The organism is Brevundimonas bacteroides DSM 4726 (assembly GCF_000701445.1).
Classification (GTDB): Bacteria; Pseudomonadota; Alphaproteobacteria; order Caulobacterales; family Caulobacteraceae; genus Brevundimonas; species Brevundimonas bacteroides.
Window position 1 is genome coordinate 68,983 of the sequence record NZ_KL370782.1, and the last position, 52,448, is coordinate 121,430.

Consider the following 52,448-nt stretch of genomic DNA (forward strand, 5'->3'; position numbering starts at 1 on the left):
GAGTTTCCCGCGCCATCGGAACTAAGTCGCTGATTTTGTTAGATCGCCCGCTGCTTTCCCGACGTTTCCGGACCCTATCCGGCCCGGATTTTGAGTCCGGCGCGTCTACCAATTCCACCACCGGGGCGCGGGTCCGCTCATAGCGGGCGACGCCGGGCCGCGTCATCAGGAAAATGGGTCGAGGCCTTGCGTTCCATCGTGGTGTAACGCATCTGGCGTCGCATGAGCGCCTCACTGCCTGACCTCGCCGTCGTCTATGAACATCCTGAGTGGTTCGAGCCCCTGTTCCGGGCGCTGGAGCGCCACGGCGTCAGCTATGTGAAGGTGCCCCTGGCGGGCAGCACCTTCGACCCAGCCGCCTCGCCCGCTCCGGCGACGGTGGTGTTCAGCCGGGTGGCGATGAGCTCCTTCCTGCGCGATCCGGAGCATCCGATCTTCTACGCCCAAAGCCTGTTCGAGCACTGGCAGGGGCTGGGGACGCGGGTGGTGAATGCCTCGGCGCTGAACATCGACACCTCCAAGGCGCGGCAGATGAGCCTGATCGCGCGGCTGGGGCTGAAGGGTCCGGCGACGCGGGTGGCGCACCGGCAAGCGGACATTCCGGCAGCGGCGCAAGGGTTGCGGTTCCCCGTGCTGGTCAAGGCGGACATCGGCGGGGCGGGCGCGGGCATCACCCGCTATGAGACGCCGGAGAAACTGGCCGAGGCGGCGGGCGAGAAGTGGTGCCCGGTCGGCGTCAACGGCATCTCCCTGATCCAGGAATATGCGCCCCGCCGCGACGGCAAGGTGACGCGCGTCGAGACGCTGAACGGCAAATACCTGTACGCCATCGACATCGAGAGCCCGGGCGACGCCTTCGACCTGTGCCCCGCTGACGCCTGTCTGGTGCGGCCGGGCGCGCCGACGCTAACGATGACGAAGGCCGAGCCGTCGGCGGAGATCATCGCGGCGGTGGAGCGGATCGCTGTCGAGGGCGGGCTGGAGGTCGGCGGGGTCGAATATCTGGTCGACGAGCGTGACGGTTCGGTTCTCTTCTACGACATCAACGGTCTGTCGAACTTCGTGGCCAATCCGGTCCAGGTGCTGGGCTTCGACCCGCACGACGATCTGGTGGAATGGCTGAAGACGATCATCGCGGACGAGAAGGCCAAGCGCGGCGGAGACCTGGCGGCATGAGATACGGATACTGGGCCCCGGTCTTCGGCGGCTGGCTGAGGAACGTCGACGACGAGCGCGAGGCGAGCTGGGAGAACCTGTCGCGACTGGTCAAGCGGTCGGAGACGCTGGGCTATGACCTGACCCTGATCGCCGAGCTGAACCTGAACGACATCAAGGGCATCGAGGCGCCGGCGCTGGACGCCTGGTCCTCGGCGGCGGCGCTCGCGGCGATCACCGAGACGATCGAGCTGATGGTGGCGGTGCGGCCGAACTTTCACCAGCCGGCCCTGTTCGCCAAGCAGGCGGCCAACATCGACCGGATCTCGGGCGGCCGCCTCGCGCTGAATGTCGTGTCGTCCTGGTGGGCCAAGGAGGCCGAGAGCTATGGCCTGCAGTTCGACCAGCATGACGACCGCTATGCCCGCACCGGCGAATGGCTGGAAGTGCTGAACCGTCTGTGGACGGAGAAACGCGTCGATTTCGAGGGGCGCTACTACACGCTGAAGGACGCCATCGTGGAGCCCAAGCCGACGTCGAGCCCTGAGCGGCCGCGCCCGGTGATCTATGCGGGCGGCGAGTCGGAAGCGGCCAAGACCCTGATCGCCCGATTCTGCGACGCCTATGTCATGCATGGCGACGAGCCGGAGTTCATCGCAGAGAAGGTGGCCGACATGAAGGCGCGGCGCGAGAGCTTCGGCCTGCCGCCGATGCAGTACGGCATGGCGGGCTATGCGATCGTGCGCGACAGCCAGGCCGAGGCCGAGCGCGAACTGGAGCGTATCACGACCATCCCAGGCCTGGCCGAGGGCCAGCCGCCCGCTGGCTTCGCCAACTTTGACCAGTGGCTGTCAGGCACGGAACTGGAACGCGAGCTGAAGATCCTCGAGTACAGTGTCTCCAACCGCGGCCTGCGCCCCGGCTTCGTCGGCACGCCGGAAACTGTCCGGGAGCGGATTGAGGCCTTCGAGGCGGCAGGGCTGGACCTGCTGCTGCTCCAGATGTCGCCTCAGGAAGAAGAGATGGAGCGGTTCTCGGCGCAGGTGATGCGGCCGAACTGACGGTTTAGAGCGGCGTCACAACCTGCTCGATCGCTCCAAAGATCGAGTGGTGCTTCTCATCGAGCATCTCAATGCGGACGGTGTCGCCGTGCTTCAGGAAGGGCGTAGTGGGCGCGCCGGAGGTGATCGTCTCGACCGTCCGCACCTCGGCGATGCAGGAGTAGCCGAGTCCGCCCTGGTCGACCGGCTTGCCGGGGCCGCCGTCGGCGCCGCGGTTCGAGACCGTGCCTGAGCCGATAATCGACCCGGCGACCAAGGAACGCGTCTTCGCCAGATGGGCGATCAGGACGCCGAAGTCGAAGGTCATGTCGACTCCGGCATCGGCGCGACCGAAATCCTGGCCGTTCAGTTGGACCGCCATGGCACCGTGAAGCTTGCCGTCTTTCCAGCGGTCGCCCAGCGCATCCGGCGTGACGAAGACGGGCGACAAGGCCGACGCCGGCTTGGACTGGACGAAGCCGAAGCCCTTGGCCAGTTCACCGGGGATTAAGTTCCTGAGCGACACGTCATTGACCAGACCGACGAGGCGGATGTGCCCCTTCGCCTCCTCCGGTGTCACGCCCTGCGGCACGTCGCCGGTGACGACGACGATTTCAGCCTCCAGGTCGCAGCCCCACGCCTCGTCGGCGAGCCGGATGGGATCGCGCGGGCCCATGAAGTGGTCCGAGCCGCCCTGATACATCAGGGGGTCGGTCCAGAAGCTGGCGGGCATCTCGGCGCCCCGCGCCTTACGCACCAGTTCGACGTGGTTCACATAGGCCGAGCCGTCCGCCCACTGGTACGCGCGGGGCAAGGGGGCGGCGGTGTCACGCTCATGAAAGCGGCCGCGTGGCACGGCTTCGTGATCCAGACTTTCGGCCAGCGCCCGCAGGCGGGGCTCGCACCGGTCCCAGTCGTCCAGCGCTGCCTGCAACGTCGGGGCGATCAGGAAGGCGTCGGTGAACCAGGCGAGGTCCGAGGAGACGACGACGAGGCGGCCGTCGCGGCCGTGCTTGAGCGAGGCGAGTTTCATGGCGGGAGGCTTACGGCCTTTCCGCGTCGATGGGAACGCCGGGGATCAGTGATGGCCGCCCGGGGTGGGCTTGGGCGCGGGCACCTCTGTCGCCAGCTGGCGGGCGGCGGCCTCCAGCTCCCGGATCCGCGCGTCGGCGGCAGGATCGGAAGGAGTCGTCCCCCACCAGCCGGCGAACTCCTCCAGCGCCGCGCGCACGCCCGCGACGTGCTGGGGCGGCGACGGCGACGGCGGTGGCGGCGGCGGCGGCGGGCCAGGAGGCAGGTGCAGGACCGCGCCGACCAGACCACCGCTCTCGCCCACGGCCGCTGCTCCAGCCGCGCCTGAGCCCGCGGCAGCCGAAGCAGCAGCCCCGCCTCCCTGACCGGGAATTGGGACGATCACCGCATGAGGGGTGACCGGCTGGATCGGCGGCGGAGGCGGGGCCGCGGGCTTCACCTTACCGGCGATGGCGTCCTTCAAAGCGCCGCTCGACTTGCCCAGCGGACCAGCCAGGCCCAGCACCGTCCCCAGGCGGATCTCGATCTCGTCGACCAGGGCCTGGGCGGCGTTGATGGTGGCTCCGCCATGGGCGGCGAGCGCGGCGTTCAGCTTGCGCTGGATGGCGGCGTGGATGGAGGCGGCGACGGCTCGAGGGGATGGGCCGTCGTTCTTCTTCATTCGCGCCAACGCATATCCGGCCCAGACCGCGAGCGCGAGGACCGCCAGACCCGCCAGCACCATCGGCAGGCTGATGACCGGAACGGCGCGTTCGACCGGGAAATCCTGAGGATACATCGATGGGTCTCCCGTCACGGCCTGGCCGATCATTGGCGGGCCGGGGCGGCTTCGCAACGGAAAAGGTTAACGCCGGTCGGTGAAACCTGTGCGTCAGCCCGGCGCGTGCAGCAGGGCGCGGGCCTCCACGCCCGTCCTGGTCGCCGGATCGCGGACTTCGACTTCGACGACGATGGCACCGGCGGGGTCGTGCGCCCAAAGGTAGCGACGCTCGACCTCGACCGTGCGCCCGGAAGGGGCGAAGCCCTCGAAGCTGTCGCCCCACGGGGTGATCCGCTTCAGCTCCGGCCAGGTCAGGGCGCAGGCGGCGTTCAGCTCCTCCTGGGCCATCTCGGTCAGTTCATCGGCCGGGTTCACAGCCATCGGCGGACCCGGCGACGATAGGCGTCATAGTCAGCGCCGAAGCGTGCGGAGAGGTAGACCTCCTCGCGCTGGATGACGAAGCGATCGACGACGAGCAGACAGGGGAACAGCAGGACAAGCGCCAGCGGGCTGTTCAGTCCCACGGCAAGCGCCAGATAGGTGATGGCGAAGCCGAGGTAGATGGGGTTCCGGGTCACGCCATAGATGCCAGTGGTCACCAGGCTCGTGGAGGGCTTCCACGGTTGCACCGCTGTCTTCGCGTTCTGGAACATGCCGGCCGCCCAGGCCTCGATGAAGAGACCGAGCGCCAACCCGGCCAGCGCGATCCCGCCGCGCAGATTGCGGTCTAGACCCAGGCCCGGTTCCTCGATCAGACGACCTACGCCCCAGCCGAGCGCGAGGAAGCCGAGATAGATCAGAGGCGGTGGCGCGATCACGCCGGGGATGTCGGATGCCGGGCGGCTCATGGGCTCAGTCTTCGTCGGAGTAGATGGCCACGCGGGCTGGTTCCGAGGAGGTGATCGCGCCCCGATACATGCCGGAAGTGGTCATGGCGAAGCCGGGCACGCCGTTCGCATCCACGACGATGACCCCGCCATAGCCCCCTAGCGACAGGGCGTCGTCGACTTCGGCCTGACCGGCCTCTTCGGACGAAGCCCCGGCGGCGATGCGGGTGCAGATGTCGCGGGCGACCGTTGCGCGGATGTAGAACTCCCCGTCTCCGGTGGCCGAGACGGCGCAGCCGTCGCGGTTGGAGGCATAGGTGCCCGCGCCAAGCACAGGCACGTCGCCGACACGGCCCCAGCGCTTGCCCGTGGTGCCCCCGGTCGAGGTCCCGGCCGCCAGGGTTCCCGACTGGTCCAGCGCTACGGCGCCCACTGTGCCGAACTTGCGCTCGTTCAGCGGCGGAGCCGGTTCCAGCGAGGCCATGCCGGCGGAGGGCGCGCCGAGCGGGCGGGCGGGGATGGGCAGGTTCCGCTCACGGAGGAAATTCTCCAGACCGCGCCAGCGCCGCTCGGTAAAGAAGTAGGAGGGATCGACCTGCTCCAGCCCCTGAGACGCCGCGAAGCTGTCCGCGCCCTGGCCGATCAGCATGACGTGGGGCGAGTGTTCCATGACCGCCCGCGCAGCGGCGATGGGGTGGCGTGTGGTGGTCAGGCCCGCGACGGCCCCGGCGGACAGGTCGCGGCCATTCATGACCGCCGCGTCGAGTTCGTTGCGCCCATCGGCCGTGAAGACGGCGCCCCTGCCCGCGTTGAACAGGGGGTCGTCCTCCATGATCTGGATGGCGGCCTCGATGGCGTCGAGCGAGGATCCGCCGTCGCGCAGGATGGCGGCCCCGGACTCGAGCGCGCGCGACAGGGAAGCGCGGTAGGCGGCATCCTGTTCAGGCGACAGGTTCGCGCGCTCTATGACGCCGGCTCCGCCGTGGATGGCGAAGGCCCAGCGGGGTGCATCCTGTGCGGCGGCGGGGACTGTGAGCGCGGCTGACGCGAGGAGCACCAGCGCCGAAAGCTTTGTTGTGTTCATCGGGCCGTTCGCTCCGCTGCGCGCTGTGGTCTAGGTCAGTCTAGGGTCAGGCATCGTCGGAGCCGGGGATTGTAATGTCCAGAGGACTCGACCGAAGGCGAAGCGCGATGCTAGCTCGGACCATCTCCATTCAGCCCTGCCGCGTCGCCGGTGGCGGCGCAAACGATGGGCGAACCGCTCCAAAGGCGACGCGCCCCCGCCCATAGTCCAGCATGACCCGGTCAAACCGATAGAGCACGTCGGCCCCAAGCAGCAGGGCCGGACGGTCTGCCAGCCCCAGAGCCTCGAAGGCATGAAGGTCGGCGAATAGCAAAGGCGTCTCACCAAGCGACCGCCCGCCGACCGTCAAATCCCGTACCTGGCCGAGACGGGCGGCGAGCCTTTGGCCTGTCACGCCATAGACGTCGATGCCGTCACGCGTCGTTGTTCCGTCCAGCGAAGAAAGCAGCGCCAAGTTTCCAATGGAATATTGGGCACCCGAATCGACGAAGGCGTCCACGGGGCGACCCTCGACCCGGCTGTTCAGCAGTATCAGTTGACCGAACCGCCCGGTCCGGGCCCCGGTTTCGCGCGGCAGCCTGGTCGGAGGCACGCCGGTCACGATGCGGTCGCCAGCGGGCCTAATTCGAACCTCGCGCCGGATCAGATCAACTTCAAGAGTGAATGATGACAAGACATCCAGCCCGACGAGACCGTCGGCGGCGAGGCTCCGGCGAGGAAGGGCCGGTGCGACGAGATGCCGGAACCGTCGGCCCCCGAAGCTGAGTCGGCCGAGGACGACCGAGGCGACGATCTCAGCCGCCGTCACTCCGTGGACGACGAGGCCCGGCCCCGCCGGCAATCCCAGCGACGCCGCGAGATCGGCCGCGATGGCCGTCCGTTCCGCGCCGGTATCGAGCACGAACAGGGCCTCGTGCCCGTCGACGCGAACGGTCGCCGCCATGCGGGTCAGGCTGTTGACCGACAGGGCCTGTGCCGTCTCTGGCGGGGTCTGCTGACTCGATAGCCAGGCTGCGGCGACCAGCCCGGACAGTGCGACGCGCCGGTCCAGACCTCGATCCAGCCGCTCATCACCCTGGTCCATGCCAGCCCTCGCCCCGAAACCCGGGCCGTGACGCTAGGCTCCGGGTCGGGCGGCGCCAAGCGTCGGGCTTCACGCAAGCGTTCGTCTTGGTACCGGACTGTGCTATGCAGGGTTGCGAACATGGGAGGTCGTGATGCTGCCGATCCTGCTGCTTCTGGTCGCCGAGCCCCAGTCGGTGACGATTGCGCCTGGTGCCGAGCCTCTGAATCAGGCGCACCGGACGGCGGCTGACATTCCGGTTCTGGGTCGACCGCACCCGAGTTGCTCGCCTCAGACGGTACTCATCCGAAGCGCTCCGGCGGCCGCCGAGGACCTGCTGTGGCGTGACTCCGATCCGGCGATCGGCCTGCACCTGTTGCTGGAGCGCCGGATCGCAGGATGTCCCGCGCCCCTCGTCGTCGGATACCGGTCGCCGGGTTCGACATCTTCGGCCGCCGTCCCATCGTCGGCCACCGCCCTGACGCGGCGGCTCGCCGACTAGGCTCTTGGATGAGCCGAGGCGTAGGCCCCCAGCAAATGGGCGGCATCGACGGCGGTGTACTTCTGCGTCGTCGACAGGCTGGCGTGGCCCAACAATTCCTGGATGCTGCGTAGATCGGCCCCCGCGCCCAGCAGGTGGGTGGCGAAACTGTGCCGGAGCGCATGCGGCGTCGCCGAGGCGGGTAGGCCGAGCCGTCCCCGGAGCCGCTGGACCGTGGCCTGAACGTGCCGGGCGGACAACGGCCCTCCGCGACGGGCCCGGAATAGGGCATCGGTCGGTTCCGGCGGAAAGGGCTGGGCGGCGACGGCGCGGTCCACGGCCTGGCGCACCGCGGGCAGGACCGGCACGATTCGGGTCTTGCCGCCCTTGCCTGTGATCCTCAGTGTCTCCGGCAGGGGCGCGTCGGCGCGGTTCAGGCTGAGCGCCTCCGAGAGCCGCAGCCCGCAGCCGTAGAGCAGGCTCAGCACCGCCGCGTCCCTCAGCGCCTCCCAAGGCTCGGCGTCAGGATCGAGGCCGGGCTCGGCTAGCATTCCCTTGGCCTGATCGGCGCTGACGGGCCGGGGCAGGGACGGCTTGACCCTGGGTCCTCGCACCAGCGCCAGCTGAGGCGTCGGCACACCGCAGCGCCGGTCCAGAAAGCCGTGGAAGGTGCGGATGGCCGACAGGGTCTGGCTCAGCGACCGGGCCGACAGGGGATGATTGCCACCGCGTCGCTCGGCCAGATGCGCGCGCACCTCGGCTGCGGTCACGGTGCCCAGATCCGCCAGCCGTTGTGGCTCGCCGCGATGCCGCTCCAGAAACGCCAGCCAGCTCCGGCCGACATGCCCATACGCCTCAAGTGTTCGCGGCGACAGGCGGCGCTCGTGCGCCAGGTGCTCAAGCCAGGCTGCGAAGGCCTCGGAAGCTGGCACCTGGGTGGCGGTCATCTCAGCTCAGGACCGGCCAGCGCTCGGCGGTGCGCGCCACCACAGCGGCGACGAAGGCCACCAGCTCGCACCCCATGCCGGGCGTGAACCCTTCGGGCTCGGGCGATCCGAACGCCGCCAGCGCCGGCCGCGCCTCCTCGGCCCGCTCGCCGCCCAAGTGCAGGGCCATGCGGATCAGGGCGACCGACTTCACCTCATCGCCCGCCGGGCCGAAGAGGTCGAGCTCCGGAAACATCGGTCCCAGCCAGGTCAGGCCGTGCCCGCCCAGCCAGGCGTCCACGCCACCCGGTTCCAGCGCCTTCCAGCCGAACGGCACGCCACCCGGCTTCTCGACAGCGATGGCGGCGGCCGACAGGCCGAAGCGCGCCTGGGCGGCGGCGTCCAGACGCCGGGCCAGATCGGAGTGGCTGCGCGCCTCCATCAGGTCCAGCGCGGCGACATGGGTCTGGGTCTGGGCGGCGAAGTTGGCGCGGGCGACGTCCTCGATGCGCTTCCTGGCGTCCGCCTCGCGCTCGGCGGCGGCCTCGAGCTTCGTCAGCGCCGTGCGGCCGAACTCGACGACGTTGCGGCCTCGCACGAGCAGGCCGATCTCTTCCAGCAGCGACCGGTCATCCAGCAGGGTGTCGGGGTTGGCCTGCAGCCAGGCGCGAATCTCCGGCCAGTGCGGCTCGCGCGGGGCGAACAGGTCGGCGGTCTCTTCCTTCGACATCACGCGGTCGGCGCTCCTCCCGGAGGACGCGCCGGGCCGCAGAATCAGAGAATCGACTGGCCGGTCTTGCCCCAGTCGGCCAGGAAGGCATCAAGCCCCTTGTCGGTTAACGGGTGCTTGACCAGGGCCTTGAAGGTGTCGGCCGGAAGCGTCGCGGCGTCCGCCCCCGCCAGCGCCGCGGCCTCGACATGGGCCGGATGGCGCAGCGATGCCGCCAGAATCTCCGTCTCGAATCCGTGGGTGTCGTAAAGGACGCGGATGGCCTCGATCAGTTCGGACCCGTTCGCCCCGTGGTCGTCCAGCCGCCCAACGAAGGGCGAGACGAAGGTCGCCCCGGCCTTGGCCGCCAGCATGGCCTGGGCCACCGAGAAGCACAGGGTGACGTTGGTCTTGATGCCCTTGTCCGCGAAGTTTCGCGCCGCCCGCAGCCCGTCCCAGGTCAGGGGCAGTTTGACGACCACGTTGGGGGCGATGGCGGCCAGCTTGTCGCCTTCGCGGACCATGGTCTCGAAATCGGTCGCCACGGCCTCGGCCGAAATCGGCCCCTCGACCAGGGCGCAAATCTCGGCGATGACCTCGGCGATGTTGCGACCGCTCTTGGCGATCAGAGACGGGTTGGTGGTCACGCCATCGACCATGCCGGTGGGGATCATCTCCCGGATGACGGCGACGTCTGCGGTGTCGAGGAAGAGTTTCATGGCGCGATGTCTAGCCGAGCGGGCCGCCCGGTGAAAGTCGCATCCGTCCTCCTTCCCCTGCCGGTGCCCGAGGCCTTCGACTACGAAGTCCCCGACGCGCTCGACCTCGCGCGCGGCGATCAGGTCGCCGTGCCGCTCGGTCCACGATTGATGCGCGGCATCGTTTCGGAGGTCCGCGAGACCACCGGGTCGAACCGGCGACTGAAGGCGGTGGAGCAACGGTTGACCGAGCCGCCCGTGCCCGGCGGCGCGCTCGACTTCGTCGAATGGGCCGCGCGCTGGACGCTCAGCCCGCCCGGCGAAATGGCGGCCCTGACGCTGAAAGGGCTGCGCAATCCCGCGCCCCGTCCGGAACGGCGCGTGCGCCGCGTCGGCGACCGCCAACCCGTCCGGCCCACGCCCGCCCGCGCGGCGGTGCTGGAGGCGCTGGGCGACCGTGCTCTTCCTGCCGCCGATCTGGCCCGCGCGGCCGCCGTCTCGTCCGGCGTCGTCAAGGGCCTGATCGACGAGGGCGTGCTGGAGATCGTTGAGATCGCGGCCGTCGCCGCCTTCGACCCGCCCGATCCCGACCACCGCCCCGCGACGCTGAACCCGGATCAGGCGGCGGCCGCGCAGGCCATCGGCGACGCGGCGGAGAAGGGCGGCTTCTCCGCCTTCCTGCTGGACGGCGTCACCGGCTCGGGCAAGACCGAGGCCTACCTGGAGGCCGTGGCTCGGGCGCTGCGGGCCGATCCGACGGCGCAAATCCTGATCCTCCTGCCCGAAATCGCCCTGACCCAGGCGGTGATCGAGCGCATCACGACCCGCTTCGGCGCGGTGCCCGCCGAATGGCACTCCGGCGTCTCCGGCCCTCGGCGTCGACAGGTCTGGGAGGCGGTCGTCGCCGGGCGCTGCACCATCGTGGTCGGGGCGCGTTCGGCCCTGTTCCTGCCTTTCCAGAAGCTGCGCCTTCTGATTGTCGACGAGGAGCACGACGGCTCGTTCAAGCAGGAGGATGGCCTCGTCTATCACGGCCGCGACCTGGCCGTGGCCCGCGCCCGGATCGAGGGGGCGACCGCCGTTCTGGCCTCCGCCACCCCGTCGCTGGAGACCCTGTGGAACGCGCGCCAGGGCCGCTACGCCTGGCTTCGGCTCGGGCGGCGTCACGGGGCGGCGACCCTGCCCGACATCCGCCTGCTGGACCTGCGCGAGCACCCGCCCGAGCGGGAGCAATGGCTCTCGCCGCCGCTGCGCGCCGCCATGGCCGAGACGCTGGCGGTCGGGGAGCAGACCCTGCTCTTCCTCAACCGGCGCGGCTATGCGCCGGTCGTGCTGTGCCGAGCCTGCGGCCACCGGCTGACGGCGCCGGACACTGACAGCTGGCTGGTCGAACATCGCTATACCGGTCGGCTGGTTTGTCACCTGACGGGCTTTTCCATGCCGCGACCCAAGGCCTGCCCGGCCTGCGGAGCGAAGGACACGCTCGTTTCGGTCGGCCCCGGCGTCGAGCGCGTCGAGGAGGAGGTGCGGCTGCTGTTTCCCGACGCCCGCACCGCCGTGTTCAGCTCCGACACCGTGCCGGACGGCAAGGCCGCGCGCGCCCTGATCCAGCGCATGACCGAGGGCGAGATCGACGTCCTGGTCGCCACCCAGGCCGCCGCCAAGGGCCACAACTTCCCGCGCCTGACTCTGGTGGGGGTGGTGGACGCGGACCTTGGCCTGAGGGGCGGCGACCTCCGCGCCGCCGAGCGCACCTTCCAGCTCCTGACCCAGGCGACGGGCCGAGCGGGTCGCGCCGACCGACCGGGCCAGGCGCTGCTGCAGACCTGGACGCCCGAGCACCCGGTGCTGATGGCGCTGGCCGCCAGCGACCGCGACGCCTTCGTCGAGGCGGAGATGGCCGAGCGGGAGATGGCGTCGCTGCCCCCGCACGGTCGGCTGGCCGCGATCGTCCTGTCCGGTGAAGACGCCGGCGCGGTGGAACGCACGGCCTCGGCGCTGGCCGCCGCCATTCCCAACGCCGAGCGGCTGGAGGTCTATGGCCCCGCCGACGCGCCACTCGCCCTCGTGCGCGGACGCCGTCGGAAGCGGCTGCTGGTCCGCGCCGACCGGGACGTGGATCTGCAAGGCTTTCTGCGGGCCTGGCTGGCGCGGGTGAAGGTGCCGGGGTCGGTCCGCCTCAGAGTCGATGTGGACCCTTACAGTTTCCTGTAGCGGTCAGGCCCCCGCCTTCTTGGCGAAGCTCCAGGCTCCAGCCGCCAGCGGCTCGACCTGCGCCGCCATTGTCCGCGCATGGGCCGAGGCCGCCGTGCCGTCGCGAACCCGCCCCGCGATGCCCTGACAGATGGCGGCCAGCCGGAACAGGTTGTAGGCGAACAGCCAGTCGAGGTTGGCGGGCGGCGGCGAGCCGGTCTTGTCGACGTAGCGGGCGACGGTCTCCTCGACCGAGGGGATGCCGAGCGCCTTCAGGTCCGCGCCGGCCAGACCATTGCGCAGCGTCGCCGGAATGGCCCAGGCGATCAGCAGGTAGGAGAAATCCGCCATCGGATCGCCCAGCGTCGACAGCTCCCAGTCCAGGACCGCCCGTACCTCAGGCGCGTCGGGCGCCAGGATCATGTTGTCGAGCCGAAAATCGCCGTGGACGATCCGCGTCGGCCCCTCGGGCGGCAGCCCTGGCGGCAGGAAGGCGATCAGCCGGTCCATGTCAGGGATCGGATGGGTCTCGGACGCCTGATACTGCTTGGTCCAGCGCGCGACCTGACGGGCGAAGTAGTTGCCCGGCTTTCCGTAGTCGGAAAGGCCGATCGCGTCTGGCTCGAAGCGGTGCAGCGCGGCCAGGGTATCCACCTGGGTGTCGTAGATGGCGCGGCGCTGGTCTGGCGTCATGCCGGGCAGCTTCAGGTCCCACAGGACCCGGCCCTCGACCTTGTCCATGACGTAGAAGATGGAGCCGATGACGTCTTCATCCGTGCACAGCGCATGGGCACGGGCGACCGGAAAGCCTTCGGCATGTAGCGCCGAGATCACCGTGAACTCGCGATCCACGGCATGGGCGGAAGGCAGCAGGGTCCCCGGGGGTTTGCGTCTCAGCACATAGGCGGCGGTCGGCGTGGTCAACTCATAGGTCGGGTTCGACTGCCCGCCCTTGAACTGGCGCACCGTCAGCGGCCCGACGTAGCCTGCCACGTTCGCCGTCATCCAGGCGTCGAGCGCGGCCTCGTCCAGGCGATAGCGGGGATCGACCTCGCGCGTGCCGGAGAAGGTCGATTGCGGATCGTCGAGAGCGGCGGAGTCAGTCATGGGCGGCGACAATGGCGGCCCGCACGGCGCGACGCCAGCCCCCCAGCAGCCGCTCGCGTTCGCCGGCGTCCATGCGCGGCGTCCAGACGGCGGGCGCCTCGTCGCCGCGCGGCTTCAGGTCGTCGATCAGCCCCGCGCCATAGGCCGCCAGCCGCGCGGCCCCCAGCGCCGTCATCTCCTGAAACGCCGGGCGCTCGACCGTGACATCGCAGATGTCGGCGACGAACTGCATGGCGAAGGCGTTGGCGGTCACCCCGCCGTCGACCTTGAGCACGCCCAGCCTCGGTGCCCCGTCGGCGGCCAGGGCGTCGAGCAGGTCGCGCGTCTGATAGGCCAAGGCCTCCAGCCCCGCGCGGACGAAGTGGGCCGGGGTCGAATCCCGCGTCAGGCCGATGATCGCCCCGCGCGCCTCCGGCTCCCACCAGGGCGCGCCTAGCCCCGTGAAGCCGGGCACCAGATAGACCCCGCCGTTGTCCTTCAAGCCCTGCGCCAGCGCCTCGGAGCCCCGGCTGTCGGCGATCATGCCCACGCCGTCCCTCAGCCACTGGATCGCCGAGCCTGCCGAGAAGATGGAGCCCTCCAGCGCATAGGCGGCCTCGCCGTCCACCGCATAGCCGAGCGTGCCCAGCAGCCGGCTGGTCGAGGCCACCGGCGCCGGCCCCACATTGGCGACCAGAAAGGCGCCGGTGCCATAGGTGATCTTGGCGTCGCCCGCCTTCAGCGCCCCGTGGCCGACCAGCGCCGCCTGCTGATCGCCCGCCGAACCGGTGATCTGCAGCGCCCGGCCGAACAGCCCTGCCTCGGTCTGGCCGAGCTCGCCCGCGCATTCGCGGATGTCCGGCAGGGCCCCGCGCGGCACCCGGAACAGGGCGCACAGGTCGTCGCGCCAGACCCGGTCCTTCAGGTCCATCAAGGAGGTGCGGCTGGCGTTGGTCGCATCGGTGACGTGGGCCGCACCGCCCGTCAGCTTCCAGATCAGCCAGGTCTCGATCGTGCCGAGCAAGACTTCACGACGGTCCGCCCGTTCGCGCGCGCCGGGTACGGCGTCCAGCAGCCAGGCGAACTTGGTCGCCGAGAAATAGGGGTCGAGGATCAGGCCCGTCGCGGACTGGACCGCCGTCTCATGCCCCTCGGCCTTCAGGCGGTCGGTGACGTCGGCGGTGCGCCGGTCCTGCCAGACGATGGCGTGGTGCAGCGGCTCACCCGTCGCGGCGTCCCAGATCACGGCCGTTTCGCGCTGGTTGGTGATGCCGACCGCCGAGAACCGGCCGATCCCGCCGGCCTTGGCGATGACCTCGCGGCAGGTCTGGAGCGTCGCCGTCCAGATCTCATCGGCGTCGTGCTCGACCCAGCCGGAGGCCGGGAAATGCTGCTGAAGCGCGATCTGGCTGATGGCGACGGGGTGCAATCCGCCGTCGTCGCGGAGTTCAAACGCGATGGCGCGGGTCGAGGTGGTGCCCTGGTCGATGGCGAGGATGCAGGTCGTCATGGCGCCACCTTACGCAGGATCGGGCGATGCGCTAATCCGCCGGACATGGCCGACCGCATCGCTTCCTTCGAAGGCGTCATCGACGCCGCCCGTCAGATCGAGGGGGTCGCCGTCCGCACCCCCCTGATCGAGAGCCCCGCCCTGAACGAACGCGCGGGCGGGCGCATCCTGCTCAAGGCCGAGAATCTGCAGGTCGCGGGGGCCTTCAAGTTCCGGGGGGCCTACAACCGCATCAGCCGCCTGACGGACGAGGAGCGGGCGCGAGGCGTCGTCGCCTTCTCGTCGGGCAATCACGCGCAAGGCGTGGCGGCGGCGGCGCAGAAGATGGGAACCAGCGCCACCATCGTCATGCCGTCCGACAGCCCGGCCATCAAGATCGCCGGCGTTCGGCGCTTCGGCGGCGAGGTGCGCCTCTACGACCGCTGGACCGAGAGCCGCGAGGAGATCGGCGCCGCGCTGGCGGCCGAGAAGAACGCCGTCCTGGTGCCGCCCTTCGACGATCCCTTCGTCATCGAGGGTCAGGGCACGAGCGGGCTGGAGATCCTGCAGCAGTCCGACACGGCGATCGATCAGCTGGTCTGCTGCTGCTCGGGCGGCGGGCTGCTGGCCGGGATCAATCTGGTGCTGGAGGCCAAGAGCCCCAAGACGCTGAGCTGGGCGGTCGAGCCCGAGAACTTCGACGACACGGCGCGGTCCCTAGCGGCCAAGCAGAGGGTGGGCCATCCCAAGGCCGCGCCCTCGATTTGTGACGCGCTCCAGACCCCCATCCCCGGCGAGCTGACCTTCCCGATCAACCAGCGGGTCCTGAAGGGGGCGCTGGGCGTCAGCGACCTGGAGGCGGCCGAGGCCGTCCGCTACGCCTTCCATACGCTGAAACTGGTGCTGGAGCCGGGCGGGGCGGCGGCGCTGGCGGCGGTGCTGGCGGGCAAGGTCGAGACCCGCGACCGGACCACCGCCGTCGTCCTGTCGGGCGGCAACATCGACCCCGCCCTGTTCGCCGAGATCATCGAAGACCGCTTCACCGGAGCCGCCGCATGACTAAGCCGAGTGACCTCGCTTCCCTGATCGGCCAGGAGGTCGGCGTCAGCCGCTGGATCGAGATCGACCAGGCCCGCATCGACGCGTTTGCAAAGATCACCGAGGACGAGCAGTTCATCCACGTCGATCCGGAGGCCGCCAAGGCCACCCCGTTCGGCGGAACCATCGCCCACGGCTTCCTGACGCTGAGCCTCGCCTCGGCCATGTCCTATGACGCGGTCAAGCCGCTGGAGGGCGTGGTGATGGGCGTCAACTACGGCTTCGACAAGCTGCGCTTCCTCGCGCCGGTTCCGGCCGGATCGAAGGTGCGCGGGCGGTTCAAGCTGCTGTCGGCCGAAGACAAGGGCGGTGGTCGCTGGCTGCTGAAGCACGAGCTGACCGTCGAGATCGAGGGCTCGGAAAAGCCCGCCCTGATCGCCGAATGGCTGGGGATGCAGATCGTCTCGGCCTGATCAAGAAAAGCACTTTACATTCCAAAGTAACTGCGGCATATCCGGGCCACACAGGAGACATCGCCATGTTCAGAACCCTCGTCTGCGCCGCCGCCGCCCTCTGCCTCGCCGCCCCGGCCCTCGCCCAGAGCCGCGAGGCCGCCGACCATTCGCATCATCGCCACGCCGACTTCCAGTCGACCCGCATGCACGTCCGTGTCGACGGCGAGGCGGGTCCGGGCGTGCGCGACATAATCCTGATTCCGGGTCTCAGCTCCTCTCCCAAGGTCTGGCAGGGGACGATCGATCACCTGGGCGCAGGCTGGCGCGTCCACTCCATCCACATCCAGGGCTTCGCCGGCGCGCCGGTCGAGGGCAACGCCGAGGGCCCCGTCGCCGCTCCGGTGGCCGAGGAGATCGCCCGCTACATCGCCGAGCAGGGGCTGGATAGGCCCGCCGTCGTCGGCCACTCCATGGGCGGCACCATCGGCATGATGCTGGCGGCGCGCCATCCCAACGCGGTCGGCAAGCTGATGGTCGTGGACATGGTGCCCTTCATGGGCGCGATGTTCGGCCAGCCTGGGACCAATCCGACGGTCGAAAGCGTCACGCCGATCGCCGACATGATCCACGCCCAGATGTTGAACAACCCTGAAGAGGCCTACCGCGCCCAGGCCGCCCAGACCGTCGCCGCCATGGTCCGCGACGAGGCGGCTGAGCCTATGATCCTCGCCGACACCGCCGCCAGCGACCGCATGGTCTCGTCCAACGCCTATCGCGAGCTGATCGTCACCGACCTGCGCCCTGAGCTGGCCAATATCACGGTCCCGACCGAGGTCGTCTATGTGGCCTTCGACATGCCCGGAATGAGCCCGGAGATCTCCGACACCATCTACCGCATGTCCTACGCCACCCTGCCGGGCGTGGAGCTGACCCGCATCGATGACGCGGCGCATTTCGTCTTCATCGACCAGCCCCAGGCCTTCTTCGCCGAGCTGGACGCCTTCCTGGCGGAATGATCGACCCGGCCGAGCGCATTATTGGCCTTTATGACGACAAGGCCGAGGGCTGGATCGCGGATCGCGGTCCGGCCCTCGGCGGTCTCGGCAAATCCATCGACGAGGTTGAGGCGTTCGAGCGGTTCGCCGCAGCCCTGCCGCGGGGCGGAGCCGTGCTCGACGTCGGCTGTGGCTCCGGCTGGCCCTGGGGTGCTGCATTGATTGAGCGAGGCTTTCGCGTGACCGGCCTGGACGCATCGCCCCGCCTCCTCGCCCATGCCGCACAAACATTGCCCGAGGGAGAATGGGTTGTCGGCGACATGCGCGCGTTCGACCTCGCCCGCACGTTCGACGGTGTGCTCGTCTGGTACAGCCTGTTCCACCTGACGCCGGGCGATCAGCGCCGGGCGCTACGCCACCTGCTGCCGCATTTGCCGCCCAACGGCGTTCTGATGATGACCATTGCGACCGAGGCCGGCGTGAGCATCGGACACTGGCGCGGCGAGAGCCTTTATCACGCCAGCCTGGGCGCAAGCGCCTATGCCGCCATCCTGGCCGACGGCGATTTCATTCGGGACGACCACGGAGGTCGGCCCGACACCGGCTCAGAAGCATGGATCCTCAGGCGACGGACGGATCATCCACCGTCACAACCGAACGTCGTTCCCGGACTGGATCAGAGCGCTCACCAAGGCTAGAAGGCTGGCGGGATACAGGGGATAGCGTCATGCGTAACGGTCTGACCTGGTTACTCGGTCTTCTGCTCGGTCTGGTCTTGGCTGGTTGCGCCGCCGCTCCAGCCATCGCTCCCCTCGCCCAGACCGATGATGTCGCGGCAGCTGTGCGGATCGTGCCCGAGTATCGCCTAGGCCCCGCTGACAAGGTCCGCATCAACGTCTTCGGTGAAGAGGCGCTGACCGGCGAGTTCACCGTCGGCAACTCCGGCAAGGTCTCCCTGCCCCTGATCGGCGAAGTCCAGGCCGAAGGGCTGACGATCGCCCAGCTCCAGGAAGCCATCGCCGAGGCCCTGCGTCAGGGCTACATCAACGAGCCACGCGTCAACGCCGAGGTGCTGAATTACCGGCCCTTCTATATCCTCGGCGAGGTCAATACGCCGGGCGAATACCCGTACACGGCCAACCTGACGGTCCTGAACGCGGTGGCCACGGCAGGCGGGTTCACCTATCGGGCCGACACGCGCCGGGTCTACATCCGTCGTGCTGACAGCGGGGGCGAGCAGGCCTATCCCCTGACCACCAACACTCAGGTCGCACCCGGCGACACCATCCGCATTGGCGAGCGGTTCTTCTAGGGCTCAGCCCGCGATCAGGACCCACAGCCCCGTCGCGGCGAACGCGGCTGCTGCCGCCATGCGGATGTATCTGAGCGGCAGCCTGCGGGCCGTCGCCTCGCCCAGCCAAACCGCCGGGCCATTGACCAGCATCATGCCGATGGTCGACCCGGCGATCACGAGAGGCAGGCTATCGAAGCGGATGGCCAGTCCAGCCGTAGCGATCTGGGTCTTGTCCCCCATCTCGACCAGGAAGAAGGCCGCCGTGGTCGTCCAGAACACGCCCCAGGCGCTCTTCTCTGCCGGCTCTGCCTGAGCGACCTCCAGGGTGTCAGGGATCAGGGCCCAGACTGCGAAGCCCAGGAAAGCAATCCCGACGACCCATCGCATCCACGGGCCCTCCAGGTACTGCGCCGCCAGCACGCCGGCCACAGCGGCGAAGGCGTGGTTCACCAGGGTGGCGGCCAGAATTCCCAGAACGATCGGTGTCGGGCGTCGCCAGGTCGCCGCGAGCGCGATCGCCAGCAGCATGGTCTTGTCCCCTATCTCCGCCAAGGAGACGAGGCCGATGGAAATTAGCGCGGCGTCCAAAACGCACTCGATCGCGGGGCCTCGGCGGACGGACCTGTGGCGTTCGCAGCCGGACCCCGCGTGGAATCAACCCTGCGAAGCCAACGGTCTTGTCAGGTTTGAGTGTCCCCCAACACTCGACGCGCGGCGTCGCTGCTTGAGGGACGAGGCTTCCGAAAGGAAGGGCCTCTGATCCGAACCGTCCGCGCCATCCCCTCCGGGCGAGAGGAAGTCTGTTGACGCGGGCCCCGCTGAACGCGCGGGTGACTACTCCCCGATGACGCGAAGTCGTGTAGTCGCTGCCACACCGCAGGGCAAGCGCAGCACCGGAGGTAGACAGTCCAAAATGGTTAATATAACCGTGTTGCTGCGGGTCGCAGACCTCCTCAAGGGTTCGCCTGACAGGGGAAAAGTGAAGTCTCGCAAGGACTTGAGAGGGGAGCTGACTGAATGGATCCGATCACTTCGATCGTGGCCTCCATGCTGATTTCGGGCGCTGCGGCGACGGACGGTCATGGTTGTGCCGAGGCGCCGCACTACGACGGCGTGCCCTGCGCCTGTACCCGCGTCGTCGATTTCTACGGCCCGTGGACGGGCGGTGGTGGCTACACGCCTCCCGGTGGCTGGCCGCCGCCGATCAACGTTCCTGCCGGTCCGGCCATTACCGTCGCCTCGCCGGGTTACCGGGTGATCGGCCGCCCGGTTCAGGTCGCCGGCCCGGTCGTCAACATCCAGGGCCCGCCGGTCTATGTGGACGCCCCGCCGATCCGCATCGCCCCGGCCCAGATCTATGTGCAGCGTCCGGAGGTCCATGTGCGGCCGTCGGAAATCCTGGTCGAGCCTCCGCAGGTCCACTTCTCGGACTGCACCGACGGCACGGTCTGCACGCCCGTGGACGGCGGCCACTAAGCCGATCCCCATTAAAACGCTCAAGGGGTCCGGACAGCGTCCGGGCCCCTTTTGCTTTGGGGCCACGCCTATCGCGTCGGGACCGCCGCTGCGCTAGGAAGCGCCATGACCGTTCACTTTCATGAGGGCGACCTGCCCGACGGCCTGGACCTGGGCCCCGAAGTCGCCGTGGATTCCGAGACGCTGGGCCTGCGCTTCCGCCGCGATCCGCTGTGCGTTGTCCAGCTGTCGGCCGGCGACGGCGACGCCCATGTCGTTCGTCTGAACCGCCCGTCCTACGACTGTCCGAACATGAAGCGGCTGATGGCCGATCCGGCCGTGTTGAAGATCTTCCACTTCGGCCGCTTCGACATCGCCATGCTGGAGCTGCATCTCGGCGTCGAGACCCGCCCTGTCTACTGCACCAAGATCGCCTCCAAGCTGGCCCGCACCTACACCGACCGGCACGGCCTGAAGGATGTCGCGCGCGAGCTGGCCGGCATCGACCTGTCCAAGGCCCAGCAGTCGTCGGACTGGGGCGCGGCCGAGTTGTCTCCGGCCCAGCTGGAGTATGCCGCCTCAGACGTCCTGCACCTGCACGTCATCAAGGCGAAGCTCGATGAAATGCTGGCGCGCGAGGGCCGGACGGCGGTGGCGCAGGCCTGTTTCGACTTCCTGCCGGTCCGAGCCCGGCTCGACCTCATGGGCTTCGAGGACGACGTCTTCGCCCACACCTGGACCAAATGAGCCAGACCGATCCGGCCGAGGATCGAAAGGCCGCCGACGAGGCGCGGCTGGCGGCCGAGGCCGAACGCTGGCGCGCGCGGTCTCAGCGGGTGCGGCTTTACCGCCGCCTGCTGCCCATCCTGATCGTGGTGCTGGCGGGCGGGGCCCTGACCTGGACGGTGTTCCGCACCGTGATGTCCGGGGTCGAGCGTGAGGCCAGCCAGGCGCGTGACATCCGGCTCGACAACCCCATGTTCCACGGTCAGGACGCCGAGGGCCGCAGCTTCGTCATCGGAGCGGAGGGCGCTGTGCGCGACCCGGCGACGGGTCGATTCCGTCTGAACGGCCCGGTGCTGCGGCTCAATCTCGGCGGCGCGAAGGTCACCGAAATGACCGCCGATGCGGGCGTCTACAACGAGACGGCGCGCACGGTGACCATCGGCCCCAATGTGCGGATTTCCGACGGCGGGTCGGGCTTTACCCTGACGACGCCAGAGGCTGTGGTGAACACCGCCACCGGTGTCGTCACCGGCGACAAGGGCGTTGAAGGCCGCGGGCCGCTTGGAACCATTTCCGCGACGTCCTATGCCATATATGAACAGGGCCAGCGGGTCGTGTTCAGCGGCTCGGGCGATAACAAGGTGCGGGGCACGATCGCCGCCGCCTCCGGTGAATGACCATGAAGACGACGCATCTCCTCGCGACGGCCGCGACCGTCCTGGCGCTCGCAGCGGGCGGCATGGCGCTGGCCCAGAGCCGGCCGAACACATCGAACCAGCCGATCGGCTACGGCGCCGACACAGGCGAGCTGACCAACACCTCGGTCTCCCTGCGCGGTCGCGCCGAGATCACCCAGGGTCAGGCCCGGCTGCGCGCCAACGCCATCGAGGGCGCGCGTGACGCCTCGGGCGGCCTGACCACCATCGAGGCCTCCGGCGATGTCTATTATGTCACCCCGACCGAGACGATCCGGGGCGACCGGGCGATCTATACCGTCTCGAACGCCACTGTGGTGGTGACCGGCGACGTGATCCTGCGCCAGGGCCAGAACGTCCTGACCGGCTCGCGCCTCAGCTACAACGTCGATACCGGCCAGGCCCGTATCGAGGGCGGGGGCCAGGGCGGTCGCGTGCGCGGCGTCTTCTATCCGGAAGGGTCGAACTGAGGCCCGGTCGGCCCGGTCGGCGACCCGATGGCGCGCAAGGAACTCTCGGCCCTGAACCTCAAGGAGCGCGAGGCCGAAGCGGCCGCCGCGCCCGCGCCGCTGGACAAGGGCCTGCGCGTCCGGAACATCGCCCGGGCCTTCGGCGCGCGTCAGGTCGTCAAGGACGTCTCCCTGACCGTCCAGCGCGGCGAGGTCGCGGGACTCCTGGGTCCCAACGGCGCCGGCAAGACCACCTGCTTCTACATGATCACCGGCCTGATCCCGGCCGACAGCGGCTCCATCTGGCTGGACGGCGTCGATATCACCAGCCAGCCCATGTATCAGCGGGCGCGCATGGGCGTCGGCTATCTGGCGCAGGAGGCTTCGATCTTCCGCGGCATGACGGTCGAGCAGAACATCATGTCGGTGGTCGAGCTGAACGCCACGGGTAAGGCCATCGAGACCGAGACGAGCCGTCTGCTGGACGAGCTCAACATCGGCCATCTGCGCCACGCGCCCGCCACGGCCCTGTCGGGCGGCGAGCGGCGACGGGTGGAGATCGCCCGGTCGCTGGCGGGCCGGCCCAGCTTCATGCTGCTGGACGAACCCTTCGCCGGCATTGATCCGCTGGCCATCGCCGACATCCGCCAGGTCATCCGCTATCTGGCCGGCGAGGGCATCGGCGTGCTGATCACCGACCACAATGTCCGCGAGACGCTGGATATCATCGACCGCGCCTCCATCATTTCGAACGGCGAGGTCCTGTTCGAAGGCACCGCCGACGAGGTCATCCACGACCCCGAGGTTCGCCGCGTCTATCTGGGCGATCTTTACGGCTGAGCCAGCATCGCGGGTGGCCATTTACCGTTCTCGGCAAGTCGGCGGAAACGAACAAGGGTCCAAGCTGATGGCATGGCCAACACCTGGTTCGCGATCGAATACGTCCTGACCGCTCCGGGCCGATGGGTCGCGTGGTTTAACTGGGCTCTGCCGTGGGGCCCTGGCTACCATGATGACGAGCTGAGAGATTCGCGAAGGTTTCATTGGCTGATGGCGGGCGCCACCTACCTGGGCCTGCATCAGTCCGTTCAGGTCGTCATGGAGCGGGGCGGATTCGAGCTGGCCGCGGCCAACTTCGCGATCATGTTCGGCGTCCGTTAACCGCTTCGCTTCATCGTCCCAGCAAGTTCCGGGCCACGGCGGTCCGGCGGCAGGGGCGATGCGGACGTGATCGGTCAGAGGCTCGAGATCCGGCAGGGCCAGGGGTTGGTCATCACCCCCCAGCTCCAGCAGGCGATCAAGCTGCTGCAGCTGTCCAATCAGGAGCTCGACGAATACGTCGAGGCCGAGCTCGAGAAGAACCCGCTCCTCCAGCGCGAGGAGACCGAGGCCCCGGCCGAGCCGACACGGGAGCTGACCGCCGACACCGCTGAGCTCAGCTTCTCCGAAGCCGAGGCGGCGGACCGTTCGTCCAGCGTCGATGCGCGCGAGGACGACGTCTATGGAGACGCCACCCCCGGCGAGCGGACCTCGGACCGGCTGTCGGACGAGGCGGCGTCCCAGCCAGGCCTGTCGGACTGGTCGGCCGCCGGCAAGGGCGGCTCGTTCAACGACGGCGACGGCGGCGAGAGGCCCGAGCGGCATGATCCGACCCTGTGGGAGCATCTACAGGCCCAGGCTTCGGCAGCCGGGCTTTCGGCTGCGGATCACGCCATCGCGCTGGCCCTCATCGACGGGGTCGACGAAGGCGGCTACCTGCGCGGCGAACTCGAGGAGCTGGCCGATCGCCTTGGGTGCGGCCTGGACCGGATCGAGGCGGTGTTGACCGTGTGCCAGGGCTTCGAGCCGACGGGCGTCATGGCGCGCTCGGTGCCGGAGTGCCTGAAGCTGCAGTTGGTCGAGCGCAACCGCTTCGACCCGGCCATGGCGGCCCTGCTGGACAACCTCGACCTGCTGGCCCGGCGCGATCTCGCTGCGCTGCGCAAGGCCTGCGGAGTCGACGCCGAGGACCTCGCCGAAATGATCGCCGAGCTGAAGGCGCTGACGCCCCGGCCCGGCGCGGGGTTCGCGGGCGAGGTGGCTCAGACGGTGATTCCGGACGTCCACGTCCGGCCCGATCCGGCCGGCGGGTGGAAGGTGGAGCTGAACGCCGACACCCTGCCCAAACTCCTGGTCGACAAGCGGTATCACGCTTCCATCAGCGCAGGCGCTCGAACCGAGGCCGAAAAGACTTTCGTGGCCGACTGCGCCGCCCAGGCCAACTGGCTGGTGAAGTCGCTGGACCAGCGGGCCAAGACCATCCTGAAAGTCTCCTCGGAGATCGTGCGCCAGCAGGACGCTTTCCTGGCCTTCGGCGTGGAGTTTCTGCGGCCTCTGAATCTCAAGACCGTGGCCGACGCGATCGGCATGCACGAATCGACCGTCAGCCGGGTGACCTCGAACAAATACGTCTCGACCCCGCGCGGGGTGTTCGAGCTGAAGTTCTTCTTCACCGCCGCCATCCAGGCGGTGGACGGAGGGGCCAGTCACTCCGCCGAGGCCGTCCGTCACCGGATCAAGTCGATGATCGACCATGAGGCGCGCGACGGCGATGTCCTGTCCGACGACCGCATCGTCGAGATCCTGAAGGAGGCGGGCATCGACATCGCGCGTCGAACCGTCGCCAAGTATCGGGAGGCCTTGCGGATTCCCTCTTCTGTCGAGCGTCGTCGGATGATGAAGGCGGGATAGGAACGCCATCGCGGCTGTCGGTCCTTCCGGTGCGGCGCCGCCGAGCCTGGAACCCCGGGGTGGCGGGTCGGGCGTCGCGTGTCGGTGCAGGCGCGCCTGATCGCTCTTCCGCTGTGAACGGGATGGGAAGGGCGGGCGGAGCAGCCGGGCCTTCGCCCGGAGACCGTGAGGGTTTGTGTTTCGGCGAAAGACGACTGCTCCGCGCGGCTGGTCTGACCGGAAGCGGACGGCCCCGCGTCGCTCGAAGCCGACTGCCCGGGGACCAACGGCCCTGTTAGAGCCTTGCCGCTACTGACGCCTCCGGCGGGAAGGTCGGCGTGCTTGCGAAAGCCGATCCCCTGAACGCGGCGAGTCTTCTGCTCGCCGCCTTGTCGGTGGGCTACCGCTCGACGCGCGGCGTCTCGCTGCTTGAGCCAGACGCTTTGCGTTTGGCGGGTTACCGCCTGGAACGCGGTTCCGGGCTGCTTGAGCCCGGGACCCTCATTCCGAACGGCAACGTTGCCCACGCCACCCCCTTGATCCGGACGCCGGACGACCGCTCTTCACGGCCTCCGGTCGTTGGACCTCGGGAGCCCCCGCTCCAACCGCTCCCGCCGCGACAAGCTCGCAAGGCCTTGCGCCCTTCCCAGGCGACGGAACCGGGGGTGATTGTAAGGCAGGTTTCAATGAGGGCGCGTTCAGAGCGTCTCAAACGGAGCGGGCGTTGATTTTACTCGCTGATTCCGGGCGTCGTTGGATGATTGAGAAAAACGGCGTGTGGGTTTCCCTCTCCCAGAGCGAGAGGGAGTGGCAGGCATCGCCCCATGCGCGCTTGAGCAACCGTGTCCTTCTGACTCAGGCTCCAGCTGATCGCAAAAGCGTGACCGTAAAACCGACGTTCCCGATTGACACTTTTCGCAGGCAGTCGCGTTCTGTGTGACATGCAAGTCCAGGTCAGCGGCAAGCACGTGGATGTCGGCGAAGCGTTAGGCTCGCGCATCTCCCAGGAACTCGAAGACGGGGTTGGAAAATACTTCGAACGCGGCGGTCAGGACGCCGAGGTCGTCGTCTCCAAGGACGGCCACGGCTTCAAGGTGGACTGCTGGGTCCGCCTCGCCTCGGGCCAGGCTCTGGTCACCACCGGCCACGGCGGCGACGCCCATGCGGCCTTCTCCGACAGTCTCGAAAAGCTGGAAAAGCGGGTTCGTCGCTACAAGCGCCGACTCAAGGACCACCACATCGGGCCCAAGCCTCTCTCACCCGAGAAGACCGAGAACGCAGCGCGGGAAGTCGCCCGCTCCATCGTCCTGCGCGATCCCGACTCGGTCGAGGATGACGAGTTCGGCGATGCCGGAGCCGAGGGCCCGCCCCCGGTTGGCATGGTGATCGCCGAGACCGAGGCCGAGATCCGCACCCTGACCGTCGGTCGCGCGGTGCTGGAGCTCGACATGACCGGTTACCCGGTCGTGATGTTCCGCAACGCCGCCCACGGCGGGCTTTCGGTCGTCTATCGCCGGCCGGACGGCAATGTCGGGTGGATAGACCCTGAACGCACCGTGTCGTCGAACGGACACGGTTCTGTAAACGGTTCTGGCGCATAAGCCTTCCAAAGAGGCGCGGTTCGGGCTATGCGGCCCGCGCCCGTCGCCTCCCCTCTTGGGCCGCCTGAACCTCGTAAGAGTGTGTGAGTCGAGACTATCATGGATATTGGTGAACTGCTGGTCCGGGACGGCGTCGTCCTGAGGGGCGGCGCGTCGTCCAAGCGACAGGCTCTGCACACCGTGGCCGCCTGCGCTGCCCAGGCTCTGGGCGTCGCCGAAGACCGCGTGTTCGAGGCCCTGCTGGAACGGGAAGCGCTCGGCTCGACGGGGCTCGGTTCCGGCGTCGCCGTGCCCCATGCCCGCCTCGAGGGTCTGGACCGCGTGCGCGCGGTGTTCGTGCGGCTGGATACGCCGGTGGCTTACGACGCCGTGGACGATCGGCCGGTCGATCTGCTGTTCGCCCTGTTCGCCCCGCCGCGCGACGGCGCTGAGCATCTGCGGGCGCTCGCAGCCGTGTCGCGCGCCCTGCGCTCGCCGGAAATGCGCGAGCAGCTGCGTCAGGCGCATACCGTCGACGCCGTCCACGCCCTGTTCGTCACCAACGAGACGGCCACCGCCGCCTGAGGCGGTTTTCGTCGGCTAGTGGACGGAAACCGGCGCCAGTTCGTGCGCCACGGCGGCGGCGAAGGCCGTTTCGCGATCCAGCATGACCGCCAGCCGCTCGCCGTCGGCGCTGTGCACCGCATAGAGAGTCTGGTCGGGATCGATCATCAGGCCCTTGGCCTCTTCGACCCGCACGTCGGCCAAGACGTCGGCCGCGCTGATCTCTCGCACATAGACGAGGTCGGGCGCGCCCAGCCCCTTCAGGTCTTCCTTGGTCATTATCGGCGTCATCAGGACCGCCTCCTTCGAAAAGACAACGCCGCAGCGCCCGGCGGGTTCGCCGGCGCGTCCAAGCGTCGCTATTGGGGTTGAGATCAGCCGAGGCTGATCGGAATGCGCTTCACGGTCGCGGCCTCTTCCGGCCGCTTCAGATCGACATGCAACAGGCCGTGCTCCAGCGTCGCGCCCTCGACCTCCAGACCGTCGGCGAGGACGAAGCTGCGCACGAAACCGCGCGAGGCGATGCCGCGATGCAGGAAGGCCTGGTCGCCGGCGCTCTCGCGCTTGCCGGCGATGGTCAGCTGCCGGCCCTCCAGGGTGATCGCCAGGTCGTCGGGCGAGAAGCCCGCCACGGCCAGGGAAATGCGCACGCCGTGGTCGCCGATCTGCTCGACGTTGTAGGGCGGGTAGCTCTCGGCCGCAGCCTTGGCGGCGCGGTCGATCAGGGCGCGGGTCTGGTCGAAACCCAGAAGAAACGGGCTGTCGAACAGCACGGGGCGGCCGGTCATGGTCAGTCCTCACTCAGAAGCGACTATAGAGCCGGAGACGCCCTTAAGCGGCGCGCCCTCGGCTTCGGTGAGGAATATGGGATCGGGCGCGGCGAGCGGCAAGCGCGGCGGCCCGTCAGACCTCGAACACCCGATAGTGCGTCTCGCCGAGCGTCCTCAGCACCGGCAGGGCGACGTTGAAGACCGGCACGCCCCGGTTCGTCTTGCCTTCAGGCGCGCCCCGGTGGGCGTGGCCGTGCAGGACCAGCTTGACGTTGTCGTAGCGATCGATGGTCTCCGCCAGCCGCGACGAGCCGAGAAACGCGTGGATCTCCGGCGGCTCGCCCACGACGGTGTCGACCACCGGCGAATAGTGCAGCAACACGACCGACCGCTCGGTCCGCAGAGAGCGGATCGAGGTTTCCAGCGCGGTGGCGTCCTCCACCGCCTCCTGCACGAAGGTCTTGATCGAGGCCTCGCCAAAGGCGCTGAGCATGTAGCGGCCGAAGCCGCCGACGAAGCCCTTGCCGCCGGCGAAGCCGACGCCGCCGACCTCGCAGCTGCGCCCGCCCGACAGCATGGTCACCCCGGCGTCGGTCAGCATCTTCTCGACGGTCTCGGGCTGGCCGCATTCGTGCTCGTGGTTGCCCATGACGCCGACCATGGGGATGCGGCAGCTCCTGAGGTCGTCGAGCAGCACCTCGACCTCGGCGGTCTTGCCGAAGTTGACCAGATCGCCGCACAGGCACAGCACGTCGGCGTCGTCCGAGACCCGCTCGAACAGAGCGCGGTGCGGTCGCGTCTGGCCCTCGCCGACGTGCAGGTCGCCGACCGCCGCGACGCGCAGCCGCCGGGTGGGCCCAGGTTCGAGGCCAGGTTGCAGGGTCTGGGCGTCAGTGGACAGGGTCATGGCGCTCTTCGAGCCCCTTGCCGACCACGTCGCCAAAGCCCCATTCGGCGATATCGGAGACGTAGTCGCGCGCGCTGAACAGACGGCCGCGGCAGACCTTGATCCGCGGCGCCGGCAGGTTGACCTGGGCCTGCAGCCGCTCGGTCAGTTCCGTCATCAGCCAGGACGGCACGTTCTCGCGCTCGGTCGGATAGGCGAAGCGGAAGTTCAGCAGGTGCGCCATCAGCACCTCCCAGTACAGGTCCATCTGGTCCAGCAGCGACTTCCAGTCGATGTTGGCCGCCTGCTTGAGGATGATGTGGTTCACGTCCGCGCCGTCGTAGCGGTAGCGGTCCTGGATGAAGACCTTGGACAGGATCAGCGCCGTCGGGGGCGTGATGCCGACCTCGTGGCCATAGACCTCGATGGTGTCGGGGCCGAACCAGCTGTCGTTGACGGCGATGGCGCCGTTCGACATGGCGAAGATGACGTCGAAGAAGCGGTCCTCGTCCTTCCAGACCTTGGCGATCCAGCGCTCGTCCTCGACGTCGGTCCGGTAACCGCGCGCCTGGAAGAAGGCGAGGATGCGGGGGTAGTCGCCGGGCTTGCAGAAGACGTCCAGATCCTTGGTCGGCCGCCGGATGCCTGTGTAGGCCGTGACCGCATAGGTGCCCGACAGCAGGAAGGGGATGCCGCTCTCCTTCAGCAGGCGCAGGCTCTCCTCATAGAAGTCGACCGCGTCCTCGGGCGGATGAAAGCTCGGATCGGCGACAGTGTCGCTCATGCTGGAACCCCTGATATCGAGGGGTGTCCAACGGCCCGCCCGCGGCCACGGTTCCGGCTGCGACGAGGCGTCAGCCCTTGAAGACGTCCTTGGCGGCGCGCCGCGCGGCGAACTCCGCGCCGTCGCGCGCGGTCAGATAGGGGTTGAAGCGTCGTTCGACCCCCAGCGTGGTCGGCACGGTGGGTTCGCCCAGCGCGCGTTTAGTGAAGACGCCTTCGGCATGGGCGCGGACCTCGGGCCGGTCGTCGACGCTCAGCATGAAGCGGGCGTTGGACGCCGTGTACTCGTGCGCGCCATACAGCACCGTCTCGTCCGGCCAGGCGGCGATGCGTTGCAGGCTGTCCCACATCTGCTCGGGCGTGCCCTCGAACAGGCGGCCGCAGCCCAGGGTGAACAGGGTGTCGCCGGTAAAGGCGATGTTGTCCGGGATCGAGCGAAAGACGACGTGGCCCAGCGTGTGTCCGGGCGTGGCGGTGACGTGCAGCGTCGTCTCGCCGATGGTCACGACATCGCCCTCCTCGACGATGTGATCGACCGGGGCGACCTTGCGGACTTCCTCCGGCCCCCAGATGTCGCAGCCGGTGTCGGCCTTCAGCCGTTCGTTGCCCTCGGTGTGATCGGGGTGCCAGTGGGTGTTGATGATGCGATCCAGCTTGCCCCAGCCCAGCGACTGGATCGCGTCCAGGATGACCTGGGCGTCCGGGGTGTCGATCGCGGCGACCGTCCCCGTCGCCTCGTCGCGGGCCAGAAAGGCGTAGTTGTCCTCGCGCGCCGGGAACAGGTGAACGGTCAGGGGCATGGTGCGGTCCTTGGTGGCGAGGCTTGATCCGCCATATAGTGGAGACCATGCGTCGCGCCATCGAGGATCTTCGCGCCTTCTACGGCGAGCCCCGGGGCGCCCTGGTGCGCCGGCTGCTGGCCAAGCGTCTGGAAGACGCCTGGGGCGAGGCCGAGGGCTGCGACGTGCTGGGCGTCGGCTATGCGACGCCGTGGCTGGACGCCTTCGTCGGCGCGCGCCGCGTCATCGCCGCCATGCCGGGCGGTCAGGGGGTGGAGCTGTGGCCCTCCGTCGGAAAGAACCGGACGCTGCTGGTCGACGACAAGCGGTTGCCGCTCGCGGCGGGGACGTTCGATCGCGTTCTGCTGGTGCATGCGCTGGAGGAAGCCGACGATCCGACGCTTCTGCTGACCGAGGCGGTTCGGGCGCTGGCGCCCGCCGGGCGGATCATCCTGGCGGCGGCGGCGCGGGGCGGCATGTGGGCGCGGGCCGAAAGCACGCCCTTCGGCCACGGCCGGCCCTTTACGCGCGGTCAGCTGGAGCGGCTGGTCCGCGCCGTCGGGCTGGAGCCGACCGCCTGGTCCCAGACGCTGTATGTCCCGCCGTGGACGCCGATCTTGGGCATGGCCGACGGGTTCGAGCAGATCGGTCGCCGGGTCGCGCCGGGCTTCGCGGGCGTCATCCTGCTGGAGGCGACGCGCCAGGCCTACGCCCGCATCCGCCCATCCGGCCACGGGGCGCGGGTTGCGGTCCCGCAAGGGGTGCTCCAGCCCCAGCCCGCGACGCGGTCGCCGCGTGACGGCGACGGGGTGGAAGCGCGCGGCGAACCCCTGTAACGGCGGCCTCATGCACCGCCTGATCCTGATGCGCCACGCCAAGACCGAGCGCGCCGCCGCCTCCGGCCTCGACCGCGACCGCGCCCTGACCGAGCGCGGCCTGTCCGACGCCGCGCTGATGGGCCGGGTGCTGGCGGAGAAGAAGCTGCGCCCGGATCTGGCCCTCGTCAGTCCGTCCACCCGCACCCGCCAGACCTGGGACGCGGTGCAGGAGGCGTTCGGCGACGTGGAGGTCCGTATTGAGCCCCGCCTCTACGACGCCTCGCCCGACACCATCCGGCGTCTGGTTCAGGACGCCGAGGATGAGGCTGGATGCCTGCTGGTCATGGGCCACAATCCGGGCATTCACACCCTCGCCTACGACTATCTGACGGAAAGCGCCGCCTCGCCCGCGATCCTCGACCGTCTGGCCGGCGGCTTCCCGACCGGGGCGGCGGCTGTGTTCGAGGTGGATGTGGCCGGTCGCTGCGCCTACGACGGCTTCCTGACGCCCAAGGCCTTCGGCGGCGGAGCCGAGGACTGATGGCCGAGCGCTACGCCTACAAGCTGCTCGACGCCGCCGAATGGCGCGAGGCCCTGGCCGAGGGCGTCTTTCTCGGCTCGGCGGTCGATCTGGCCGACGGCTACGTCCACCTGTCGACGGCGGCGCAGCTGGAGGAGACGGCGCGGAAGCACTTCGCGGGCCGGACCAATCTCATGCGTCTGACCGTCGATCTGGAGGCGCTGGGCGACGCCGTGGTTTGGGAGCCTTCGCGTGGCGGAGCGCTGTTTCCGCACATCTACGGCCCTCTGCCGACCACGGCGGTGACCGAGGCGACGCCGTTCGCATGCTGACAGCGCTGCTCCGCACCCTCGACCCGGAGACCGCCCACGGCTTGGCCATCGGCGGCCTGAAGCATGCGCCCCTGCCCGCGCCGCCGCCGGATGATCCGATCCTCAGGATGTCGCTGGCGGGCCTAGAGCTGCCCAACCCGATCGGCCTTGCCGCGGGTCTGGACAAGAACGCCGAGGCCCTGACCGGCCTGTCCCGCCTAGGCTTCGGCTTCGTCGAGGCCGGGTCCGTCACCCCGCGAGCCCAACCCGGCAATCCGAAGCCCCGCCTGTTCCGCCTCTCGGAAGACCGGGCCATCATCAACCGGATGGGTTTCAACAACGGGGGGCTCGAGGCCTTCGCCGCCAACCTGTCGCGCCGCCCTTCCGGCATCGTGGTAGGAGCCAACCTGGGGGCAAACAAGGACACAGAGGATCGCGCGGCGGACTATGTCGCCGGTCTTCAACGCCTCGCGGGCCTGTCCGACTACTTCACCGTCAACATCTCCTCGCCCAACACGCCGGGCCTTCGCGCGCTGCAGGGGCGTGAGGCGCTCGACGATCTGCTCGGCCGCGTGGCCGAAGCGCGGACGACGCCGGCGCCCGTCTTCCTCAAGATCGCGCCGGACCTGACGCCGGACGAGATCGCCATGATCGTCCAGGCGGCGCTGGCGCACCGGATCGATGCCCTGATCGTCTCGAACACCACGCTGGACCGCCCCTCCAGCCTGCGCTCGCGCGACCGGGCCGAGGCCGGGGGACTCTCCGGCGCGCCGCTCTGCGAGAAGGCGCACAAGGCGCTGATCCACGCCGCCGAGGCGGCGAAGGGTCGTCTGCCGCTCATCGCCGTCGGCGGAATCGACAGCGGGGCGGAGGCCTACCGCCGCATCCGGGCCGGCGCTTCGGCGGTCCAGATCTACTCCGCCCTGATCTACGGCGGGCCGGGCCTGGTCGGCCGCATCAAGCGCGATCTGGCCGCCCGTCTGCGCGCCGACGGCTTCGCCTCCCTGGCCGAGGCATCCGCCAACCCTGCGTTGACGGAGCGTTAGGCCGCTTCGGTCATGATGGTTTCCGCCAGGGGCCCGTGCGCCTCATTTCGGGGACGTGCATGTCGCAGGCCTATAAGGATTCGGCGCCGGACTGGACGCCCGCGATCCAGGCCCGTCGGCGCGCCCTGATGCAGCGGCTTGGCATGGGCGCCGCGATGGCGCTCATCTTCACGCCGGTGTTCGGCTCGGAGGTCTCGGCGCTGTGGTGCGTCGGCTATTTCCTGGTCCAGGCGCTCGACCTATGGATTTTCGCGCCCGTGCTCTCCGGCCGGGTGGAGCGCATGGGCCCGATCCGCAGCGCGGCGGGCAATGTGATGCTGTTCCTGAACGCGGCGTCGTTCGGGAGTCTTTCCGTTCCGCTCTGGCTGCTGGGCGGCCCCATGGGCGGGGTCTGCGCGGCCATCGTGGCGGCGTCGGGCGCCATCTACGGCGTGATCAACTCGCCCGGCTCGCGCAAGGTGCTGGCGATCACCATCGCGCCGCACTTCCTCTACATGGCGGCAGTGCCGTTCTGGATGAGCTTTTACGGGGCGTCCCACGCCTTCGTCATGGCGGTGACCATCTCCTTCGTCGTCTTCGGCATCTATTGCGTCTCGACCTGGGAGCGGATGAACAAGGCCCAGCAGTCCGAGAGCGCCGCACGACTGGAAGCGGACCGGAAACGCACCGAGGCCGAGCGCATCATGGCCAGCCGACAGGCGTTTCTCGCCGCCGTCGGCCATGACCTCAGGACCCCCATCAGCGCCATCATGACCGGAGCCGCAGAGCTGGAGGCCGGGGCTAAAACCAGTTCGGCGCGCGCCCAGGCCGCCCTGATCTCGGACGCCAGCGTGATGATGAAAGCGTTGCTGGACGACCTGCTTGACCACGCCAAGCTCGAAGGCGGTCACATGACGGTCGAGAGCGTGGACTTCAATCTGCGCAGCCTGATCGCCCAGACCCTGATGTTCTGGCAGGGCGAGGCCCGCGCCAAGGGCTTGTCCCTCCGCGTGGAGGGGGCGTCGTCGATGCCCGCTTCGGTCAAGGGCGACCCGATGCGGTTGCGGCAGGTGCTGAACAACCTGGTCTCCAACGCCATGAAGTTCACCGACGCGGGCTCGGTGACCCTGCGCCTCGCCTCCTGGCCCGAGGAACCGGCCGAGCACGCCATCCTGATCGAGATTGCCGACACCGGCCCCGGCATGTCGGCCGACCAGCTGGCCCGCCTGTTCACGCCATTCGATCAGCTTTCCGAAGGCGTCAGCGCCCGGCATGGCGGCTCAGGGCTCGGGCTGTCCATCAGCCGCGACCTGATCGAGCTGATGGGCGGTCGGCTGACGGCGCGCAGCCGACCCGGCGAGGGCGCGGTCTTCACCGTCTCGCTCGTCCTGCCGCAGGGCGACGCCGAAGCCGCGACGCCGCGCACCTTCGGCGAGGACAGCCGGGGGGACATCGTCCGCAGCCTGGCGCCGCGCAAGCCCAGTTCACGCGCGCCGCGCAAGTCCGAGCCCAAGCCGGAACCGGCCGTCGAGGCCGCGCCCGCGCTGTCGGCCACTGAGGCCCTTCTCGCGCAACTGGGGGCCGAGATTCCGGCCGAGCCCGTGGCGGAACCGAAGCCAGCGGAAACGCCCGCCGTCGATACGACGATGGCGGTCGCACAATCCGACGAGCCGCCGCTCGCCGAGGCCGCCGAGGCGGAGGCCGACCGCCCCCTGCGCGTTCTTGTGGTCGACGACCACGACATCAACCGCCGCGCGGTCGAACTCATTCTGGCGCCCCTGGGGTGTGACATCGCCACGGCCGCTGACGGCCTCGCGGCTCTCGCTCAGTGCGAGACGGGTGTCTTCGACGTCATCTTCATGGACGTGCGCATGCCCGAGCTGGACGGCCGCGAGACCACGCGCAGGCTCCGCGCCGGCGGCGGACCCAACGCGGGCGTTCCCGTGATCGCCGTCACCGCAGACACCGCGCCCGAAGACATCGCCGCCTGCATGGCGGCGGGCATGACCTACTTCGTCTCCAAGCCCCTGACGCCACCGGCCCTGCTGGGCGCGCTGGAGCAGGTGCTGTCTGAGGCGGAGGCCGCGCCATCCGAGGTCGCCGCCGCCTGACCGCGCACGGCGGCGAGGATGCGGGCAGCCGCGTCCTCACCCTTCAGATCGCACTCCCAGATGGTCACCACGCGCCAGCCGTCTGTGGTCAGTCTGGCGAACACGTCGGCGTCCCTCGCGATGTTCCTGGCGCGTTTGGCGTCCCAGTAGGCGGCGTTGGCCTTGGGCCGCCGCGCGCCTCTCGGACAGTCGTGCCCGTGCCAGAAGCAGCCGTGCACGAACACGACCACCCGTCGGCCCTTCATCGCCAGATCGGGCCGCCCCGGCAGGCCGCATCCGCCGAGCCGGTAGCCTATCCGGGCGGCACGCAGGGCGCGACGGACGAAGAGCTCTGGAGCGGTGTTGCGCCCTTTGACCCGGCGCATGACGGCGCTGCGCTGCTCGGGCGTGAAGACGTCTGTCATACTGGTCTCAAAAGCCCGCGCTCAAGCAGCGAGGCTCCGCGAGCCGAGCCTTAGCGCCGCTAAATCTGCGCGATCAGGTGCTCTGCCGACGAGACCTCGAAAGCGCCGGGCTCCTCGATGTTCAACTGGGTCACGACGCCATCCTTGACCAACATGGAATAGCGCTTCGACCGCTGGCCCATGCCGCCCCGGCTGGCGTCCATGACCAGATCCACCGCGCGGGTGAAGTCGCCGTTGCCGTCGGCCAGCATCAGGACCGTGTCGGCGTCGACCTTCTGGCTCTCAGCCCAGGCGCCCATCACGAAGGGATCGTTGACCGACAGGCAGGCGATCGTATCGACGCCCTTGGCCTTCAGCGCGTCCTTATTCTCGACATAGCCCGGCAGGTGCCGCGCCGAGCAAGTCGGGGTAAAGGCGCCCGGAACCGCGAACAGGGCGACCGTCTTGCCGCCGAAAATCTCGTCGGTCGTGATCGGCCGGGGGCCGTCCGGGGTCGGCGTCATCAGGGTGGCGGACGGGATGCGGTCGCCGATCTGCAGGGTCATGGCAGGCTCCGGAAGGTCTGGGATCACGCGGACATCGCGTTCGAGCGGACTGATAGTCCCCGGCCGCGTCCGGGCCAAGCCCGCCCGCGACGCCATCGGCCCTTGCGCTCGGGGTCGCCCGCCCCGATCATCGGATCATGACCGAGTTCTCCTCCCTCGCCGGTCGTCTGCTGGTCGCCATGCCGGGCATCGGCGATCCGCGTTTCGAGCACGCGGTGATCATCGTCTGCGCCCACGGCCCCGACCATGCGATGGGCCTGAGGATCGACCGGCCCGCGCCGGGCGTCGACCTGAAGTCGGTGCTGGAGAAGCTGGATACGCCGGGCGCCGTCACGGCCTCCGGTCGCCCCGTTCTCGTCGGCGGGCCGGTCGAGAAGGAACGCGGCTTCGTGTTGCACACCGACGACTGGATGATCGAGGACAGCTCGGTGGGCTTCGGCGAAGGCCTGGCCATGACCGGCACGCGTGAGGCGCTGGCGGCCATGACCCGTCCCGTCATGGGGCCGCGCCGTTCGGTTCTGGCGCTGGGCTACGCCGGCTGGGGCGACGGTCAGTTGGAGGAGGAACTGGCCGACAACGTCTGGCTCGTCGCCGAGCCGGATCTGGACCTGCTGTTCGACACCGATTTCGAGACCAAGTGGGCGCGGGCTCTGGCCACCCTCGGCGTCGACGCCGCCATGCTGTCGGCCCAGACGGGGCGGGCCTAGCCCGACCGCGCCTTGAGCGGCGCCACGCCATCGGAAAGGCTTTCGTTCAGATAGACCTCGGCCTCTTGGGCCGGCAAGGCAGGCGCATAGCCGAAGCCTTGGCCATAGTGGCATTGCTGATCCAGAAGCAGACGCGCGAGGCTGGCGTTCTCCACCCCCTCGGCCACGACTTCCAGCGACAGGTCGCGGCCGAGGTTGACGACCGACTTCACGATCTTCGCCGAGCCCTCGTCCTTGTCCATCGTCAGCACGAAGTAGCGGTCGATCTTCAGCGTATCGAACGGCAGCCGCGCCAGATAGGACAGCGAAGAGAACCCGGTTCCGAAGTCGTCGAGCGCCAGAGAGGCTCCGGCATCCTTGAGCTTCTGCAGGATCACGGCGGCGGTCGCCGTATCCCGCATGATGTCGCCTTCGGTCACTTCCAGCTTGAGCGCACCCTTGGGCAGTCCCGTTTCGGCGATGACCCGCGCCACGTCCTCGACCAGGTTCGGCCGCTCGATCTCCCCGACCGACAGGTTGACGCTGCAGAACAGCTTGCCCGCCGTCGGGTGCCGATGCAGCCACTCGGCCAGCTGCCGCGCCGACTGGGTCATCATCATCAGGCCCAGATCGTTCATCAGGCCCATTTCATCGGTCAGGCCCAGGAACTCGTCCGGCGCCACCATGCCCCGCCTGGGATGACGCCAGCGCGCCAGTGCCTCGAAACCCGCCACGGCACCAGTGTGCAGGTTCACGATCGGCTGGAAAAAGGGCTCGATCTCGCCGCGCACGAAGGCGTTCCTGAGATCGGCCTCCAGCGCCAGACGGCTCAGGCTATCGCTCTCCAGCGATCGGCCATAGGCGGCGGTTCCGCCACGCCCCAGCTTCTTGGCCGATCCCACGGCCAGTTCGACGCGCCGCAGAAGCTCGGCCGGATCGGCGGCGTCCGGGCCCCCTTCGCAGGCGAGCGACCCGATCGAAACGGTCGGATAGATGTCGAAGCCCGCGACCCGGAGCGGCTGCTCCAGCGCGTCGCGGAGGCGATCGGTAGCCTGCCCGAATCCGCGCGGCACGATCGCGGCAAACTCGTCCTCGCCGATTCGGGCGGGATGCGCCCCGTCCGAGAAGGCCGCCGCCATGCGCGAGCCCAGCGCCGAGATGACCATGTCGGTCCGCTCGTGCCCCAGCGCCTCGTTCAGCCGGCGCAGCCGATCGACGTCGGCCACGACCATCTCGTAGTCGCCCGGCGTGGTCAGGGTCTCGCCGACGCGGGCGAGGAAGCTCTTGCGGTCCAGCAGGCCGGTCAGGGCGTCCTTGTCCACGCCGGCGATCTTGGTGTCGAGCGCCACCATGCCGGCGGCGCGGAGCCCATCTTCCAGCCAGACGCCGCGCCACAGGCAGGTCTCGCCCGCCCGCATGCGCAGACGCACCACGACCTCGGTGCCTTCCTCGGCGGGCTTCAGGATGCGCTCGGCCAAGGCCCGGTCCTGCGGCAGGGCCAGGGCGATGAAGGCGGCGCCGGAGCATTCGGGCGCGAGCGGACCCAGACCCAGCGGTCGCGTCGCCCCGGTCAGGCGCAGGGAATCCTCGGCGGGCGTCCAAATCCACAGCGCGCTTTCGGCGGCGGCCAGGGCCTCGATCGCCGTGGTCGCGTCCCAGGTCAGGCTGCGGGATCGCGGGGTCACGTCGCGGGACATCCTTCAGGGCGCGCTGAACTCGTCCGACACCAGGCCGAACAGGAGATGATCTGCCCATGCGCCGTTAATTTTGAGATAAGCCCGCGCCTCGCCCTCCTTGCGGAACCCGGCCTTCTCCAGCACCCGCCGCGAGGCGAGATTGGTCGGAATGCAGGCCGCCTCCAGCCGATGCAGCCGCGCCGACCGGAAGGCGAAGCCCGCCATCGTCCGAACCGCCGCCGTCGCCAGGCCTCTTCCGGCAAAAGGCTCGCCGATCCAGTAGCCGAGGGTGCCCGTCTCGGCGACGCCCCGCCGGACGTTGGACAGGGTGATGGCGCCGTAGAGCGTCCGCCCCTTCGGGTCGAACACGAAGAAGGGCCAGGCGTGGCCCTGATCCATCTCCCGCGCATAGAGCCCGAGCCGTCGACGAAAGGCCGCGCGGGTCAGGTCGTCGTCCGGCCAGGTGGGCTCCCAAGGGCGAAGATACTCGCGGGACAGGTGGCGCAGGTCGGCCCAGGCCTCGAAATCGCCGGATCGGGGCGGCCGCAGCATGACGGCGCCCCCCTCCACCACGGGACCGGTCGCATCCGTCATCCAGTCCAGCAGGGCCATGGGGGAAGCCTAGTCCGTTCTACCGGTCTTGGGGAGACATCTCAGGCAAGGCGAGCCGCGAAGGCCGGGCCGGCCGGGGCGGCGGTCTTAGGCCCGAGCACGGCGGTGGCGGCGTGGCCGCTCTGGATCGTGCGGCGGCCCGCCTCTGCCACGGCCTCGGCGGTGACGGCGTCGATGCGGGCGGCGGTCTCCTCCGACGGGATCGGCCGGTCGAACATCAGGGTCTGGGCGGCCATGCGGCCGGCGCGGCTGGCCGGGCTCTCGTCCGACATCCACAGGCCGGCCTTGAGCACGGCCTTGGCGCGCGACAGCTCCGCGTCGGTCGGACCGTGGTCGGCCAGATCGCGGATCTGGTCGGCGGTCAACTCGGCCAGTTCCACGGCTCGGTCGGCGGCGGCGCCGGCGTAGACGCCGAGGATGCCCGCGTCGTCGTAAGGGTCGTGCCAGGCGTCGATGGCGTAGGCCAGACCGCGTTCCTCGCGCGCCGTCTGGAACAACCGGCTGGCCATGCCTCCGCCCAGGATTTCGCTGAACACCCGCATCGCCGGAGCGGCGGGATCGGACGCCGAAACACCGGGCAGTTCGAAAACGAGGTTGGCCTGTTCGATTCGGCGCGAGAGGCTGGCCTGTCCGCCCGTGAAGGCGGCGGGCGCGGGGGCGTCGGCTGAAGCCGGGACGGCGTCGCCGAAGAAGCGTTCGGCGAGCGCCAGCAGCTCGTCCTCGTCCACGGCGCCGGAGACGGCCACGGTCATGCGGTCGGGCGAATAGAGCCGGGCGCGCCACGCCTGCATCGTCGCCCGGTCGGCGGAGGACAGGCTCTCGACCGAGCCCAGAATGGGCCGACCCAGGGGCTGGCCGGCGAAGGCCTGGGTCTGGGCCATTTCGAACACGTGGTCGTCGGGCGTGTCGAAGGCCTCGGCGATCTCCTGGGCGACGACGTCCTTCTCGCGTTCGATCTCTGCGGGGTCGAGCGTGGGGCGGAAGACGAGGTCGGACACGACCTGCAGGGCGAGCGACAGGGAGCCGTCCAGCGCCCGGACGTCGAAGCTGGTGCGCTCATAGCCGGTGGCGGCGTTGATCGATCCGCCCTCGGCCTCGATGCGTTCGACGATGTCGCGCGCGCCCATCGCGCCCGCGCCCTTGAAGACGAGGTGCTCCAGCAGGTGCGACCAGCCCGAGCGGTCCTCCGGCTCCCACCGCGCCCCGCCCTTGACGGCTACGGTCAGGGCGAGCGTTCGCAGGCCCGGCATGGGGTCGCAGACGACGCGAACGCCGTTGGAAAGGGTGTGCAGACGGGGGTTCACGCGCGGCCCCGGAGGCGGCGGATCAGCATGGCGACGTAGACGCCGGCCAGCGCGAGCGCGAGGCCGAACCAGGTGATCGCATAGCCGAGATGATTGTTGGAGAAGACGGCCGGAGGCGCGGAGGCGACCAAGGCCTCCCACTCCGGATTGGGGCTGACGAGGGCGAACAGGGTGAACTCCGACGGCGGGGTTGTGGCGCCGAGCGCCCGGGCCATCGCGGCGTTGTCCCGACCGTAGAAGCGGGTCCCTTCCGGCGCGGGGGTCATGGCGCCCGGCGGCGGCGTGCGGCGCAGCTCCACCGTCAGGCTGAGCGGCAGGGTGGACGGCTGGATCGGCGGGCGCGCGGAAATGGTCTCGGCCACGAAGCCCCGGTCGACGAGGAAGGTCTGATCGAGCCCCTCGGGCGCGCAGGCCGAGATCAGGCGGACGCCCGGCTGGCCGTCCTGGATGGAGACGAGCTCGACATAGGGGGCGGTGGGCAGGCCCCGGCAGAGGACGAGCGCCTTGCGGAACTCAGGATCGGGCGCGGCGAGGACGTCGGCCAGGAGCGCCGGCGGCTGGGCGGCCGCTGCCTCGGCGCGGGCGATGACATCGGTCTTCCAGGCCAGGCGCTGGGTCTGCCAGACGCCCAGCCCGATGAGCAGGCCGAGCGCCGGGATCAGCAGGATCGTCAGCAGCCAGGGGAACCCCGGCCTGCGTTCGGGATCAGCCAAAGGTGACGTAGACGAAGGCGAAAAGGAACAGCCAGACCACGTCCACGAAGTGCCAATACCAGGCCGCCGCCTCGAAGCCGAAGTGCTTCTCCGGGCGCAGTTGACCGGCCAGCAGGCGCAGCAGGCAGACGGCCAGGAAGATGGTGCCTACCAGAACGTGGAAGCCGTGGAAGCCGGTGGCCATGAAGAAGATGGAACCATACAGCCCCGAGCCCGCCGCTTCGTCGTTGAAGAACAGATTCTCGTGGATGATGTGCTGGTACTCATAGGCCTGCACGCCGGTGAACAGGATGCCCAGCGCGACCGTGATGATCAGGCCCAGACGGGCGCCGTTGCGGTCGCCGACCTGAAGCGCGTGGTGGGCCCAGGTCACCGTCGTGCCCGACAGCAGCAGGATGACGGTGTTCAGCAGCGGCAGCTGCCAGGCGTCCAGCGTCTCGACGCCGCGCGGCGGCCAGGTCGACCAGGCGGCGGCGGTCTCGGCCCAGCTGGAGATCTCGGGGATGTTCGTGCGCGCCTCGTTGAAGAGGGCCATCTCGAAGAACATCCAGAAGAAGGCGGCGAAGAACATGATCTCCGACGCGATGAACAGCGTCATGCCGTAGCGCAGTCCGATCGACACAACGGGCGTGTGGTCGCCCTTCTGGCCCTCGCGGATCACGTCCCACCACCAGGCGCCCATACCGTACAGCGTGCCGGCCAGACCCGCGAAGAACAGCCACGAGGTGCCTTCCGGCAGACCGAACAGCCCCTTCATCCAGGCCACGGCGCCGACCATCATCACGGTGACGGTGATGGAGCAGAGCAGCGGATAGGGGCTGGGGTCGACCAGGTGGTAGTCGTGATGCGGAGCGGCGTGGGCCATGTCGTGTCCGGGTCAGGCGATAGGAGGTTTGCGGCAGGCTATAGCGTCGGGTTTCAGCCCGCGCCAGAGGCCGGAGCGTCTTCCGAAGAGGGATAGAAGGTGTAGCTGAGCGTGATCTCCTCGACACCGTCAGTCTCCGCGTTCTCGGCGATGAGCGGATCGACATAGTACTGCACTGGGAATTGGATGGTCTGGCCGGGCGCGATCGTCTGATCGTCGAAGCAGAAGCACTGCAGCTTCTGGAAATACTGGCCGGTCTGCTCAGGGACGACGTTGTAGCTGGCGCGCGCCGCGATCGGCTGGTTCGAGGTGTTGGTGACGTCGAAATAGGCCAGGCCCGTCTCGCCGATGCGGACGGTCTGGGTGACCTGCTCGGCCTTGAAGGTCATGGGCAGGTTGCGGACGTTGGTGTCGAAGCGCACCTTGATGGTGCGGTCGAGGACGACGTCGGAGGGCTTGTCGGCCCGCATGGTCGTGCCGCCGAAGCCGGTGACCTGGCAGAACAGCTGATAGAGCGGCACGGCCGCGAAGGCCGCGCCGGTCATGGTCAGGACGACGCCCGCGCAGGCGAGCGCCACGGCGCGAGTGGACCAGCGGGACTTGCGCTCTTCGCCCATCAGCGCGCGGCCTCCGCCGCCGCGGCGGCGTTCAGTGCCTTTCGCTCTGCCAGGTTCGACTGCATGCGCAGGAAGGTCGTCAGGAAGATCAGCACGATGAAGCCGACGAGGCCCAGCGCGATCCACAGGCTGCGGCGGTTGCGGGCCTTGAGCTGTTCGGGGGTCAGGAAGGTGGACATCAGGCGGCTCCGAACGGCGCGAAACGTTCGACCAGCAGGGCGGCGAACAGGGCCATCAGATACAGGATCGAAAAGGCGAAAAGATTGCGCGCCGGTTTGGCCTCGGCGCGCACGTCATACAATGCGGCCTCTCGCCCCACGGCCTCGGCCTTGTCGGGCTGATCGCCCGCGCGGGAACGCCAGAGCCGGAACGCCAGCGCCAGGAACAGCAGGCCCCCGGCGACCGAGACGGCCAGATAGATCGGGCCGCCCAGCCCCGTCAGGCCGGGCGCGATCGCCACGGGGACGAACACCAGCGAATAGAGCAGGATCTGCAGGCGGGTGGACTTGGCTCCGCGCGCCACGGGCATCATCGGAATGCCCGCCTTGGCGTAGTCGCCGGTCGAATAGAGCGCCAACGCCCAGCTGTGCGGCGGGGTCCACAGGAAGATGATGAGGAAGAGCAGCCACGCCTGCCACGGCGCCTCGCCCGTCGCCGCTGCCCAGCCGATCACCGGCGGAAAGGCGCCCGCGGCTCCGCCGATCACGATGTTCTGAGGCGTCCGCCGCTTCAGCATCAGGGTGTAGAAGACCGCGTAGTAGGCAATGGTGAGGAGCAGCAGCCCGCCCGCCAGCCAGTTGGTGTTCATGCCCAGCAGCATGACCGAGAACACCGACAGGACGATCCCGAAGGCGAGAGCATCGTTCCGGCGGAGACGACCTGCCGCCACCGGCCGCCCGCGCGTGCGCCGCATCAGGGCGTCGGTCTCATGCTCCAGCGCCATGTTGAGGGCTCCGGCCGCGCCCGCGCCGACCGCGATGCACAGGATAGCGATGGCGCCGACCAGCGGATTGATGTCGGCCCCGGCCACGACCAGCCCCGTCGCCGCCGTGAAGATCACCAGCGACATGACGCGCGGCTTCAGCAGCTGGAAGAAATCCTCCGGCTGGGCCGTCGACAGGGCGGGGGCGGCGGGTGAGGTCATGTCGTCCTTCTAATCCTCCCCCGTGAGCAAAGCGAAACGGGGGAGGGGGACCGCGAAGCGGTGGAGGGGGCGGCTCCAGACACGGTGTGCGTGTCCGCCCCCTCCACCAGCCTTCGGCCGGTCCCCCTCCCCCGCTGAGCGGGTGAGGATTGCGGTCCTCTTAGTGGCTGTCGGCCTTGACCACCGGCAGTTCGTTGAACTGGTGATGCGGCGGCGGGCTGGACAGGGTCCATTCCAAGGTCGTGGCGCCCTCGCCCCAGGGGTTGGCGACGCCGGCGCGACGACGCACGGCCGCCTCGATCAGGACGATCAGGAACACGACCACGCCGACCGCCGTGATGGCGTAGCCCCACGACGAGACCTGGTTCCACAGGGTGTAGGCCTCGGGGTAGTCGATGTAGCGGCGCGGCATGCCCTGCAGACCCAGGAAGTGCTGAGGGAAGAAGATCACGTTCACGCCGACGAACATGATCCAGAAGTGCAGCGCGCCCAGGAACTCGTTGTACTTCACGCCGAACATCTTCTCGAACCAGTAGTAGAAGCCCGCGAAGATGGCGAAGACCGCGCCCAGCGACAGCACATAGTGGAAGTGCGCCACGACGTAGTAGGTGTCGTGCAGGCTGTAATCGATGCCCGCGTTGGACAGCACAACGCCGGTCACGCCCCCGACGGTGAACAGGAAGATGAAGCCGATCGCCCACAGCATGGGCGTCTTGAAGCTGAGCGATCCGCCCCACATGGTGGCGATCCAGCTGAAGATCTTCACGCCCGTCGGCACCGCGATGATCATGGTCGCGGCGATGAAGTAGGCGCGCAGGTTCACGCTCATGCCGACGGTGTACATGTGGTGCGCCCACACGATGAAGCCGACGAAGCCGATGGCGACCATGGCGTAGGCCATCGCCAGGTAGCCGAACACCGGCTTCTTGGAGAAGGTCGAGACGATGTGGCTGATGATGCCGAAGCCCGGGAGGATCAGGATGTAGACCTCCGGGTGACCGAAGAACCAGAACAGGTGCTGGAACATCACCGGATCGCCGCCGCCGGCCGGGTCGAAGAAGGACGTGCCGAAGTTGCGGTCCGTCAGCAGCATGGTGATGGCGCCGGCCAGAACCGGCAGCGACAGCAGGAGCAGGAAGGCGGTGACGAGCACCGACCAGGCGAACAGCGGCATCCGGTGCAGCGTCATGCCCGGGGCGCGCATGTTGAAGATGGTGGTGATGAAGTTGATCGCGCCCAGGATCGACGAGGCGCCCGCGACGTGCAGCGAGAAGATCGCCAGGTCCATGGCCGGACCGGTGTGGCCGCTGGTCGAGAGCGGCGGATAGATGGTCCAGCCGCCGCCGAAGCCGCGACCCGGTCCACCGTCCACAAACAGCGACAGGCACAGAAGCACCCAGGCCGAGACCAGCAGCCAGAACGAGACGTTGTTCATGCGCGGGAAGGCCATGTCCGGCGCGCCGATCATGATCGGCACGAACCAGTTGCCGAAGCCGCCGATCATCGCCGGCATGACCATGAAGAAGATCATGATCAGGGCATGGGCCGTGACGGTGACGTTGTAGCCGTGCTTGGACGCCTCGACGATGCCCAACTGCTCGATCAGGCCGCCCGGGACGAACCACTGGATGCCCGGCTCGGCCAGTTCCAGACGGATGAAGCCCGACAGGATGCCGCCGACGATGCCCGCCATGATGGCGAAGATCAGATACAGCGTCCCGATGTCCTTGTGGTTGGTGGACAGGAACCAGCGGGTGAAGAAGCCCGGCTTGTGATCGTGCTCCGCATGGGCGTCATGCCCGGGCGAAACGTGGGTGTCGGCGGTGATATCGGTGGCCATGATCGATTTCGGTCTGACGATTACTGCGCGGGCGCGGCGGCGGGAGCGGCCGGAGCGGCGGGGTTCGGGGCTTCGGCGACGGCGGGCTGGGCCGCGTCGGCGGCGGCCGGGGCCGCGGTCGGAGCGCCCGTCGTGCCGGCGGCGGCCTGTGCGGCGGTACCGCCCGGAGCGGCCTCGGCCGAGGCCGGGGTCATGGAGCCGCCCTTGGAGGCGACCCAGGCGGCGAACTCGGCTTCCGACACCACATTGATCTGGATCGGCATGAAGGCGTGGTCGACACCGCACAGCTCCGAACATTGGCCATAGAAGACGCCTTCGCGCTCGGCGCGGAACCAGGTCTCGTTCACCCGGCCCGGGATGGCGTCGGTCTTCAGGCCGAAGGCCGGCAGGGCGAAGGCGTGGATCACGTCCGAAGCGGTGACCAGAACACGGACGGTCTGGCCGACCGGCACGACGATCGGCTCGTCCACGGCCAGTCGATAGGGCACGCCCTGGGCCTGGGCCTCGGCTTCCGGCAGCATGTTGGAGATGTATTCGGCCACGCCCTGGTCCGGGTACTCATAGGCCCAGTTCCACTGGTTGCCCGTGGCCTTCACCGTCAGGTCCGGCGTCGGCATGTCGTGATAGGCGAACAGCAGGCGGAACGAGAACAGGGAGATGCCGACCAGGATCATCACCGGCAGGACCGTCCAGACGATCTCGACCAGGGTGTTGTGGCTCCACTTGGCCGGGGTCGGGTTGGCCTTGGCGTTGTAGCGGACCACGACCCAGATCAGCAGGCCGAGCACCAGAAGCGAGATGCCGACGATGATCGGCATCAGGATGGCGTCATGGAAGAAGTGCGCCTGATGCTTCAGCGGCGAAGCGGCGGGCTGGAGCCCGATGCCGCCCGGCGTGGGCTGACCCATCAGGTCCTGCGCCCAGGCGGGCGCGGCGAAGAAGGCGGCGAGCGAGGCCGTGGCGATACCGCCCGTGACCCCGTTCAGGGCGCGCTTGCCCAGACGCATGCGATTGTTCCTCATCCTGCTCAACGAACCGGATCAGGCGGGGAAGCGCGGACCCGGCGTCGCCCCCGAAACGACAGGGATCGACGATTTGAGCCGGTCCTTATCGCCCCGCCCCCCGCTTGCCAAGCGATTGGACGCCGCACCGGCGATTTGGCGCAGGCGCAGACTGACCTTGCGTCAGCAATCCGGGCAGTCGGGCAGGACGTCTGTCTCGAGCTGAAACGTCGTGTGGGCGATGCCGAAGCGAGTCTTGGCCAAGCTTTGCGCCTCCGCCAGCAGGGCCTTGGGATCGCCCCGCTCGTGCACCAGATGGGCCGTCAAAGCGGTCTTCGTCGTCGACAGTCCCCAGACGTGGAGATCGTGGACAGCCGTCACGCCGGGAATATCGGCCAACGCCTTCTTGACCGCCCCCACATTCACCGAAGCCGGGGCAGCGTCGAGCGCGAGGTTCAGCGATTCCCGGAACAGGCCCCAGGTGCCGAGCAGGATCACCGCCACGATGATCAGGCTGACCGCAGGATCGATGACGCTCCACCCGGTCAAGAGGATCAGCCCGCCCGAGACGACGACGCCCAGTGAGACCCCGGCGTCGGCCATCATGTGCAGATAGGCGCCCCGGGCGTTCAGGTCGTGGTGGTCCTTCATGAACAGGAACGCGGTGCCGAGATTGATGACGAAGCCGATCCCGGCCACGGCCATGATGAGGCCGGACTCGACCGGCGCCGGCTCGGCGATGCGTCGGATGGCCTCGAAGGTGATGGCCCCGCAGGCGAAGATCAGCAGGATGGCGTTGGCCAGGGCCGCCAGCACCGTCGCCTTGCCGAAGCCATAGGTGCGGCTGGGCCCTGCCGCGCGTCGGGCCAGCACCGCCGCCCCGCCGGCCATGGCGAGCCCCAGAACGTCCGACAGGTTGTGCCCCGCATCGGCCAGCAGGGCCGTCGATCCTGAGATCACGCCCGCGATCGCCTCGCAGATGACGAAGGCCAGATTGACGACCAGACCCACACCATAGCGCCAGTCGCCGGTGTCGACCGGGCCGTGGCTGTGGCCATGCCCGTGGTGATGGCCGTGGTGCGCGTGGTCGTGGCCATGATCGTGGTGATCATGGTCGTGGTGCGCGTGGTCCGCGTGTGCGTGTCCGCCCGACATTACCCCAGCCTAGTGCTGGTGCGTCACGATAAGAAGGCCGATCGCGATCAGGGCGACGCCCAGCACCGCGCCCTCGTACCGCGCCCACCGCTCCAGCCGCAGGATCGAGGCCCCGGCGCGAGCCAGCAGGGTGAAGACGGCCATGCCCAGAACTGTGCCGAGCGCGAAGGCGAGCGTCAGCAGCGCCAGCACCGCCGCCCCCTCGCCCGCCGCAGACATGTAGATCGGCAGCAGCACCTCGCCCGGCGACAGGGCCATGATTCCGACCAGGCCCCAGAAGGCGGCGGCGTGCGACACCGTCGGCTCGGCCAGGTCCATGCCGGGGCCACCGGCCGTAACCGGCCTGCGCACCATCGCCCGGATCAGGTAGAAGCCGCCGAACGCGAACAGCAGCCCCGCCGACAACCAGGGCAGAAGACCGTCGATCACAGTGTCCAGCACCAGTCCCGCCGCCACGATCAGGCTGCCGACGAAGACGGTCGAGGCCACATGGGCCAGCCCCGCCGCCGTCACCGCCGCCATGTTGCGCGTCAGGCTCCACCGCTGGGCTCGCCCGACCAGCACGAACGGCAGCCAGTGCGTCGGCAGGGCCGCGTGCAGGAAGGCGGCGGCGAACCCGCCCCCGACGAGCGAGAGCAGGACCGGCTGTTCAAGGTCGGACGGCGACATTGCCGACCCTATAGCGTGTTACTTTATAACGGTCGAGAAGTTTTCAGGCGTAGAGGCTGCGCCGGTCCAGCGGTAGGCCGCTGGGTCCCGCGCGGCGGCGCTGGGCGACCGTCTGGTAGACGAGGATAGACCCCCGCTCGAAGCCCTTGGCGCACATGGCGAAGAAGATCAGCCATAGCCGGGTGCGTTCCTCTCCGACCATCGCCACTGCTTCGTCTCGCCGGGCCATAAGGCGTCGCGACCACTCCGCCGTGGTGCGCTGGAAGTGTTCGCGCAGGTCTTCGACGTCCAGCACCTCGAAACCCAGCCGGCCGAGGTTCGTCACCGTCATGCCGATGGTGTCCAGCTCCCCGCCCGGGAAGATGAAGCGGCTGATGGCCCGCGTCGCATGGGTCTGGGGCGCGATGTTGGCCGGATCGCTGCCGCCGCGCCGCACCGAGGCCTGGTGGAAGTAAAGGCCGCCCGGTTTGAGCAGGCGCTTCATCTCCAGGAAATGCCGGTCGTGGTTGGCGAAGCCGACGTGCTCGAACATCTCGACCTGGCTGATGGCGTCGAAGTGATCCGACAGGTCCAGGTCGCGGTAGTCGCGCAGCTCCAGCGTGATCCTGTCCGAGAGGCCCAGCCGCTCGACCTTGGCCCGGGCGAAGGCGAGTTGTTCCTCCGACAAGGTCACGCCGTGGACGGTGACGCCGTAGTGCCGAGCGGCCCAGCACGACAGTCCGCCCCAGCCGCAGCCGACGTCGAGCAACTGCTGGCCGGGCTTGAGGCGCAACTTGCGACAGATCAGGTCCAGCTTGCGGGTCTGGGCCTCCTCCAGAGAGGTCGCAGCGTCGGCGTAGTAGGCGCTGGAATAGACCATCTCCGGATCGAGGAAGAGGCCGTAGAAGTCGTTGCCGACGTCGTAGTGAAAGGAGATGAAATCCTTGTCCCTGCGGGCGGCCTTGTCCTGGCGCTGGCCGGCCATGCCCTCGACGTCATAGGCGGCGTCGCCGACGCCGCGCGTCCGGCTGCCCATGAGGAAGGGCAGCAGCTCGCGCGCGATCAGACCCTTGTCGACCCGGCGCGGCAGGTGGACGGCACGGCCGTGGTCCCAGCGTTCCGCCGCCTCCAGAGGACTGCCGCCCTCGATGCGAACGTCACCCGCGCCATAGAGCTCGAACAGCGTCATCAGGCTGGGCTTGAGGATCAGCCGCCGCACCGCGCCCGGATCGGTCAGGACGATGCGAATATCGTCGCGCGCGTTCGGCCCCAGCGGCAGGACCTCGCCGGTCCAGAGCTGCAGCGACAGGTCGGCCTGGAGATGCTCGGCCACATGCGAGGCGATCCGGCGCGCGGCCTGGACCCGGCGGTCTTGCGTCATTGCGGGCTCAGTCTTGCGGTTCGGCCAGCGAGCGGCGCGCGGTGTCGAAATACTGCCAGCCAGTCCAGACCGTGGCGATGGCGGCGAACCAGATCAGGGTGTCGGCGAACAGCTGGAACCAAGGCAGGTAGTCGAACTCCAGTCCAAAGCCGTCCCAGTTTCGCGCGAACAGCTGGGCGCCCAGCGCCACCAGCTGAACGGTGGTCTTCCACTTGGCCAGCGTCGTGACCTCCAGCGTCACCCGCCCGGCCACGGTCTCGCGCAGCGCCGAAACCGCGAACTCCCGGAACAGGATCAGGCCGCAGGGAATGGCGATCTGGGGCACGCTGCCGGACGTCAGCACGCCCAGGATGGCCCCGGTGACCAGGATCTTGTCGGCGATCGGATCCAGGATCGCCCCCCACCGCGACGTCGCGTTCCAGCGCCGGGCCAGATAGCCGTCGACCCAGTCCGTCGAGGCGGCCACGACGAAGATGTAGAAGGCCGCGCGATACAGGCCGAACTGATCCTCGGGGCTCAGATAGGACGACAGGATGGGCACGCCCCCCGTCGCGCCGGCCAGGATCAGGAACATCACCACGCCCGCGATCAGTCGCAGCCCGGTCAGGATGTTGGGGATGGGATTGTGGCGGGCAGCGTGTGACATGGGAGCCTTCAGGACGATCAGGACGGGAGATGCCATGCTTTGCGGCGCGAAGCGAACGCAGGATCAGTCCAGCGCTTCGAATCGCGGGTTCTCGGTCAGCACTCTCAGCACGCCGTCGGCGATACCGAAATGAACGCCGCTGAGGGCCAGGGTTCCGGCAGCCTCGCGCTCGGCGATCCAGGGAAAGGTGCGCAGGTTCGCCAAAGACAGGCGAACCACCGCCTCCTCCGTCATCTGTTCGACCTCCTCTGGCGCGCAGGCCTCTGCGACGCGCCGCACAATGGGCGCGCCCTGCGCCACCCATGGCGCTACGAAGTCCTGACAGTTCGCCGGCGCGCCGTGGACCATGGCGTTGACCCCGCCGCACTGGGCGTGACCCATGACCAGGATGCGGCGTACGCCAAGCACCTTGACCCCGAACTCCAGCGCCGCCGAGACGCCGTGCAGTTGACCATCGGGCTGATATGGCGGGACCAGATTGGCGACGTTGCGCACCACGAACAGCTGTCCCGGCGCGGTGTCGAAGATCAGGGCCGGATCGGCGCGACTGTCCGAGCAGGCCACGACCAGGGTGTGGGGCTTCTGGCCGTCGACCGCGAGCGCTTCGTATTGGGCCCGGGCCTCGGGCCAGTGGTCTTCCCGGAAGCGACGATATCCGGCGAGGAGGGCTGCTTGGGAATGTTGGGGCATGGGACTCGATGCAAGGTAATCGGTAAAGGCTGAGCCGCAGATGGCTCGCGTGGACTGTGGCTACGGACGGCGGACCTTTGGATCAATAAGCACCGCCTGCTGCCATGCGCTCGGCGCTTTGTCGGTGCGGTGGATGCAGCCGGCCCAGCAGCAGGGGCGCTTCTTGCCCTCGCGCATCTCCTCCAACGTGCGGACGATGCGACGCTCGCGGGTCCTTGGCTGTTTGGCGTCCTCGACCCAGCAGATGAACTCGTTGCGGCCGAGCGGGGTCAGGGACTCCCACAGGGCGTGCGTTTCCGCATCGGCTTCGATGGCGGCGCGCAGGTCGCCGCCTGCCTCATGCGCTGTGCCCTGGGAAAAGACGCTCATCGTCAAGGCTCCGACTTCCGCAGGACCTTATCGCCCCGTTTGCGGGTGGAAGAAGCCGTAAATCCGTTCCGCCAGCGCCTGGTTCACCCCCTCGACCTTGACCAGATCGACGACCGAGGCGCGCGACACCCCCTTGGCCGAGCCGAAGGCGTGCAGCAGGGCGCGCTTCCTGCCCGGCCCGACTCCCTCGATCTCGTCCAGCGGGTTCTTCTTGATGTCCATAGCCCGGCGTTTGGCGTGCGCCCCATTGGCGAAGCGGTGGGCCTCGTCCCTCAGCCGTTGGATGTAATAGAGCGCCGGCGCCTTCAGCGGCAGCATGAAGGGCGGCTTGCCGGGCACGAAGAACCGCTCAAGCCCGGCGTCGCGGTCCGGCCCCTTCGCTACCCCGACGGCCGTGATGTCTTCCAGCCCGAGGTCCGCCAGCACGGCCTGGACCTCGGCCAGCTGGCCCGCGCCGCCGTCGATCAGCAGCAGGTCGGGCCGCACGACTTCCTCGGTCCCCTCCTCCTCGTCCTTGACCAGGCGGGAGAAGCGGCGGCGCATGACCTCGCGCATCATGCCGTAGTCGTCGCCGGGGGTCAGGTCGGTCCCCTTGATGTTGAACTTGCGGTACTGCGACTTCTGGAAGCCCTCGGGCCCCGCCACGATCATCCCGCCCACGGCGTTAGAGCCCTGGATGTGGGCGTTGTCGTAGACCTCGATACGCTCGGGCCGGCTCTCCAGCCCGAAGGCCTCGCAGACCTCGTCCAGGATCTTCGACTGCGCCGAGCTTTCGGCCAGTTTCCGGCCCAGCGCCTCGCGCGCATTGGTCAGGGCGTGGTCGACCAGCCCCTTGCGGTCGCCCCGCATCGGCCGCTCGATCGAGACGACCCGGCGGCCGTCGGCCTGCTTGGCCTTCATGGAGAAGGCCTCCTCCAGCAACTCCTTTTCGAAGGGCGCCACGTTCAACAGGATCAGGCGCGGGACCGGCTTGTCCTCATAGAACTGGCCGAGGAAGGCCGACAGGATCTCCGGATCGGTGTCGGACTTGTCCACGCGCGGGAAATAGGCCCGCCCGCCCCAGTTCTGGCCACCGCGATAGAAGAACACCTGGACGCAGGCCTGGCCGCCCTCGCTGTGGAGCGCGAAGACGTCGGCCTCGGCCACGCCGTCGGCGTTGACGCTGTTCTCCATGGCGATGGCCGAGAGCGCGCGGATGCGGTCGCGGACCCGCGCCGCCTGTTCGAAATCCATGCGCTCGGCCGCCTCGGTCATCTCCTGCGACAGTCGGCTGATGACCGCGCGCGACTTGCCGCGCAGGAACAGGGACGCCTCCTCGACCAGATCGCCGTAGTCTTCCAGCGAGATCAGGCCTGTGCAGGGCGCCGAACAGCGCTTGATCTGGTGCAGCATGCAGGGCCGGGTGCGGGTCTCGTAGACGCTGTCCGAGCAGGATCGCAGCAGGAAGGCCTTCTGCAGCGTCGTCAGGGTCCGGTTGACCGCCCAGGTCGAGGCGAACGGTCCGAAGTAGTCCCCCGGCGTCGTGTGCGCGCCCCGGTGCTTCCTGACCTGGGGCGCGCGGTGGTCCTTGCGGATCATCAGCTCGGCGAAGGACTTGTCGTCCCTGAGCACCACGTTGAAGCGCGGCTTCAGCTTCTTGATGAAGT

At 68.8% G+C, this 52,448-nt stretch carries 60 protein-coding genes and 1 riboswitch (1 of these 61 running past the window's edge); of the genes, 24 read left to right on the forward strand and 36 right to left on the reverse strand.

All coding sequences use genetic code 11. The annotated features are described in order from the left end of the window. The first annotated feature begins 222 nt into the window (after positions 1–222). Together Q333_RS0115120 and Q333_RS0115125 are read left to right on the forward strand one after the other, a co-directional pair. Positions 223–1,176 carry an ATP-grasp domain-containing protein gene (locus tag Q333_RS0115120; protein ID WP_029418086.1) on the forward strand — a complete coding sequence of 318 codons (954 nt, stop codon included), beginning with the start codon at positions 223–225 and terminating at the stop codon, positions 1,174–1,176. Continuing rightward, a complete protein-coding gene (locus Q333_RS0115125) occupies positions 1,173–2,216 on the forward strand; it encodes an LLM class flavin-dependent oxidoreductase (protein WP_029418087.1) in 1,044 nt (347 codons plus the stop codon). Before Q333_RS0115120 ends, Q333_RS0115125 begins: the two co-directional genes overlap by 4 nt. A 4-nt stretch (positions 2,217–2,220) precedes the next feature. On the opposite strand, the gene Q333_RS0115130 is transcribed toward Q333_RS0115125, so the two are convergent. The 6 genes from Q333_RS0115130 to Q333_RS0115155 form a co-directional block, all read right to left on the reverse strand. Beyond that, the gene (locus Q333_RS0115130) at positions 2,221–3,228 is read right to left on the reverse strand and encodes a fumarylacetoacetate hydrolase family protein (protein ID WP_029418088.1); all 1,008 of its coding nucleotides are present in this window, start codon (positions 3,226–3,228) and stop codon (positions 2,221–2,223) included. A 45-nt stretch (positions 3,229–3,273) separates the two neighbouring features. Then, on the reverse strand, positions 3,274–4,005 hold the full coding sequence (locus tag Q333_RS0115135; protein ID WP_029418089.1) for a hypothetical protein: 732 nt from the start codon (positions 4,003–4,005) through the stop codon (positions 3,274–3,276). 93 nt (positions 4,006–4,098) lie between these two features. Beyond that, a complete protein-coding gene (locus Q333_RS0115140) occupies positions 4,099–4,368 on the reverse strand; it encodes a hypothetical protein (protein WP_029418090.1) in 270 nt (89 codons plus the stop codon). Next, positions 4,359–4,835 carry a methyltransferase family protein gene (locus Q333_RS0115145; RefSeq protein WP_029418091.1) on the reverse strand — a complete coding sequence of 159 codons (477 nt, stop codon included), beginning with the start codon at positions 4,833–4,835 and terminating at the stop codon, positions 4,359–4,361. Before Q333_RS0115145 ends, Q333_RS0115140 begins: the two co-directional genes overlap by 10 nt. A gap of 4 nt (positions 4,836–4,839) precedes the next feature. Further along, positions 4,840–5,898: an isoaspartyl peptidase/L-asparaginase family protein gene (locus tag Q333_RS0115150; RefSeq protein ID WP_029418092.1), complete on the reverse strand. Its 1,059-nt coding sequence runs from the start codon at positions 5,896–5,898 to the stop codon at positions 4,840–4,842. Between the two features lie 130 nt (positions 5,899–6,028). Beyond that, a complete protein-coding gene (locus tag Q333_RS0115155) occupies positions 6,029–6,982 on the reverse strand; it encodes a retroviral-like aspartic protease family protein (protein WP_029418093.1) in 954 nt (317 codons plus the stop codon). A gap of 133 nt (positions 6,983–7,115) precedes the next feature. Here Q333_RS0115155 and Q333_RS0115160 point away from each other — a divergent pair, with 133 nt between their 5' ends. Beyond that, positions 7,116–7,463 (forward strand): hypothetical protein, encoded by a 348-nt coding sequence (locus tag Q333_RS0115160; protein WP_029418094.1) that lies wholly within the window; start codon positions 7,116–7,118, stop codon positions 7,461–7,463. Here Q333_RS0115160 and Q333_RS0115165 read toward each other — a convergent pair. From Q333_RS0115165 to fsa, 3 genes are read right to left on the reverse strand one after another with little or no spacing between them, the layout of a single operon-like run. Then, positions 7,460–8,389 carry a tyrosine recombinase XerC gene (locus tag Q333_RS0115165; protein ID WP_029418095.1) on the reverse strand — a complete coding sequence of 310 codons (930 nt, stop codon included), beginning with the start codon at positions 8,387–8,389 and terminating at the stop codon, positions 7,460–7,462. The two genes, Q333_RS0115160 and Q333_RS0115165, sit on opposite strands and share 4 nt — an antisense overlap. 1 nt (position 8,390) lies before the next feature. Continuing rightward, positions 8,391–9,098 (reverse strand): DUF484 family protein, encoded by a 708-nt coding sequence (locus Q333_RS0115170; protein WP_051651378.1) that lies wholly within the window; start codon positions 9,096–9,098, stop codon positions 8,391–8,393. Positions 9,099–9,142: 44 nt separating this feature from the next. Continuing rightward, positions 9,143–9,796: a fructose-6-phosphate aldolase gene (gene fsa / locus Q333_RS0115175; RefSeq protein ID WP_029418097.1), complete on the reverse strand. Its 654-nt coding sequence runs from the start codon at positions 9,794–9,796 to the stop codon at positions 9,143–9,145. A 6-nt stretch (positions 9,797–9,802) separates the two neighbouring features. Here fsa and Q333_RS0115180 point away from each other — a divergent pair, with 6 nt between their 5' ends. Beyond that, entirely contained in the window at positions 9,803–11,989 is a 2,187-nt protein-coding gene (locus Q333_RS0115180; RefSeq protein ID WP_029418098.1) for a primosomal protein N', read from the forward strand. A gap of 3 nt (positions 11,990–11,992) precedes the next feature. Here Q333_RS0115180 and Q333_RS0115185 read toward each other — a convergent pair whose 3' ends face one another. Further along, positions 11,993–13,075 (reverse strand): phosphotransferase family protein, encoded by a 1,083-nt coding sequence (locus Q333_RS0115185; RefSeq protein ID WP_029418099.1) that lies wholly within the window; start codon positions 13,073–13,075, stop codon positions 11,993–11,995. Beyond that, positions 13,068–14,564, reverse strand: coding sequence for a glycerol kinase GlpK (gene glpK / locus Q333_RS0115190; RefSeq protein ID WP_029418100.1), 1,497 nt, complete (start codon positions 14,562–14,564; stop codon positions 13,068–13,070). Before glpK ends, Q333_RS0115185 begins: the two co-directional genes overlap by 8 nt. 45 nt (positions 14,565–14,609) lie before the next feature. Between glpK and Q333_RS0115195 the strand changes: the two genes are divergently transcribed. From Q333_RS0115195 to Q333_RS0115215, 5 genes are all read left to right on the forward strand, one after another. Next, on the forward strand, positions 14,610–15,602 hold the full coding sequence (locus tag Q333_RS0115195) for a threonine ammonia-lyase (protein WP_029418101.1): 993 nt from the start codon (positions 14,610–14,612) through the stop codon (positions 15,600–15,602). After that, the gene (locus Q333_RS0115200) at positions 15,599–16,054 is read left to right on the forward strand and encodes a MaoC family dehydratase (RefSeq protein ID WP_029418102.1); all 456 of its coding nucleotides are present in this window, start codon (positions 15,599–15,601) and stop codon (positions 16,052–16,054) included. The genes Q333_RS0115195 and Q333_RS0115200 overlap by 4 nt, the downstream gene beginning before the upstream one ends. A 65-nt stretch (positions 16,055–16,119) precedes the next feature. Further along, a complete protein-coding gene (locus Q333_RS0115205; protein ID WP_029418103.1) occupies positions 16,120–17,052 on the forward strand; it encodes an alpha/beta fold hydrolase in 933 nt (310 codons plus the stop codon). Beyond that, positions 17,049–17,729 carry a class I SAM-dependent methyltransferase gene (locus tag Q333_RS0115210; RefSeq protein WP_084176191.1) on the forward strand — a complete coding sequence of 227 codons (681 nt, stop codon included), beginning with the start codon at positions 17,049–17,051 and terminating at the stop codon, positions 17,727–17,729. Before Q333_RS0115205 ends, Q333_RS0115210 begins: the two co-directional genes overlap by 4 nt. Positions 17,730–17,758: 29 nt before the next feature. Continuing rightward, complete coding sequence (locus Q333_RS0115215) at positions 17,759–18,343, forward strand: polysaccharide biosynthesis/export family protein (protein WP_029418105.1); 585 nt, start codon at positions 17,759–17,761, stop codon at positions 18,341–18,343. Between the two features lie 3 nt (positions 18,344–18,346). On the opposite strand, the gene Q333_RS0115220 is transcribed toward Q333_RS0115215, so the two are convergent. Further along, positions 18,347–18,913, reverse strand: a complete 567-nt coding sequence (locus Q333_RS0115220; RefSeq protein ID WP_029418106.1) for a TMEM165/GDT1 family protein — start codon at positions 18,911–18,913, stop codon at positions 18,347–18,349. Between the two features lie 94 nt (positions 18,914–19,007). Beyond that, positions 19,008–19,180: riboswitch (yybP-ykoY riboswitch) on the reverse strand. 162 nt (positions 19,181–19,342) lie between these two features. Here Q333_RS0115220 and Q333_RS17150 point away from each other — a divergent pair. The 9 genes from Q333_RS17150 to ptsN all read left to right on the forward strand — a co-directional run bounded on the left by Q333_RS17150 (position 19,343) and on the right by ptsN (position 26,524). Then, positions 19,343–19,801 (forward strand): hypothetical protein, encoded by a 459-nt coding sequence (locus Q333_RS17150; RefSeq protein ID WP_051651379.1) that lies wholly within the window; start codon positions 19,343–19,345, stop codon positions 19,799–19,801. Between the two features lie 105 nt (positions 19,802–19,906). Further along, complete coding sequence (locus Q333_RS0115230; RefSeq protein WP_029418108.1) at positions 19,907–20,527, forward strand: ribonuclease D; 621 nt, start codon at positions 19,907–19,909, stop codon at positions 20,525–20,527. Next, on the forward strand, positions 20,524–21,183 hold the full coding sequence (lptC, locus tag Q333_RS0115235; RefSeq protein WP_029418109.1) for an LPS export ABC transporter periplasmic protein LptC: 660 nt from the start codon (positions 20,524–20,526) through the stop codon (positions 21,181–21,183). The genes Q333_RS0115230 and lptC overlap by 4 nt, the downstream gene beginning before the upstream one ends. Before the next feature lie 2 nt (positions 21,184–21,185). Beyond that, complete coding sequence (locus Q333_RS0115240; RefSeq protein WP_084176225.1) at positions 21,186–21,671, forward strand: LptA/OstA family protein; 486 nt, start codon at positions 21,186–21,188, stop codon at positions 21,669–21,671. 27 nt (positions 21,672–21,698) lie between these two features. Beyond that, positions 21,699–22,490: an LPS export ABC transporter ATP-binding protein gene (gene lptB / locus Q333_RS0115245; RefSeq protein ID WP_029418111.1), complete on the forward strand. Its 792-nt coding sequence runs from the start codon at positions 21,699–21,701 to the stop codon at positions 22,488–22,490. Between the two features lie 72 nt (positions 22,491–22,562). Next, entirely contained in the window at positions 22,563–22,811 is a 249-nt protein-coding gene (locus Q333_RS0115250) for a hypothetical protein (protein ID WP_029418112.1), read from the forward strand. A gap of 66 nt (positions 22,812–22,877) precedes the next feature. Next, the gene (rpoN, locus tag Q333_RS0115255) at positions 22,878–24,380 is read left to right on the forward strand and encodes an RNA polymerase factor sigma-54 (protein ID WP_029418113.1); all 1,503 of its coding nucleotides are present in this window, start codon (positions 22,878–22,880) and stop codon (positions 24,378–24,380) included. 920 nt (positions 24,381–25,300) lie between these two features. Continuing rightward, complete coding sequence (hpf, locus tag Q333_RS0115260; protein WP_029418114.1) at positions 25,301–25,960, forward strand: ribosome hibernation-promoting factor, HPF/YfiA family; 660 nt, start codon at positions 25,301–25,303, stop codon at positions 25,958–25,960. 99 nt (positions 25,961–26,059) lie between these two features. Further along, complete coding sequence (ptsN, locus tag Q333_RS0115265) at positions 26,060–26,524, forward strand: PTS IIA-like nitrogen regulatory protein PtsN (protein ID WP_029418115.1); 465 nt, start codon at positions 26,060–26,062, stop codon at positions 26,522–26,524. A gap of 15 nt (positions 26,525–26,539) precedes the next feature. Here the strand turns inward: ptsN and Q333_RS0115270 are convergent, their stop codons facing one another. The 5 genes from Q333_RS0115270 to gloB form a co-directional block, all read right to left on the reverse strand. Continuing rightward, entirely contained in the window at positions 26,540–26,794 is a 255-nt protein-coding gene (locus Q333_RS0115270; protein ID WP_029418116.1) for a DUF1150 family protein, read from the reverse strand. A gap of 83 nt (positions 26,795–26,877) precedes the next feature. Then, positions 26,878–27,291: an Hsp20 family protein gene (locus Q333_RS0115275; RefSeq protein ID WP_029418117.1), complete on the reverse strand. Its 414-nt coding sequence runs from the start codon at positions 27,289–27,291 to the stop codon at positions 26,878–26,880. A gap of 115 nt (positions 27,292–27,406) precedes the next feature. Then, entirely contained in the window at positions 27,407–28,180 is a 774-nt protein-coding gene (locus Q333_RS0115280) for a metallophosphoesterase family protein (RefSeq protein WP_029418118.1), read from the reverse strand. Then, the gene (locus tag Q333_RS0115285) at positions 28,164–28,943 is read right to left on the reverse strand and encodes a nucleotidyltransferase family protein (RefSeq protein ID WP_029418119.1); all 780 of its coding nucleotides are present in this window, start codon (positions 28,941–28,943) and stop codon (positions 28,164–28,166) included. Before Q333_RS0115285 ends, Q333_RS0115280 begins: the two co-directional genes overlap by 17 nt. Before the next feature lie 70 nt (positions 28,944–29,013). Further along, complete coding sequence (gene gloB / locus Q333_RS0115290) at positions 29,014–29,742, reverse strand: hydroxyacylglutathione hydrolase (protein ID WP_029418120.1); 729 nt, start codon at positions 29,740–29,742, stop codon at positions 29,014–29,016. 47 nt (positions 29,743–29,789) lie between these two features. Between gloB and Q333_RS0115295 the strand changes: the two genes are divergently transcribed. Genes Q333_RS0115295 through Q333_RS0115315 form a run of 5 tightly spaced genes read left to right on the forward strand, consistent with a single transcriptional unit; the run spans position 29,790 to position 34,506 of the window. Further along, positions 29,790–30,557: a methyltransferase domain-containing protein gene (locus tag Q333_RS0115295; RefSeq protein ID WP_035294560.1), complete on the forward strand. Its 768-nt coding sequence runs from the start codon at positions 29,790–29,792 to the stop codon at positions 30,555–30,557. Between the two features lie 10 nt (positions 30,558–30,567). Then, positions 30,568–31,080, forward strand: a complete 513-nt coding sequence (locus Q333_RS0115300) for a SixA phosphatase family protein (RefSeq protein ID WP_029418122.1) — start codon at positions 30,568–30,570, stop codon at positions 31,078–31,080. After that, entirely contained in the window at positions 31,080–31,391 is a 312-nt protein-coding gene (locus tag Q333_RS0115305) for a DUF952 domain-containing protein (RefSeq protein ID WP_029418123.1), read from the forward strand. Before Q333_RS0115300 ends, Q333_RS0115305 begins: the two co-directional genes overlap by 1 nt. Further along, complete coding sequence (locus Q333_RS0115310) at positions 31,385–32,416, forward strand: quinone-dependent dihydroorotate dehydrogenase (RefSeq protein ID WP_029418124.1); 1,032 nt, start codon at positions 31,385–31,387, stop codon at positions 32,414–32,416. The genes Q333_RS0115305 and Q333_RS0115310 overlap by 7 nt, the downstream gene beginning before the upstream one ends. Positions 32,417–32,475: 59 nt before the next feature. After that, on the forward strand, positions 32,476–34,506 hold the full coding sequence (locus tag Q333_RS0115315; protein WP_029418125.1) for an ATP-binding protein: 2,031 nt from the start codon (positions 32,476–32,478) through the stop codon (positions 34,504–34,506). Here Q333_RS0115315 and Q333_RS17445 read toward each other — a convergent pair. Next, entirely contained in the window at positions 34,404–34,910 is a 507-nt protein-coding gene (locus Q333_RS17445) for a very short patch repair endonuclease (RefSeq protein ID WP_084176193.1), read from the reverse strand. The genes Q333_RS0115315 and Q333_RS17445 overlap by 103 nt on opposite strands. A 59-nt stretch (positions 34,911–34,969) precedes the next feature. Further along, the gene (locus Q333_RS0115320) at positions 34,970–35,455 is read right to left on the reverse strand and encodes a peroxiredoxin (protein WP_029418126.1); all 486 of its coding nucleotides are present in this window, start codon (positions 35,453–35,455) and stop codon (positions 34,970–34,972) included. 137 nt (positions 35,456–35,592) lie between these two features. On the opposite strand from Q333_RS0115320, the gene Q333_RS0115325 reads away from it, so the two are divergent. Continuing rightward, entirely contained in the window at positions 35,593–36,162 is a 570-nt protein-coding gene (locus Q333_RS0115325) for a YqgE/AlgH family protein (protein ID WP_029418127.1), read from the forward strand. On the opposite strand, the gene Q333_RS0115330 is transcribed toward Q333_RS0115325, so the two are convergent. From Q333_RS0115330 to uvrC, 17 genes are all read right to left on the reverse strand, one after another. After that, a complete protein-coding gene (locus tag Q333_RS0115330) occupies positions 36,159–37,838 on the reverse strand; it encodes a putative bifunctional diguanylate cyclase/phosphodiesterase (RefSeq protein ID WP_029418128.1) in 1,680 nt (559 codons plus the stop codon). The genes Q333_RS0115325 and Q333_RS0115330 overlap by 4 nt on opposite strands. A 3-nt stretch (positions 37,839–37,841) precedes the next feature. Continuing rightward, positions 37,842–38,429, reverse strand: a complete 588-nt coding sequence (locus Q333_RS0115335; RefSeq protein WP_029418129.1) for a GNAT family N-acetyltransferase — start codon at positions 38,427–38,429, stop codon at positions 37,842–37,844. A 41-nt stretch (positions 38,430–38,470) separates the two neighbouring features. Next, positions 38,471–39,679, reverse strand: a complete 1,209-nt coding sequence (locus Q333_RS0115340) for a M16 family metallopeptidase (RefSeq protein WP_051651389.1) — start codon at positions 39,677–39,679, stop codon at positions 38,471–38,473. A gap of 50 nt (positions 39,680–39,729) precedes the next feature. Further along, positions 39,730–40,446 carry an SURF1 family protein gene (locus Q333_RS0115345; protein ID WP_029418131.1) on the reverse strand — a complete coding sequence of 239 codons (717 nt, stop codon included), beginning with the start codon at positions 40,444–40,446 and terminating at the stop codon, positions 39,730–39,732. Further along, the gene (locus tag Q333_RS0115350; RefSeq protein ID WP_029418132.1) at positions 40,439–41,311 is read right to left on the reverse strand and encodes a cytochrome c oxidase subunit 3; all 873 of its coding nucleotides are present in this window, start codon (positions 41,309–41,311) and stop codon (positions 40,439–40,441) included. The genes Q333_RS0115345 and Q333_RS0115350 overlap by 8 nt, the downstream gene beginning before the upstream one ends. A gap of 53 nt (positions 41,312–41,364) precedes the next feature. After that, positions 41,365–41,928 carry a cytochrome c oxidase assembly protein gene (locus Q333_RS0115355; protein WP_029418133.1) on the reverse strand — a complete coding sequence of 188 codons (564 nt, stop codon included), beginning with the start codon at positions 41,926–41,928 and terminating at the stop codon, positions 41,365–41,367. Continuing rightward, on the reverse strand, positions 41,928–42,107 hold the full coding sequence (locus Q333_RS0115360) for a hypothetical protein (protein ID WP_029418134.1): 180 nt from the start codon (positions 42,105–42,107) through the stop codon (positions 41,928–41,930). Before Q333_RS0115360 ends, Q333_RS0115355 begins: the two co-directional genes overlap by 1 nt. Next, positions 42,107–43,072, reverse strand: a complete 966-nt coding sequence (cyoE, locus tag Q333_RS0115365; RefSeq protein ID WP_029418135.1) for a heme o synthase — start codon at positions 43,070–43,072, stop codon at positions 42,107–42,109. Before cyoE ends, Q333_RS0115360 begins: the two co-directional genes overlap by 1 nt. Before the next feature lie 160 nt (positions 43,073–43,232). Next, positions 43,233–44,912, reverse strand: coding sequence for a cytochrome c oxidase subunit I (gene ctaD / locus Q333_RS0115370; protein WP_029418136.1), 1,680 nt, complete (start codon positions 44,910–44,912; stop codon positions 43,233–43,235). A gap of 20 nt (positions 44,913–44,932) precedes the next feature. Continuing rightward, positions 44,933–45,919 (reverse strand): cytochrome c oxidase subunit II, encoded by a 987-nt coding sequence (gene coxB, locus Q333_RS0115375; protein WP_029418137.1) that lies wholly within the window; start codon positions 45,917–45,919, stop codon positions 44,933–44,935. A gap of 177 nt (positions 45,920–46,096) precedes the next feature. Continuing rightward, complete coding sequence (locus Q333_RS0115380; RefSeq protein WP_029418138.1) at positions 46,097–47,068, reverse strand: cation diffusion facilitator family transporter; 972 nt, start codon at positions 47,066–47,068, stop codon at positions 46,097–46,099. 9 nt (positions 47,069–47,077) lie between these two features. Beyond that, entirely contained in the window at positions 47,078–47,737 is a 660-nt protein-coding gene (locus Q333_RS0115385) for a hypothetical protein (protein ID WP_029418139.1), read from the reverse strand. A 43-nt stretch (positions 47,738–47,780) separates the two neighbouring features. Then, a complete protein-coding gene (locus Q333_RS0115390; RefSeq protein WP_029418140.1) occupies positions 47,781–49,097 on the reverse strand; it encodes an SAM-dependent methyltransferase in 1,317 nt (438 codons plus the stop codon). Positions 49,098–49,104: 7 nt separating this feature from the next. Then, entirely contained in the window at positions 49,105–49,743 is a 639-nt protein-coding gene (pgsA, locus tag Q333_RS0115395) for a CDP-diacylglycerol--glycerol-3-phosphate 3-phosphatidyltransferase (RefSeq protein ID WP_029418141.1), read from the reverse strand. Between the two features lie 63 nt (positions 49,744–49,806). After that, a complete protein-coding gene (locus tag Q333_RS0115400; RefSeq protein WP_029418142.1) occupies positions 49,807–50,433 on the reverse strand; it encodes a carbonic anhydrase in 627 nt (208 codons plus the stop codon). Between the two features lie 60 nt (positions 50,434–50,493). Further along, positions 50,494–50,802, reverse strand: coding sequence for a YdeI/OmpD-associated family protein (locus Q333_RS0115405; RefSeq protein WP_029418143.1), 309 nt, complete (start codon positions 50,800–50,802; stop codon positions 50,494–50,496). Between the two features lie 27 nt (positions 50,803–50,829). Beyond that, positions 50,830–52,448: the 3' portion of an excinuclease ABC subunit UvrC gene (uvrC, locus tag Q333_RS0115410; protein WP_029418144.1), read on the reverse strand. The gene runs 286 nt beyond the window's last position; only the last 1,619 of its 1,905 coding nucleotides appear in the window; its start codon lies beyond the right edge, outside the window; its stop codon occupies positions 50,830–50,832.

What these genes read in the sequence shown, in the direction of transcription:
- Q333_RS0115180 (WP_029418098.1), top strand. Translation starts at nt 9,803, where the DNA reads ATGTCTAGCCGAGCGGGCCGCCCGGTGAAAGTCGCATCCGTCCTCCTT.
- Q333_RS0115215 (WP_029418105.1), top strand. Translation starts at nt 17,759, where the DNA reads ATGCGTAACGGTCTGACCTGGTTACTCGGTCTTCTGCTCGGTCTGGTC.
- Q333_RS0115125 (WP_029418087.1), top strand. Translation starts at nt 1,173, where the DNA reads ATGAGATACGGATACTGGGCCCCGGTCTTCGGCGGCTGGCTGAGGAAC.
- ptsN (WP_029418115.1), top strand. Translation starts at nt 26,060, where the DNA reads ATGGATATTGGTGAACTGCTGGTCCGGGACGGCGTCGTCCTGAGGGGC.
- Q333_RS0115170 (WP_051651378.1), bottom strand. Translation starts at nt 9,098, where the DNA reads ATGTCGAAGGAAGAGACCGCCGACCTGTTCGCCCCGCGCGAGCCGCAC.
- Q333_RS0115150 (WP_029418092.1), bottom strand. Translation starts at nt 5,898, where the DNA reads ATGAACACAACAAAGCTTTCGGCGCTGGTGCTCCTCGCGTCAGCCGCG.
- gloB (WP_029418120.1), bottom strand. Translation starts at nt 29,742, where the DNA reads ATGCCCCTGACCGTTCACCTGTTCCCGGCGCGCGAGGACAACTACGCC.
- Q333_RS0115350 (WP_029418132.1), bottom strand. Translation starts at nt 41,311, where the DNA reads ATGGCCCACGCCGCTCCGCATCACGACTACCACCTGGTCGACCCCAGC.
- Q333_RS0115240 (WP_084176225.1), top strand. Translation starts at nt 21,186, where the DNA reads ATGAAGACGACGCATCTCCTCGCGACGGCCGCGACCGTCCTGGCGCTC.
- lptC (WP_029418109.1), top strand. Translation starts at nt 20,524, where the DNA reads ATGAGCCAGACCGATCCGGCCGAGGATCGAAAGGCCGCCGACGAGGCG.
- Q333_RS0115160 (WP_029418094.1), top strand. Translation starts at nt 7,116, where the DNA reads ATGCTGCCGATCCTGCTGCTTCTGGTCGCCGAGCCCCAGTCGGTGACG.
- Q333_RS0115330 (WP_029418128.1), bottom strand. Translation starts at nt 37,838, where the DNA reads ATGTCCCGCGACGTGACCCCGCGATCCCGCAGCCTGACCTGGGACGCG.
- Q333_RS0115355 (WP_029418133.1), bottom strand. Translation starts at nt 41,928, where the DNA reads ATGGGCGAAGAGCGCAAGTCCCGCTGGTCCACTCGCGCCGTGGCGCTC.
- Q333_RS0115380 (WP_029418138.1), bottom strand. Translation starts at nt 47,068, where the DNA reads ATGTCGGGCGGACACGCACACGCGGACCACGCGCACCACGACCATGAT.
- Q333_RS0115325 (WP_029418127.1), top strand. Translation starts at nt 35,593, where the DNA reads ATGACCGAGTTCTCCTCCCTCGCCGGTCGTCTGCTGGTCGCCATGCCG.
- Q333_RS0115320 (WP_029418126.1), bottom strand. Translation starts at nt 35,455, where the DNA reads ATGACCCTGCAGATCGGCGACCGCATCCCGTCCGCCACCCTGATGACG.
- Q333_RS0115230 (WP_029418108.1), top strand. Translation starts at nt 19,907, where the DNA reads ATGACCGTTCACTTTCATGAGGGCGACCTGCCCGACGGCCTGGACCTG.
- Q333_RS0115385 (WP_029418139.1), bottom strand. Translation starts at nt 47,737, where the DNA reads ATGTCGCCGTCCGACCTTGAACAGCCGGTCCTGCTCTCGCTCGTCGGG.
- Q333_RS0115390 (WP_029418140.1), bottom strand. Translation starts at nt 49,097, where the DNA reads ATGACGCAAGACCGCCGGGTCCAGGCCGCGCGCCGGATCGCCTCGCAT.
- Q333_RS0115185 (WP_029418099.1), bottom strand. Translation starts at nt 13,075, where the DNA reads ATGACTGACTCCGCCGCTCTCGACGATCCGCAATCGACCTTCTCCGGC.
- Q333_RS0115280 (WP_029418118.1), bottom strand. Translation starts at nt 28,180, where the DNA reads ATGACCCTGTCCACTGACGCCCAGACCCTGCAACCTGGCCTCGAACCT.
- Q333_RS0115360 (WP_029418134.1), bottom strand. Translation starts at nt 42,107, where the DNA reads ATGTCCACCTTCCTGACCCCCGAACAGCTCAAGGCCCGCAACCGCCGC.
- Q333_RS0115285 (WP_029418119.1), bottom strand. Translation starts at nt 28,943, where the DNA reads ATGAGCGACACTGTCGCCGATCCGAGCTTTCATCCGCCCGAGGACGCG.
- Q333_RS0115155 (WP_029418093.1), bottom strand. Translation starts at nt 6,982, where the DNA reads ATGGACCAGGGTGATGAGCGGCTGGATCGAGGTCTGGACCGGCGCGTC.
- Q333_RS0115250 (WP_029418112.1), top strand. Translation starts at nt 22,563, where the DNA reads ATGGCCAACACCTGGTTCGCGATCGAATACGTCCTGACCGCTCCGGGC.
- pgsA (WP_029418141.1), bottom strand. Translation starts at nt 49,743, where the DNA reads ATGTCACACGCTGCCCGCCACAATCCCATCCCCAACATCCTGACCGGG.
- Q333_RS0115135 (WP_029418089.1), bottom strand. Translation starts at nt 4,005, where the DNA reads ATGTATCCTCAGGATTTCCCGGTCGAACGCGCCGTTCCGGTCATCAGC.
- Q333_RS0115210 (WP_084176191.1), top strand. Translation starts at nt 17,049, where the DNA reads ATGATCGACCCGGCCGAGCGCATTATTGGCCTTTATGACGACAAGGCC.
- Q333_RS0115195 (WP_029418101.1), top strand. Translation starts at nt 14,610, where the DNA reads ATGGCCGACCGCATCGCTTCCTTCGAAGGCGTCATCGACGCCGCCCGT.
- lptB (WP_029418111.1), top strand. Translation starts at nt 21,699, where the DNA reads ATGGCGCGCAAGGAACTCTCGGCCCTGAACCTCAAGGAGCGCGAGGCC.
- ctaD (WP_029418136.1), bottom strand. Translation starts at nt 44,912, where the DNA reads ATGGCCACCGATATCACCGCCGACACCCACGTTTCGCCCGGGCATGAC.
- Q333_RS0115300 (WP_029418122.1), top strand. Translation starts at nt 30,568, where the DNA reads ATGCACCGCCTGATCCTGATGCGCCACGCCAAGACCGAGCGCGCCGCC.
- Q333_RS0115335 (WP_029418129.1), bottom strand. Translation starts at nt 38,429, where the DNA reads ATGGCCCTGCTGGACTGGATGACGGATGCGACCGGTCCCGTGGTGGAG.
- Q333_RS0115130 (WP_029418088.1), bottom strand. Translation starts at nt 3,228, where the DNA reads ATGAAACTCGCCTCGCTCAAGCACGGCCGCGACGGCCGCCTCGTCGTC.
- Q333_RS0115340 (WP_051651389.1), bottom strand. Translation starts at nt 39,679, where the DNA reads ATGCCGGGCCTGCGAACGCTCGCCCTGACCGTAGCCGTCAAGGGCGGG.
- Q333_RS0115275 (WP_029418117.1), bottom strand. Translation starts at nt 27,291, where the DNA reads ATGACCGGCCGCCCCGTGCTGTTCGACAGCCCGTTTCTTCTGGGTTTC.
- Q333_RS0115315 (WP_029418125.1), top strand. Translation starts at nt 32,476, where the DNA reads ATGTCGCAGGCCTATAAGGATTCGGCGCCGGACTGGACGCCCGCGATC.
- coxB (WP_029418137.1), bottom strand. Translation starts at nt 45,919, where the DNA reads ATGCGTCTGGGCAAGCGCGCCCTGAACGGGGTCACGGGCGGTATCGCC.
- Q333_RS0115200 (WP_029418102.1), top strand. Translation starts at nt 15,599, where the DNA reads ATGACTAAGCCGAGTGACCTCGCTTCCCTGATCGGCCAGGAGGTCGGC.
- Q333_RS0115120 (WP_029418086.1), top strand. Translation starts at nt 223, where the DNA reads ATGAGCGCCTCACTGCCTGACCTCGCCGTCGTCTATGAACATCCTGAG.
- Q333_RS17150 (WP_051651379.1), top strand. Translation starts at nt 19,343, where the DNA reads ATGGATCCGATCACTTCGATCGTGGCCTCCATGCTGATTTCGGGCGCT.
- Q333_RS0115140 (WP_029418090.1), bottom strand. Translation starts at nt 4,368, where the DNA reads ATGGCTGTGAACCCGGCCGATGAACTGACCGAGATGGCCCAGGAGGAG.
- cyoE (WP_029418135.1), bottom strand. Translation starts at nt 43,072, where the DNA reads ATGACCTCACCCGCCGCCCCCGCCCTGTCGACGGCCCAGCCGGAGGAT.
- Q333_RS0115305 (WP_029418123.1), top strand. Translation starts at nt 31,080, where the DNA reads ATGGCCGAGCGCTACGCCTACAAGCTGCTCGACGCCGCCGAATGGCGC.
- Q333_RS17445 (WP_084176193.1), bottom strand. Translation starts at nt 34,910, where the DNA reads ATGACAGACGTCTTCACGCCCGAGCAGCGCAGCGCCGTCATGCGCCGG.
- Q333_RS0115205 (WP_029418103.1), top strand. Translation starts at nt 16,120, where the DNA reads ATGTTCAGAACCCTCGTCTGCGCCGCCGCCGCCCTCTGCCTCGCCGCC.
- Q333_RS0115145 (WP_029418091.1), bottom strand. Translation starts at nt 4,835, where the DNA reads ATGAGCCGCCCGGCATCCGACATCCCCGGCGTGATCGCGCCACCGCCT.
- glpK (WP_029418100.1), bottom strand. Translation starts at nt 14,564, where the DNA reads ATGACGACCTGCATCCTCGCCATCGACCAGGGCACCACCTCGACCCGC.
- Q333_RS0115270 (WP_029418116.1), bottom strand. Translation starts at nt 26,794, where the DNA reads ATGACGCCGATAATGACCAAGGAAGACCTGAAGGGGCTGGGCGCGCCC.
- Q333_RS0115400 (WP_029418142.1), bottom strand. Translation starts at nt 50,433, where the DNA reads ATGCCCCAACATTCCCAAGCAGCCCTCCTCGCCGGATATCGTCGCTTC.
- Q333_RS0115165 (WP_029418095.1), bottom strand. Translation starts at nt 8,389, where the DNA reads ATGACCGCCACCCAGGTGCCAGCTTCCGAGGCCTTCGCAGCCTGGCTT.
- Q333_RS0115310 (WP_029418124.1), top strand. Translation starts at nt 31,385, where the DNA reads ATGCTGACAGCGCTGCTCCGCACCCTCGACCCGGAGACCGCCCACGGC.
- fsa (WP_029418097.1), bottom strand. Translation starts at nt 9,796, where the DNA reads ATGAAACTCTTCCTCGACACCGCAGACGTCGCCGTCATCCGGGAGATG.
- Q333_RS0115405 (WP_029418143.1), bottom strand. Translation starts at nt 50,802, where the DNA reads ATGAGCGTCTTTTCCCAGGGCACAGCGCATGAGGCAGGCGGCGACCTG.
- Q333_RS0115295 (WP_035294560.1), top strand. Translation starts at nt 29,790, where the DNA reads ATGCGTCGCGCCATCGAGGATCTTCGCGCCTTCTACGGCGAGCCCCGG.
- hpf (WP_029418114.1), top strand. Translation starts at nt 25,301, where the DNA reads ATGCAAGTCCAGGTCAGCGGCAAGCACGTGGATGTCGGCGAAGCGTTA.